Source organism: Mycobacterium farcinogenes (assembly GCF_019739075.1).
GTDB classification, from domain to species: Bacteria; Actinomycetota; Actinomycetes; order Mycobacteriales; family Mycobacteriaceae; genus Mycobacterium; species Mycobacterium senegalense.
In genome coordinates this window covers 3,604,091-3,661,761 of sequence record NZ_CP081673.1, presented here as the reverse complement: position 1 = coordinate 3,661,761, position 57,671 = coordinate 3,604,091, and the positions used below count along the sequence as shown (strand labels likewise).

At 66.6% G+C, this 57,671-nt stretch carries 57 protein-coding genes (2 of these 57 running past the window's edge); 37 read left to right on the top strand and 20 right to left on the bottom strand.

The genetic code is table 11. From position 1 onward, the window contains the following. The 4 genes in view from K6L26_RS17460 to K6L26_RS17445 are tightly spaced (at most 48 nt apart) and all read right to left on the bottom strand, a layout consistent with a single transcriptional unit that may run on beyond the window. Positions 1–52: the 5' portion of a VOC family protein gene (locus K6L26_RS17460; protein WP_221850938.1), read on the bottom strand. The gene continues 359 nt to the left of window position 1, outside the view; only the first 52 of its 411 coding nucleotides appear in the window; its start codon is at positions 50–52; its stop codon lies off the left edge, out of view. A 48-nt stretch (positions 53–100) separates the two neighbouring features. Further along, the gene (locus K6L26_RS17455; RefSeq protein WP_221850936.1) at positions 101–916 is read right to left on the bottom strand and encodes an AraC family transcriptional regulator; all 816 of its coding nucleotides are present in this window, start codon (positions 914–916) and stop codon (positions 101–103) included. 29 nt (positions 917–945) lie between these two features. Further along, positions 946–2,277: a lipase family protein gene (locus K6L26_RS17450; RefSeq protein ID WP_221850934.1), complete on the bottom strand. Its 1,332-nt coding sequence runs from the start codon at positions 2,275–2,277 to the stop codon at positions 946–948. 42 nt (positions 2,278–2,319) lie between these two features. Further along, positions 2,320–2,985: an NUDIX hydrolase gene (locus K6L26_RS17445; RefSeq protein WP_174682919.1), complete on the bottom strand. Its 666-nt coding sequence runs from the start codon at positions 2,983–2,985 to the stop codon at positions 2,320–2,322. Between the two features lie 73 nt (positions 2,986–3,058). Between K6L26_RS17445 and nadA the strand changes: the two genes are divergently transcribed. The 3 genes from nadA to nadC are packed head-to-tail and all read left to right on the top strand — an operon-like array spanning position 3,059 to position 6,557. Next, entirely contained in the window at positions 3,059–4,102 is a 1,044-nt protein-coding gene (gene nadA, locus K6L26_RS17440; protein WP_036389790.1) for a quinolinate synthase NadA, read from the top strand. Further along, a complete protein-coding gene (locus K6L26_RS17435) occupies positions 4,099–5,700 on the top strand; it encodes an L-aspartate oxidase (RefSeq protein ID WP_221850932.1) in 1,602 nt (533 codons plus the stop codon). Before nadA ends, K6L26_RS17435 begins: the two co-directional genes overlap by 4 nt. Then, positions 5,700–6,557, top strand: a complete 858-nt coding sequence (gene nadC, locus K6L26_RS17430; protein ID WP_043370563.1) for a carboxylating nicotinate-nucleotide diphosphorylase — start codon at positions 5,700–5,702, stop codon at positions 6,555–6,557. The genes K6L26_RS17435 and nadC overlap by 1 nt, the downstream gene beginning before the upstream one ends. Here the strand turns inward: nadC and rhtB are convergent. Together rhtB and K6L26_RS17420 are read right to left on the bottom strand one after the other, a co-directional pair. Next, positions 6,554–7,189 (bottom strand): homoserine/homoserine lactone efflux protein, encoded by a 636-nt coding sequence (gene rhtB, locus K6L26_RS17425; protein ID WP_036387534.1) that lies wholly within the window; start codon positions 7,187–7,189, stop codon positions 6,554–6,556. The two genes, nadC and rhtB, sit on opposite strands and share 4 nt — an antisense overlap. A 21-nt stretch (positions 7,190–7,210) precedes the next feature. Next, entirely contained in the window at positions 7,211–7,621 is a 411-nt protein-coding gene (locus K6L26_RS17420; RefSeq protein WP_085980517.1) for a nitroreductase family deazaflavin-dependent oxidoreductase, read from the bottom strand. Between the two features lie 104 nt (positions 7,622–7,725). On the opposite strand from K6L26_RS17420, the gene hisD reads away from it, so the two are divergent. From hisD to K6L26_RS17370, 10 genes are all read left to right on the top strand, one after another. Beyond that, on the top strand, positions 7,726–9,054 hold the full coding sequence (gene hisD / locus K6L26_RS17415) for a histidinol dehydrogenase (protein WP_221850930.1): 1,329 nt from the start codon (positions 7,726–7,728) through the stop codon (positions 9,052–9,054). After that, positions 9,054–10,193, top strand: coding sequence for a histidinol-phosphate transaminase (locus tag K6L26_RS17410; RefSeq protein WP_221850929.1), 1,140 nt, complete (start codon positions 9,054–9,056; stop codon positions 10,191–10,193). The genes hisD and K6L26_RS17410 overlap by 1 nt, the downstream gene beginning before the upstream one ends. Further along, positions 10,190–10,798, top strand: coding sequence for an imidazoleglycerol-phosphate dehydratase HisB (hisB, locus tag K6L26_RS17405; protein ID WP_221850927.1), 609 nt, complete (start codon positions 10,190–10,192; stop codon positions 10,796–10,798). Before K6L26_RS17410 ends, hisB begins: the two co-directional genes overlap by 4 nt. Next, positions 10,795–11,412, top strand: a complete 618-nt coding sequence (gene hisH / locus K6L26_RS17400; RefSeq protein WP_019348261.1) for an imidazole glycerol phosphate synthase subunit HisH — start codon at positions 10,795–10,797, stop codon at positions 11,410–11,412. The genes hisB and hisH overlap by 4 nt, the downstream gene beginning before the upstream one ends. Then, a complete protein-coding gene (gene priA, locus K6L26_RS17395) occupies positions 11,409–12,143 on the top strand; it encodes a bifunctional 1-(5-phosphoribosyl)-5-((5-phosphoribosylamino)methylideneamino)imidazole-4-carboxamide isomerase/phosphoribosylanthranilate isomerase PriA (protein WP_019348262.1) in 735 nt (244 codons plus the stop codon). The genes hisH and priA overlap by 4 nt, the downstream gene beginning before the upstream one ends. Before the next feature lie 5 nt (positions 12,144–12,148). Next, complete coding sequence (locus tag K6L26_RS17390) at positions 12,149–12,970, top strand: inositol monophosphatase family protein (protein ID WP_019348263.1); 822 nt, start codon at positions 12,149–12,151, stop codon at positions 12,968–12,970. Beyond that, positions 12,967–13,752 (top strand): imidazole glycerol phosphate synthase subunit HisF, encoded by a 786-nt coding sequence (gene hisF, locus K6L26_RS17385; protein WP_019348264.1) that lies wholly within the window; start codon positions 12,967–12,969, stop codon positions 13,750–13,752. The genes K6L26_RS17390 and hisF overlap by 4 nt, the downstream gene beginning before the upstream one ends. Continuing rightward, the gene (gene hisI, locus K6L26_RS17380) at positions 13,749–14,096 is read left to right on the top strand and encodes a phosphoribosyl-AMP cyclohydrolase (RefSeq protein WP_064899690.1); all 348 of its coding nucleotides are present in this window, start codon (positions 13,749–13,751) and stop codon (positions 14,094–14,096) included. Before hisF ends, hisI begins: the two co-directional genes overlap by 4 nt. A gap of 130 nt (positions 14,097–14,226) precedes the next feature. Then, positions 14,227–15,849 (top strand): N-6 DNA methylase, encoded by a 1,623-nt coding sequence (locus tag K6L26_RS17375; RefSeq protein ID WP_221850924.1) that lies wholly within the window; start codon positions 14,227–14,229, stop codon positions 15,847–15,849. Then, on the top strand, positions 15,839–16,834 hold the full coding sequence (locus K6L26_RS17370) for a hypothetical protein (protein WP_221850922.1): 996 nt from the start codon (positions 15,839–15,841) through the stop codon (positions 16,832–16,834). The genes K6L26_RS17375 and K6L26_RS17370 overlap by 11 nt, the downstream gene beginning before the upstream one ends. Before the next feature lie 72 nt (positions 16,835–16,906). Here K6L26_RS17370 and K6L26_RS17365 read toward each other — a convergent pair whose 3' ends face one another. Both K6L26_RS17365 and K6L26_RS17360 read right to left on the bottom strand, forming a co-directional pair. After that, positions 16,907–17,704, bottom strand: a complete 798-nt coding sequence (locus K6L26_RS17365; protein ID WP_221850920.1) for an ABC transporter ATP-binding protein — start codon at positions 17,702–17,704, stop codon at positions 16,907–16,909. Continuing rightward, entirely contained in the window at positions 17,701–18,372 is a 672-nt protein-coding gene (locus tag K6L26_RS17360) for a FadR/GntR family transcriptional regulator (protein ID WP_221850918.1), read from the bottom strand. Before K6L26_RS17360 ends, K6L26_RS17365 begins: the two co-directional genes overlap by 4 nt. A gap of 156 nt (positions 18,373–18,528) precedes the next feature. Between K6L26_RS17360 and K6L26_RS17355 the strand changes: the two genes are divergently transcribed. Further along, positions 18,529–20,277, top strand: coding sequence for a 2-isopropylmalate synthase (locus K6L26_RS17355; RefSeq protein WP_245008608.1), 1,749 nt, complete (start codon positions 18,529–18,531; stop codon positions 20,275–20,277). Here the strand turns inward: K6L26_RS17355 and K6L26_RS17350 are convergent. Next, positions 20,264–20,728, bottom strand: coding sequence for a peroxiredoxin (locus K6L26_RS17350; protein WP_076211854.1), 465 nt, complete (start codon positions 20,726–20,728; stop codon positions 20,264–20,266). The genes K6L26_RS17355 and K6L26_RS17350 overlap by 14 nt on opposite strands. Positions 20,729–20,791: 63 nt before the next feature. On the opposite strand from K6L26_RS17350, the gene K6L26_RS17345 reads away from it, so the two are divergent. From K6L26_RS17345 to K6L26_RS17290, 12 genes are all read left to right on the top strand, one after another. Then, positions 20,792–22,348 (top strand): anthranilate synthase component I, encoded by a 1,557-nt coding sequence (locus tag K6L26_RS17345; RefSeq protein ID WP_019348272.1) that lies wholly within the window; start codon positions 20,792–20,794, stop codon positions 22,346–22,348. Next, complete coding sequence (locus K6L26_RS17340) at positions 22,345–22,953, top strand: TIGR02234 family membrane protein (RefSeq protein ID WP_019348273.1); 609 nt, start codon at positions 22,345–22,347, stop codon at positions 22,951–22,953. Before K6L26_RS17345 ends, K6L26_RS17340 begins: the two co-directional genes overlap by 4 nt. An 83-nt stretch (positions 22,954–23,036) precedes the next feature. Beyond that, a complete protein-coding gene (trpC, locus tag K6L26_RS17335) occupies positions 23,037–23,855 on the top strand; it encodes an indole-3-glycerol phosphate synthase TrpC (protein ID WP_019348274.1) in 819 nt (272 codons plus the stop codon). A gap of 37 nt (positions 23,856–23,892) precedes the next feature. Next, positions 23,893–25,161 carry a tryptophan synthase subunit beta gene (trpB, locus tag K6L26_RS17330; RefSeq protein WP_019348275.1) on the top strand — a complete coding sequence of 423 codons (1,269 nt, stop codon included), beginning with the start codon at positions 23,893–23,895 and terminating at the stop codon, positions 25,159–25,161. Further along, a complete protein-coding gene (trpA, locus tag K6L26_RS17325) occupies positions 25,158–25,946 on the top strand; it encodes a tryptophan synthase subunit alpha (RefSeq protein ID WP_019348276.1) in 789 nt (262 codons plus the stop codon). The genes trpB and trpA overlap by 4 nt, the downstream gene beginning before the upstream one ends. Then, entirely contained in the window at positions 25,943–28,231 is a 2,289-nt protein-coding gene (lgt, locus tag K6L26_RS17320) for a prolipoprotein diacylglyceryl transferase (RefSeq protein WP_221850917.1), read from the top strand. The genes trpA and lgt overlap by 4 nt, the downstream gene beginning before the upstream one ends. Before the next feature lie 27 nt (positions 28,232–28,258). Continuing rightward, positions 28,259–28,660 carry a TM2 domain-containing protein gene (locus tag K6L26_RS17315; protein ID WP_064899678.1) on the top strand — a complete coding sequence of 134 codons (402 nt, stop codon included), beginning with the start codon at positions 28,259–28,261 and terminating at the stop codon, positions 28,658–28,660. Continuing rightward, on the top strand, positions 28,650–29,063 hold the full coding sequence (locus tag K6L26_RS17310) for a DUF2752 domain-containing protein (RefSeq protein WP_064899676.1): 414 nt from the start codon (positions 28,650–28,652) through the stop codon (positions 29,061–29,063). Before K6L26_RS17315 ends, K6L26_RS17310 begins: the two co-directional genes overlap by 11 nt. 85 nt (positions 29,064–29,148) lie before the next feature. Continuing rightward, positions 29,149–33,717 (top strand): glutamate synthase large subunit, encoded by a 4,569-nt coding sequence (gene gltB, locus K6L26_RS17305; protein ID WP_221850915.1) that lies wholly within the window; start codon positions 29,149–29,151, stop codon positions 33,715–33,717. After that, on the top strand, positions 33,710–35,212 hold the full coding sequence (locus tag K6L26_RS17300; protein ID WP_047037797.1) for a glutamate synthase subunit beta: 1,503 nt from the start codon (positions 33,710–33,712) through the stop codon (positions 35,210–35,212). Before gltB ends, K6L26_RS17300 begins: the two co-directional genes overlap by 8 nt. A 27-nt stretch (positions 35,213–35,239) precedes the next feature. Next, positions 35,240–36,658, top strand: a complete 1,419-nt coding sequence (pyk, locus tag K6L26_RS17295) for a pyruvate kinase (protein WP_036387508.1) — start codon at positions 35,240–35,242, stop codon at positions 36,656–36,658. A 51-nt stretch (positions 36,659–36,709) separates the two neighbouring features. Then, entirely contained in the window at positions 36,710–37,582 is an 873-nt protein-coding gene (locus K6L26_RS17290; RefSeq protein ID WP_036387506.1) for an acyl-CoA thioesterase II, read from the top strand. Between the two features lie 6 nt (positions 37,583–37,588). On the opposite strand, the gene K6L26_RS17285 is transcribed toward K6L26_RS17290, so the two are convergent. From K6L26_RS17285 to K6L26_RS17260, 6 genes are all read right to left on the bottom strand, one after another. Then, positions 37,589–38,146: a DUF4190 domain-containing protein gene (locus tag K6L26_RS17285; protein WP_064899672.1), complete on the bottom strand. Its 558-nt coding sequence runs from the start codon at positions 38,144–38,146 to the stop codon at positions 37,589–37,591. Between the two features lie 10 nt (positions 38,147–38,156). Then, positions 38,157–39,689, bottom strand: a complete 1,533-nt coding sequence (locus K6L26_RS17280) for an ATP-binding cassette domain-containing protein (RefSeq protein ID WP_085141290.1) — start codon at positions 39,687–39,689, stop codon at positions 38,157–38,159. Continuing rightward, positions 39,676–41,229, bottom strand: a complete 1,554-nt coding sequence (cydD, locus tag K6L26_RS17275; RefSeq protein ID WP_208862457.1) for a thiol reductant ABC exporter subunit CydD — start codon at positions 41,227–41,229, stop codon at positions 39,676–39,678. Before cydD ends, K6L26_RS17280 begins: the two co-directional genes overlap by 14 nt. A gap of 50 nt (positions 41,230–41,279) precedes the next feature. Continuing rightward, the gene (gene cydB, locus K6L26_RS17270) at positions 41,280–42,320 is read right to left on the bottom strand and encodes a cytochrome d ubiquinol oxidase subunit II (protein ID WP_019347952.1); all 1,041 of its coding nucleotides are present in this window, start codon (positions 42,318–42,320) and stop codon (positions 41,280–41,282) included. A gap of 15 nt (positions 42,321–42,335) precedes the next feature. Continuing rightward, a complete protein-coding gene (locus tag K6L26_RS17265) occupies positions 42,336–43,826 on the bottom strand; it encodes a cytochrome ubiquinol oxidase subunit I (protein WP_221850913.1) in 1,491 nt (496 codons plus the stop codon). Between the two features lie 90 nt (positions 43,827–43,916). Next, positions 43,917–44,498: an HdeD family acid-resistance protein gene (locus K6L26_RS17260; protein ID WP_019347954.1), complete on the bottom strand. Its 582-nt coding sequence runs from the start codon at positions 44,496–44,498 to the stop codon at positions 43,917–43,919. Between the two features lie 208 nt (positions 44,499–44,706). Here K6L26_RS17260 and K6L26_RS17255 point away from each other — a divergent pair, with 208 nt between their 5' ends. The 8 genes from K6L26_RS17255 to K6L26_RS17220 are packed head-to-tail and all read left to right on the top strand — an operon-like array spanning position 44,707 to position 52,331. After that, the gene (locus tag K6L26_RS17255; protein ID WP_076211845.1) at positions 44,707–45,594 is read left to right on the top strand and encodes an ABC transporter substrate-binding protein; all 888 of its coding nucleotides are present in this window, start codon (positions 44,707–44,709) and stop codon (positions 45,592–45,594) included. Between the two features lie 7 nt (positions 45,595–45,601). Further along, complete coding sequence (locus K6L26_RS17250) at positions 45,602–46,507, top strand: amino acid ABC transporter permease (protein WP_036387502.1); 906 nt, start codon at positions 45,602–45,604, stop codon at positions 46,505–46,507. Positions 46,508–46,524: 17 nt separating this feature from the next. Next, on the top strand, positions 46,525–47,277 hold the full coding sequence (locus K6L26_RS17245; RefSeq protein ID WP_036389782.1) for an amino acid ABC transporter ATP-binding protein: 753 nt from the start codon (positions 46,525–46,527) through the stop codon (positions 47,275–47,277). 10 nt (positions 47,278–47,287) lie between these two features. Next, positions 47,288–48,145, top strand: coding sequence for a sulfurtransferase (locus K6L26_RS17240; protein WP_076211843.1), 858 nt, complete (start codon positions 47,288–47,290; stop codon positions 48,143–48,145). Between the two features lie 56 nt (positions 48,146–48,201). Beyond that, on the top strand, positions 48,202–49,356 hold the full coding sequence (gene macS, locus K6L26_RS17235; RefSeq protein WP_019347415.1) for a MacS family sensor histidine kinase: 1,155 nt from the start codon (positions 48,202–48,204) through the stop codon (positions 49,354–49,356). Beyond that, positions 49,353–50,006: a response regulator gene (locus tag K6L26_RS17230; RefSeq protein WP_036387497.1), complete on the top strand. Its 654-nt coding sequence runs from the start codon at positions 49,353–49,355 to the stop codon at positions 50,004–50,006. Before macS ends, K6L26_RS17230 begins: the two co-directional genes overlap by 4 nt. A 43-nt stretch (positions 50,007–50,049) precedes the next feature. Next, the gene (locus K6L26_RS17225; RefSeq protein ID WP_221850911.1) at positions 50,050–51,786 is read left to right on the top strand and encodes a DUF2339 domain-containing protein; all 1,737 of its coding nucleotides are present in this window, start codon (positions 50,050–50,052) and stop codon (positions 51,784–51,786) included. 59 nt (positions 51,787–51,845) lie between these two features. Then, a complete protein-coding gene (locus K6L26_RS17220; RefSeq protein WP_221850909.1) occupies positions 51,846–52,331 on the top strand; it encodes a Dps family protein in 486 nt (161 codons plus the stop codon). On the opposite strand, the gene K6L26_RS17215 is transcribed toward K6L26_RS17220, so the two are convergent. Next, positions 52,328–53,611, bottom strand: coding sequence for an adenylate/guanylate cyclase domain-containing protein (locus K6L26_RS17215; RefSeq protein WP_221850907.1), 1,284 nt, complete (start codon positions 53,609–53,611; stop codon positions 52,328–52,330). The genes K6L26_RS17220 and K6L26_RS17215 overlap by 4 nt on opposite strands. Positions 53,612–53,833: 222 nt before the next feature. On the opposite strand from K6L26_RS17215, the gene K6L26_RS17210 reads away from it, so the two are divergent. From K6L26_RS17210 to K6L26_RS17200, 3 genes are all read left to right on the top strand, one after another. Beyond that, entirely contained in the window at positions 53,834–54,850 is a 1,017-nt protein-coding gene (locus K6L26_RS17210; protein ID WP_245008607.1) for a hypothetical protein, read from the top strand. Between the two features lie 166 nt (positions 54,851–55,016). After that, positions 55,017–55,313 (top strand): hypothetical protein, encoded by a 297-nt coding sequence (locus K6L26_RS17205; protein WP_221850906.1) that lies wholly within the window; start codon positions 55,017–55,019, stop codon positions 55,311–55,313. A gap of 229 nt (positions 55,314–55,542) precedes the next feature. Continuing rightward, positions 55,543–55,716, top strand: a complete 174-nt coding sequence (locus K6L26_RS17200) for a hypothetical protein (RefSeq protein ID WP_221850904.1) — start codon at positions 55,543–55,545, stop codon at positions 55,714–55,716. A gap of 213 nt (positions 55,717–55,929) precedes the next feature. Here the strand turns inward: K6L26_RS17200 and K6L26_RS17195 are convergent, their stop codons facing one another. The 4 genes from K6L26_RS17195 to K6L26_RS17180 form a co-directional block, all read right to left on the bottom strand. Beyond that, positions 55,930–56,805 (bottom strand): hypothetical protein, encoded by an 876-nt coding sequence (locus tag K6L26_RS17195; RefSeq protein ID WP_221850902.1) that lies wholly within the window; start codon positions 56,803–56,805, stop codon positions 55,930–55,932. A gap of 93 nt (positions 56,806–56,898) precedes the next feature. Continuing rightward, the gene (locus K6L26_RS17190) at positions 56,899–57,165 is read right to left on the bottom strand and encodes a hypothetical protein (RefSeq protein ID WP_221850901.1); all 267 of its coding nucleotides are present in this window, start codon (positions 57,163–57,165) and stop codon (positions 56,899–56,901) included. Beyond that, positions 57,155–57,475 (bottom strand): hypothetical protein, encoded by a 321-nt coding sequence (locus tag K6L26_RS17185; protein WP_221850899.1) that lies wholly within the window; start codon positions 57,473–57,475, stop codon positions 57,155–57,157. Before K6L26_RS17185 ends, K6L26_RS17190 begins: the two co-directional genes overlap by 11 nt. Beyond that, positions 57,468–57,671: the 3' portion of a hypothetical protein gene (locus K6L26_RS17180; RefSeq protein ID WP_221850897.1), read on the bottom strand. 291 nt of this gene lie beyond the right edge of the window; 204 of the gene's 495 nt are visible here — the last part of the coding sequence; the start codon falls outside the window, past its right edge — the gene reads right to left on this strand; its stop codon occupies positions 57,468–57,470. Before K6L26_RS17180 ends, K6L26_RS17185 begins: the two co-directional genes overlap by 8 nt.

Below are 57,671 nucleotides of genomic sequence, written 5' to 3'. Positions count from 1 at the left end.
CGGTGACCTGGTAGCGGACTGCGCCGGTTCGGAAGGTGAGGTGTCCAGACATAGCTGAAGTCTGCGAAATCTCGCGGCCGATGTATTGAAGAAAATTGACCTAGCGGGTGAGCGCGATGTGGTCGTCCTTCGCGACGTAGCGGCTCTGGCGTAGCTGCTGGGCCGGTGTCATCCCGGAGAACTCCTGGAACTCCCTGATCATGTGCGACTGGTCGGCGTACCCGTGCTCAATGGCGAACGTGGCCCAATGCGGCGGTGACAGCGCCGCGGAGACGGCTTCGTGGGCGTGCCGGAACCGTTGCAAACGGGCGAACCGTTTCGGCGGCATTCCGATCTCGGTGGTGAACAGCTGGATCAGCCTACGGTGGCTGAAACCGACTTCGCGCGCGAGCGATTCGATCGCGGGTGGGTGGTGCCCGAGGCTGAGTGCGTCCACCGCGTAGGCGACTTCGCGGGTCGGGCCGCCACCGCGTGAGCGGGTGCGCAATGCGGACTCGACGATGGCAAAGCGTTCCATGACCGACCGCGCTTCACAGACCTCGGCGCGGAGGTCTGCAGCCGCGCCGTTCCACAACGTGTCGAGGCCGACGTGGGTACCGAGCAGTTCGTGCGGCGACATTCCCAGGGCGGCGCGGACTCCGCCCGGCTTGAAATGCACGCCCACCATCGCGGTGTGCTCGCGTGCGTCGATGTCGAATGGCCGGGAGTAGGGGCCGGAGACGACGGCTCCTGAAAACCGCTGTGCACCATGATGATTGGTTATGGCGACGAGGTCGGCGCCGAGATTGATGACGAGTTCGGTGGTGCCGGTGGGCAGGATGCGTTCAGTGGGATAGGCCGGCCCGTCCGCAATGCACCACAGGTGGTCGACGCTGTCGCGCAGGGCCACCGTCGGGGGCTGACGGATATAACGCATCTACCCCCATTGTGCCAGTGCGGGGCGGGTCAGAGCGGGCGTCGCCGGACCGTGCGGCCCAGGGCGACTTTGGTGGCGATTCCGGCCAGCCGGGCCATGCCCATGTACGTGATGGGGTTGAGCAGCGTCGGCCACTTGGATCGCACCAGGTTGGCGGTCAGCGGGCGGTCGGCGAACCGGTCGGTCAGCCAACGCAGCGCCATCGGCGCAGAGAACGGGTGCAACAGGAGGTGTTCGCTGAACATGTCGCGGTGGTAGGTCACGTCGGCGCCACCGGCCAGATACGTGTCGGCGAGTTCGTCTATGTCGTCCACCGAGATGATCTCGTCGTGCACGGCCTGCACGATCAACACGGGTGGAACCGGCACGGCCACACCGAGTTTGGTGTCCTGGAACACCTCGCTGACTTCAGGTCCGTCGAGGATCTCTTCCAGCGGCATGTCGACCAGGTCGGCCATGTCGGTCCGGAACATCCGCAGAACGGCTTCCACGGTGGTCATCCGGTGCAGGCGATCGAGGATCTTGCGGCCCTCGACGGTGGCGTGCTCGGCGATGACCCGGTTGAGGTTGGGGTAGATGTCGGCAAGCGCGGCCACCACGAGCGCGGGCAAGCCCGAGAACACGGTGCCGTTGAGCCGGCGGAACGTATTTCCGAGGTTGCCGACGGGGGAGCCGAGGACAGCGCCGACGATGTTGAGTTCGGGTGCGTAGCTGCCGGCCATCTCGGCGGCCCAGGCGCTGGCCAGGCCACCGCCGGAATACCCCCACAAGCCGATGCGCGCCTCCGGCGACAGCGATAGCTGTTCGGCATTGATCGCCGCACGCAAACCGTCGAGCACCCGGTATCCGGGCTCATACGGCGCGCCCCACATGCCGTCGATCCCCTCGTGGTCGGGAACCGAGACCGCCCAGCCCTCGGCCAGCGCGGCAGAGATCAGCAGAAACTCCAGCTGGGCCAACGAGCCGGTGGCCTTGGCGTGGCGACGCAGGGCGTAGGACGGGAAACACCGGGCGGAGATGGCGTCGATGGCGCACTGGTAGGACACGACCGGGCAGTCCGCGGCGGCGTCAGTCGGGACGATGACCGTGGTGGCTGCCGCTTCTGGGAGGCCGTTGCGGTCGGTAGAGCGGTAGAGCAATTGCGTGGCCTGCACGAGCTGGGGGATCAGGCCCAGGAAAGCCAACTCGACGTCGCGGCTGCGCAGGACGGTGCCCCGCTCTGCGTGCTGGAAACCAGCAGGCGGTACGTAGAACGCGTCCTTGTGGGGAAGAACGGGTCGGGCGGCGGGGTCGAGCTCCTCGTGGGGTGTCCGACCGATCCATTCGGCCGCCGAGACGCTGGCCGCGCTGCCCAAGTCCATCCGGGCATTCTTACTTAAGAAGGGTCTAAGAATCCACTCGACTCACCCGGGCGGGCGTAATGCGGCGAATTCGTCGGTGACGCGGTACCGGGAATCGGTGAATCGGAACAGCGCTGCGGGACGTCCGCCGCTGCGGCCCGATCGCGCGGTGGTGCCGGTGCGGGTGATGACCTTGCGACGTTCCAGTACCCGTTGCAGGTTGGTGGCATCGACTTGATGGTCGAGTGCGGAGCTGTAGATGTCCCGCAGCGTAGAGAGTGCGAATTCCTTTGGGGCCAAGGCGAATCCGATGTTGGTGTAGGACAGTTTGGCCGCCAGCCGGTTGCGGGCGTGCTCGACCATGGGCGCGTGGTCGAAGGCCATCGGCGGCAGGTCACTGACGGGATGCCACCGGGTGTCCGGCGGTAGGGCGGGGGTGGACGGGGAGGGCACCAGCCCCAGGAACGTCGAGGCGATGGTCCGGGTGCCGGGGACTCGATGTGGGTCGGAAAACACCGCCAACTGCTCCAGGTGGGCAAGTTCGCGCAGGTCGACTTTCTCGGCCAGCTGTCGACGAACCGAACTGGTCAGGTCCTCGTCGACTTCCAGGCGGCCACCGGGAAGGGACCATTTGCCCTGCTCGGGATCCAGCGCCCGCTGCCACAGCAGCACGTTGAGTGCGGGTTGCCGGGTGTCGAGGCCGCGAACCTGGAACACAACGGCGAGCACTTCGTGCGCGGTGTTACCATGTGGCATGTTTTCGATTATAAGTCGAAAACCTGACGTAGTGGAGGAGGTCGGCGTGACCGCTCTCAATGACACCCTCGCGGGGGGCTTGGCCGATCAGATCGTCGATGGTCCCGGTGGCTATTCCGGTGTTGACGGCGACGAGAAATGGGCCGCTGAGATCCGCCGGTTGGTCGACCTGCGCGGCGCGACGCTGCTGGCGCACAACTACCAGCTGCCGGCCATCCAGGACGTCGCCGACCACGTGGGTGACTCCCTGGCGCTGTCGCGCATCGCCGCCGAGGCGCCCGAGGACACCATCGTGTTCTGCGGTGTGCACTTCATGGCGGAGACAGCCAAGATCCTCAGCCCGGACAAGACGGTGCTGATCCCGGACCAGCGGGCCGGTTGTTCGCTGGCCGACTCGATCACCGCCGACGAACTGCGCGCCTGGAAGGACGAGCACCCCGGCGCGGTCGTCGTCTCCTACGTCAACACCACAGCTGCGGTGAAGGCGCTGACCGACATCTGCTGCACGTCGTCCAACGCCGTCGAGGTCGTGGCCTCGATCCCGGAGGACCGCGAGGTGCTGTTCTGCCCCGATCAATTCCTCGGGGCGCATGTCCGCCGCGTCACCGGCCGCAAGAACCTGCACGTCTGGGCCGGCGAATGCCACGTGCATGCCGGGATCAACGGGGACGAGTTGGCCGATCAGGCGCGGTCGCACCCGGACGCCGAACTGTTCGTGCACCCTGAATGTGGATGTGCCACTTCGGCGCTGTACCTCGCGGGCGAGGGCGCGGTGCCCGAGGAGCGGGTGAAGATCCTGTCCACGGGCGGCATGCTCGACGCGGCTCGCGAGACGCGGGCGCGCCAGGTGCTCGTCGCGACCGAGGTCGGGATGCTGCACCAGCTGCGCAGGGCTGCACCGGAAGTCGACTTCCTGGCGGTCAACGACCGCGCGTCGTGCACCTACATGAAGATGATCACTCCGGCCGCGTTGCTGCGCTGCCTGATCGAAGGCGCCGACGAGGTGCATGTCGATCCCGAAACCGCCCGCCTGGGTCGTGCCAGCGTGCAGCGGATGATTGCGATTGGCCAGCCCGGCGGCGGCGAATGAACCCGACGGGCAGCGCCCGGGGATCGAGCCGCTTCGCCTGCGGCAGTTCGACGCTGTGGCAACAGCGGGCCGACGTCGTCGTGGTCGGTACCGGTGTCGCCGGCCTGGTGGCGGCCCTGGCCGCGCATCGGCGCGGACGCCGGGTGGTGGTGCTGAGCAAGGCACGCGAGACCGCGACGTTCTATGCCCAGGGCGGGATTGCCGTGGTGCTGCCGGATACGGAGGACTCGGTCGAGGCCCATGTTGCCGACACGGTCGCGGCCGGCGGTGGGCTGTGCGATGCGGACGCGGTGCGCTCCATCGTCGCAGCCGGTTATGACGCCGTCGCCGATCTGGTGGCCGATGGCGCGCGTTTCGACGAGGCCACTCCGGGACAGTGGGCACTGACCCGCGAGGGCGGACACACCCGGCGCCGCATCATTCACGCCGGCGGCGACGCCACCGGGGCAGAGGTGCAGCGAGCACTCGATCGTGCGGCAGCCAATCTCGATATCCGCCGGGATCACGCGGCGCTGCACGTGCTGCGCGACGACGACACCGTGACCGGGGTGCTGGTTCGCAACGAGGACGGCGTGGGCATCATCCACGCGCCGTCGGTCATTCTGGCCACCGGGGGACTCGGCCACGTCTACGCGGCCACCACCAACCCCAGTGGCTCGACCGGTGACGGCATCGCCCTGGCCCTGTGGGCCGGTGTCGCGGTCCGCGACATCGAGTTCGTCCAGTTCCACCCGACCATGTTGTATGCCGAGAACGGCGGCGGGCGGCGCCCGCTCATCACCGAAGCGCTGCGCGGTGAAGGCGCCATACTCGTGGACTCACGTGGCGATTCGGTCACCGACGGCGTGCATCCGATGGGGGACCTGGCTCCCCGTGATGTGGTCGCCGCGGCTATCAACGCTCGGTTGAGCGCCACCGGGGACCCGTGCGTGTACCTCGACGCCCGCGGCGTCCGGGGATTCTCCGACCGGTTTCCCACCGTGGCGGCGGCATGTCTGGCGGCCGGTGTCGACCCGACCCGCCAGCCCATCCCGGTGGTGCCCGGCGCCCACTATAGCTGCGGCGGCGTGGTCACCGACGTGTGCGGACGTACCGAACTGCCCGGGCTCTTCGCCGCCGGAGAAGTGGCCCGCACCGGCATGCACGGGGCGAACCGGCTGGCATCCAACAGCCTGCTCGAAGGGCTGGTCGTCGGCGGCCGCGCCGGCCGGTTGGCCGCCGAGCATGCGGGGGCCGCGGGCGCGGTGCGCGCACAGCCGCCGCAGGACCGGCGACACGACTGCGTTGACCGACAAACCTTGCAGCACAGCATGTCCGAGCACGCTTCAGTGGTCCGCGACGCTGACGGTCTGCAGCGGCTGGATACCGTCCTGGCGGAGGCGCGCTCGGTGCAGCCCGCCAATCGGCAGAGCTTCGAGGACGCAGCGCTCACCGTGACCGCCCGAGCCATTGCGGTCGCGGCACTCGCCCGCACCGAGAGCCGCGGCTGCCACCATCGCGGCGACCATCCCGAAACCGACCCTGCTCAGGAGCATTCCGTGACGATTCGCGCCGTAGCCGGCCGGCCCACCCTCGACACCCCAACGGCGGTGTGCTGATGGCGCTTTCGGATGTGGAGCGCGCAGAGGCGCAGGCCACGATCGCGCGGGCCCTCGAAGAAGATCTCCGGTACGGCCCGGACGTGACCACCATCGCCACCGTCGGCGCCGATGCGATGACCACCGCGAAGGTGGTCAACCGGGAGCCGGGGGTGGCTGCTGGTGTCGATATCGCGCTACTGGTGCTCGACGAGGTGCTCGGTGTCTCCGGCTACCGCGTGATCGACCGAGTCGAGGATGGTGCCCGGCTGGACGCCGGCTCGTCGATCCTGACGGTCGAGGCGCCGACTCGCGGTCTGCTGACCGCCGAACGCACGATGCTGAACCTGATGTGCCACCTGTCGGGGATCGCGACCGCGACCGCCGCTTGGGTGGACGCGGTGGCCGGCACTCACGCGAAGATCCGCGACACCCGCAAGACGCTGCCGGGCCTGCGCGCGCTGCAGAAGTACGCGGTGCGCGTCGGCGGCGGGGTCAATCACCGGATGGGGCTCGGCGACGCGGCACTGATCAAGGACAACCACGTCGCCGCGGCCGGTTCGGTGCTGGCCGCGCTCAAGGCGGTCCGCGCCGAGGCACCCGACCTGCCGTGTGAGGTCGAGGTGGATTCCCTCGAACAACTCGACGATGTGCTCGCGGCCGACGTCGAGCTGGTGCTGCTCGACAACTTCCCGGTGTGGCAGACCCAGATCGCGGTGCAGCGCCGCGATACCCGTTCACCCAAGACGCTGCTGGAATCCTCGGGGGGTCTCTCACTGGACAGTGCCGCCGATTACGCGGGAACCGGGGTCGATTACCTCGCGATCGGAGCCCTCACCCATTCGGTGCGGGTGCTCGACATCGGGCTCGATACCTAGGCTGTTGCGCCGCGGCGCACCAACGACAGCACCACCGCGGCGGTGGCGAACAGCCCGGAGAACACCCGGCCGAGCATGGTCTGCTGTCGCGGGGTCTGCAGCCAGTTGAGCAGCCGGGCGGCCAGCCCGGTGTAGAGGCTCATCACGATCACGTCGACGACGACCATCGTCGCGCCGATCGCCAGGTACTGCGGCAGCAATGGCGCGGTCGGCACCACGAACTGAGGTAGCACCGCGACCAGGAACACCAAGCCCTTCGGGTTGGTGGTGTTCACCAGGAATCCGCGCATGACCAGGGACAGCCTCCCGCGTTCGCCCGCGCCGCCCATCCGGGCACGCAGGTCCTGCGAGGCGCTGCGCCATTGCTGAACCGCCAGATAGATCAGGTACGCCACACCGATCCACTTGACGATGTGGAACGCCAGCATCGACTTGGCGACGACGGCGCCCAGGCCGACGGCGACCAGGACCAGTTGGGCCAGCAGCCCGATCTGTAGTCCGAGCACGCTCCAGGATCCACGGCGGACGCCATGGGTCAGGCCGGTCGCCATCGACTGGATCGCCCCGGCTCCGGGGGACAGACTGATGGCGATCGACGCGCCGAGAAACGCGAGCCAGATCTGCCAGGTCATGTATGCAGTCTGGCGACGGTGTCAAACGATATCTGCGACGAAGACGCCCATTCGGCGGGCCGCGCTGCGCGGGATCCGGGGGAGCGTCGGATCGTCCGTACCCGCCGGCACCACCCGAGGGTTGGTGATCTTGATGTCGCCGCCGAACAGGTGCACGTCAGCCCCGCCGGCCGCGATCACGTTCTTCACCCAGTTGGTCTTGCCGTGCAGCAGCGTCACCGCAAAGACGTTGCCCTTGCGGTAGCTGGTGACGATGGTCTCGTAGGGCGTTCCGGAAGTGCGACCCCGGTGCTTGATCACGGTGAACCCGGGCAAGCGCTTCGAAAATGGCTTCACCAGCGGGTTGAGGTACTTGATCTGGAAGCGCTCCAGCGCGGGAGGCACGAGCATCGGTACGCCGGGGGCGTTGTTCGGGTGGTCTTTCGCGGACATCAAGGGCTCCATTCGGCAGTCTGGGATCACCCTACGGCGGGTGGCGCCGGCGGCAACCGGCGACGGATTTTTATCAACTGGACTGATCAGGGACAATTGAACCGATGGCCGAGTTTCAGATGTCCCGTATCGACCTGCGCAACCGTGTGCTGAACGCCGCGCAGTTGCGATCCGCGCTGCCCCGCGGCGGAGTCGATGTGGACGCAGTGGTGCCCAAGGTCCGCCCGATCGTGGAGGCTGTCGCCGAGCACGGCGCGACGGCCGCCCTGGATTACGGCCATTCGTTCGACGGCATCCGTCCCGAGTCGGTCCGGGTCCCCGCGGCGCGGCTGGCCGAGGCCCTCGCCGACCTCGATCCCGATGTTCGCGCCGCGCTGCAGGTGGCGATCGACCGCGCTCGTGCGGTGCACGCCGACCAGCGTCGCACCGATACCACCACCACGCTCGCCCCCGGCGCGACTGTCACCGAACGGTGGGTCCCGGTGGAGCGGGTCGGGCTGTACGTGCCCGGCGGCAACGCGGTCTACCCGTCGAGCGTGGTGATGAACGTGGTGCCCGCGCAGACCGCCGGCGTCGATTCGCTGGTGATCGCCAGCCCGCCGCAGGCGGAATTCGGCGGACTGCCGCACCCGACGATCCTCGCTGCCGCGGCGTTGCTCGGCGTCGAAGAGGTGTGGGCCGTCGGCGGTGCACAGGCGGTGGCGCTGCTGGCCTATGGCGGCACCGACACCGACGGCGCCGAGCTCGCCCCGGTCGACATGATCACCGGACCCGGCAATATCTACGTCACCGCCGCGAAGCGGATCTGCCGCTCGCAGGTCGGTATCGACGCCGAGGCGGGCCCGACGGAGATCGCCATCCTGGCCGACCACACGGCCGATCCGGTGCACGTCGCCGCCGATCTGATCAGCCAGGCCGAGCACGACGAGATGGCGGCCAGCGTGCTGGTCACCGACAGTGAGGCGCTGGCGGCGGCCACCGACCGCGAGCTCACCCGCCAGTTGGAGACCACGGTGCACGTCGACCGGGTCCGCGCGGCACTGTCGGGCAAGCAGTCGGCGATCGTGCTCGTCGACGACGTTGATGCCGGGGTGCGGGTGGTCAACGCCTACGCCGCCGAGCACCTGGAGATCCAGACCGAGGACGCAGCCGCGGTGGCCGCCCGGATACGTTCTGCCGGAGCTATTTTCGTGGGTGCCTGGTCGCCGGTCAGTCTCGGCGATTACTGCGCCGGCTCCAACCATGTGCTGCCGACAGCCGGCTGCGCGCGGCACTCCAGCGGCCTGTCGGTGCAGACCTTCCTGCGCGGCATCCACGTCGTCGAATACGACGAGGCTGCCCTGAAGGATGTTTCCGGACACGTGATCACGCTGTCCAAAGCCGAAAACTTGCCCTCGCACGGCGAGGCGGTCCGACGGAGGTTCGAGCGGTAATGGGCGCACAGGATGTGACGCTGGCAGATCTGCCGCTGCGCGATAACCTGCGTGGAAAGTCGCCTTACGGCGCACCTCAGTTGGTGGTGCCGGTGCGGTTGAACACCAACGAGAACCCGCATCCGCCGACCCAGGCCCTCATCGATGACGTCGCCGCATCGGTCCGCGCCGCTGCCGCTGAGTTGCACCGGTATCCCGACCGTGACTCGGTGCAGTTGCGCACCGACCTGGCCGTTTACCTCACGGCGGCCACCGGAGTACACCTGACCGTCGACAACCTGTGGGCGGCAAACGGTTCCAACGAGATCCTGCAGCAGCTGCTGCAAGCTTTCGGTGGGCCGGGACGCACCGCGATCGGTTTCGTGCCGTCGTACTCGATGCACCCGATCATCTCCGACGGCACTCAGACCGAGTGGCTGCAGGCGGCCCGCGCCGCGGACTTCGGGCTTGCCGTAGATGTAGCCGTGGCAGCCATCAAGGAGCGCACACCTGATGTGGTGTTCGTGGCGAGCCCCAACAACCCGTCGGGACAGAGTGTTTCAGTCGAGGACCTGCGCCGGCTGCTGCACGCGATGCCGGGCGGCATCCTGATCGTCGACGAGGCCTACGGCGAGTTCTCCTCGCAACCCAGCGCAGTGACGCTGATCGACGAGTTCCCGGCCAAGCTGATCGTCACCCGCACGATGAGCAAGGCGTTCGCCTTCGCCGGTGGCCGGCTCGGCTACCTGGCCGCAGCGCCCGCCGTTATCGACGCGCTGTTGCTGGTGCGCTTGCCGTATCACCTGTCGGTGCTCACCCAGGCCGCCGCGTGTGCGGCGCTGCGTCATGCCGACGACACCCTGGCCAGCGTGGCGACTCTGGCCGCCGAACGTGACCGGGTGAGCGCCGCACTCACCCGCCTCGGGTACCGCGTGATCCCCAGTGACGCGAACTTCGTGTTGTTCGGCGAGTTCGCCGACGCACCCGCGACGTGGCAGCGCTACCTGGACCAAGGCATCCTGATCCGCGATGTGGGCATTCCCGGATTCCTGCGCACCACAATCGGTCTGGCGGAGGAGAACGATGCGTTTCTCGCCGCGAGCGCCGATCTGGCCGCCACTGAACTTCAGCCCGCCAACAGCCCGGTAGGAGCATCGTGACCCGTCGCGCGAAGGTCGAACGTAAGACCAGGGAATCCGACATCACCGTCGAACTCGACCTGGACGGCACCGGTGTCGTCGACATCGACACCGGTGTTCCGTTCTTCGACCACATGCTCACCTCGCTGGGCAGCCACGCGAGTTTCGATCTCACGGTGCATGCCAAGGGCGACATCGAGATCGAAGGGCACCACACGGTCGAGGACACCGCGATCGTGCTGGGCCAGGCGCTGGGAGAGGCCCTCGGCGACAAGAAGGGCATCCGCCGGTTCGGTGACGCGTTCATCCCGATGGACGAAACCTTGGCGCACGCCGCGGTCGACGTGTCCGGGCGGCCGTACTTCGTGCACACCGGCGAACCGGAGTTCATGGTCGAATTCACCATTGCCGGTTCCAGCGCGCCGTACCACACCGTGATCAACCGGCACGTGTTCGAATCGCTGGCGTTCAACGCCCGCATCGCATTGCACGTGCGGACGCTCTACGGTCGCGATCCCCACCACATCACCGAAGCGCAATACAAGGCGGTGGCCCGTGCGCTGCGCCAGGCCGTCGAGTACGACGCCCGGGTTACCGGCGTTCCGTCGACCAAAGGCACTCTGTGACCAAGAAACTCGTCGTCCTGGACTACGGATCGGGCAATCTGCGCTCGGCCCAGCGCGCGCTGGAGCGGGTCGGTGCCGATGTGGAGGTCACCGCCGATCCCGGAGCTGCCGCAGCGGCCGACGGGTTGGTGGTGCCCGGTGTCGGTGCATTCGAGGCCTGCATGACCGGACTGCGGTCGATCGGCGGCGAGAAGATCATCGCCGACCGCCTGCAGAACGGTCGTCCTGTGCTGGGTGTCTGTGTCGGGATGCAGATCCTGTTTGCCCGTGGGGTGGAGTTCGGTACGGAGTCCACCGGTTGCGGGCAGTGGCCCGGTTCGGTGACCCGCCTGGACGCCCCGGTCATTCCGCACATGGGCTGGAACGTTGTAGAAGCGCCCGCCGGCAGCACGCTGTTCAAGGGGCTCGACGCTGACACCCGCTTTTATTTCGTGCATTCGTACGCCGCGCAGGAGTGGTCCGGTAACCCGGACGCACTGGTCACCTGGGCGACGCATCATGTGCCGTTCATCGCCGCTGTCGAAGACGGCGCGTTGTCGGCTACGCAATTTCATCCGGAGAAGAGCGGCGACGCCGGTGCGACGCTGCTCGCGAATTGGGTTGAGGGACTGTGAGTTTGATTCTGTTGCCGGCTGTCGACGTGGTGGACGGCAAGGCAGTGCGTCTGGTGCAGGGCAAGGCCGGCAGTGAGACCGATTACGGTTCTGCGCTGGAGGCCGCACAGGCCTGGCAGCGTGACGGCGCCGAATGGATCCACCTGGTGGACCTGGACGCGGCGTTCGGCCGGGGCAGCAACCGCGACCTGCTGGCCGACCTGGTCGGCAAGCTCGACGTGAAAGTCGAACTGTCCGGCGGTATCCGCGATGACGAGTCATTGAAGGCCGCGATGGACACCGGCTGTGCCCGGGTGAACATCGGTACCGCGGCCCTCGAAAGCCCCGAGTGGTGCCGTGGTGCCATCGCCGAGTACGGCGACCGCGTGGCCGTGGGCCTGGACGTGCAGCTCGAGAACGGCAACTGGCGACTGCGCGGCCGTGGTTGGGAAACCGACGGCGGCGACCTGTGGGAGGTGCTCGATCGCCTTGACCGCGAGGGGTGCTCCCGCTACGTCGTCACCGACGTCACCAAGGACGGCACCCTCACCGGCCCCAACCTGGATCTGCTCGCGGCAGTGGCCGACCGCACCGACGCCCCGGTGATTGCTTCGGGCGGGGTCTCCAGCCTCGACGATCTGCGGGCGATCGCCACGCTTACCGGTCGTGGGGTCGAGGGCGCGATCGTCGGGAAAGCGCTCTACGCGCAGCGATTCACTCTGCCGCAGGCGCTGGCCGCGGTCAGCGGATAAGCGGGGTGGTTGCCCTGGACCCGTCGAAGTTGGCCGCACTCGTCGATGCGGCGACCGAGATCCTCGACGCTGCGTCGGTGCCGTTCATCGCCGGACATCGTGCCGATTCCGCGGTGAGTAAGCAGGGCAACGACTTCGCCACCGAGGTCGACCTCGCGATCGAACGGCAGGTGGTGCGGGCATTGACCGAGGCCACCGGGATCGGCGTGCACGGCGAGGAATTCGGCGGCGAACCGATAGATTCACCGCTGGTGTGGGTGCTGGACCCGATCGACGGCACGTTCAACTATGCGGCCGGGTCCCCGATGGCGGCCATCCTGCTCGGACTGCTCGCCGACGGCGAACCCGTGGCCGGCCTGACCTGGCTGCCGTTCACCGGACAGCGGTACTCGGCCCTGGTCGGCGGACCGGTGCGCGACAACGGAACCGCGTTGCCGCCGCTGGGTGCGCCGACGTTGACCGACTCGATCGTCGGGATCCAGACGTTCAATATCGACTCCCGGGGCCGCTTTCCGGGCCGCTACCGGGTTGAGGTGCTGTCGAATCTCAGCCGGGTGTGTTCACGCGTGCGGATGCACGGCGCCACCGGTGTTGACCTGGCTTATGTCGCGGCCGGGGTCCTGGGCGGGGCCATCAGTTTCGGCCATCACATCTGGGATCACGCCGCCGGTGTGGCGCTGGTCCGGGCCGCCGGTGGCATCGTGACAGATCTTGCCGGCAATCCCTGGACGGCGGAGTCGAAGTCGGCGCTGGCCGCCGCACCGGGGGTGCATGAACGCATGCTGGAAATCGTGAAATCCGCTGGAAACCCGGAGGACTACCTGTGAGCACCATCAGTGACGTCGCAACGAGGATCATCCCGTGCCTCGATGTCGACGCCGGCCGGGTGGTCAAGGGCGTCAACTTCGAGAACTTGCGCGACGCAGGTGATCCCGTCGAGCTCGCCGCGGCCTACGACGCCGAGGGTGCTGATGAGCTGACCTTCCTCGACGTGACCGCATCGTCGTCGGGCCGGGCCACCATGCTCGAGGTGGTCAAGCGCACCGCCGAGCAGGTGTTCATCCCGCTGACCGTCGGCGGCGGGGTACGCGCTGTCGAGGATGTCGACGTGCTGCTGCGTGCCGGTGCCGACAAGGTGTCGGTCAACACCGCCGCGATCGCGCGGCCGGAACTACTGGCCGAGATGGCGCGCCAATTCGGGTCGCAGTGCATCGTGCTCAGTGTCGATGCCCGCACCGTGCCGGCCGGCGAGCGGCCCACCCCGTCGGGGTGGGAGGTGACCACCCACGGGGGACGCCGCGGCACCGGTATCGATGCCGTCGAGTGGGCCGTGCGCGGCGCCGAACTCGGGGTCGGCGAGATCCTGCTCAACTCGATGGACCGCGACGGCACCAAGGCCGGCTTCGATCTACCGATGCTGCGGGCGGTGCGAGCCGCGGTCGGGGTTCCGGTGATCGCCAGCGGTGGTGCCGGGGCAGTGGCCGACTTTGCGCCGGCCGTGCAGGCCGGCGCGGATGCGGTGCTGGCCGCCAGCGTGTTCCATTTCCGTGAACTGACCATCGGCCAGGTGAAGGCGGCGATGGCGGCGGAAGGGATCACGGTCAGATGAGTCTCGATCCAGCCATCGCCAAGCGACTCAAGCGCAATGCCGACGGGCTGTTCAGCGCGGTGGCGCAGGAGCGTTCCACCGGCCAGGTGCTGATGGTCGCCTGGATGGACGACGACGCACTGGCCCGCACCCTGGAAACCCGTGAGGCCACCTACTTTTCGCGGTCCCGCGGCGAGCAGTGGGTCAAGGGCCTGACCTCGGGGCACACGCAGTACGTGCACTCGGTCCGGCTGGACTGCGACGGCGACACCGTGCTGCTGGAGGTCGATCAGATCGGTGCGGCCTGCCACACCGGGGCGCACACCTGCTTCGACGCGGACCAGTTGCTGGCGCCTGAGGCGTGAGTTTTCGAGACTGCCCTCAGGGACAAGACCAGACGGATTTTGCCCCTGGTTTCGGTCTCGGCAATGGCCGAAGCTGCCGCACCGCGTTGCGGAGTCCGAACTTGTCGGTGCGATCGGCAACAATTGCGGAGTGACTGACACCGCTGCGACCCGCAAAGCGCGCGGTGCGTTCTTCACCCCACCTGAGATCTCGCGTTACCTCACCCGATGGGCCGTCCGGTCCGCCGACGATGCCGTCTTCGAACCTGCTGCCGGGGAGGCCGCGTTCGTGGTCGCGGCAGTCACCCGACTGGCCGAATTGGGTGTGGCCCGGCCGCGGGTCGACGGCGTGGAGCTCCATGCGGCGAGTGCGGCCACTGCTCGCAAGCGCGTGGCCGCCGCCGGTGGCACGGCCCGCATCAGGACCGCCGACTTCTTCACGATCGACCCGCGGGCCGAATACACCGCGGTGATCGGCAACCCGCCCTACATCCGCTATCAGGAATTCAGGGGCGCCACCCGGGCGCAGTCGCGCCGCGCCGCACTGAAGGCGGGCGTCACGCTGTCCGGGCTGGCCTCGAGCTGGGCCGCGTTCACGGTGCATGCCGCCCTGTTTCTCAAGCCGGGTGGGCGCCTGGCCCTCGTCCTGCCGGCCGAGCTGCTCAGCGTGAACTACGCGGCGGCCGTGCGGAAATTCTTGTTCGACCGGTTCGCCAGCGTCGAGCTGGTGATGTTCGACGAGCAGGTGTTTCCCGAAGCGGAAGCCGATGTGGTGCTGCTGCTGGCCGACGGTTACGGCGGCGGGCCCACCGGTCACGCCGTCATCCACCGGGCCCGCAATGCGGCCTCACTGACATCTGAACTCGCACAACGCCGTTGGTCGCCGCGCGATCCCGCCGACAAGTGGGTCAGCGGCCTGATCGGTAACGCCCCGGTCGATGCGCTGCACGGTCTGCACGACGACGGCCACTTTTCGATGCTGGAGAGTTGGGGCGACACCACCCTGGGCATGGTGACTGGCAACAACAGCTTCTTCGCGCTGTCTCCGGACCGGGTACGTGAGCTCGGCCTGCGCCGCACCGACCTGCTGCCGTTGTCACCGCCCGGCAGCGCGCATCTGCGCGGCCTGACGCTGTCGCAGGAGCAGTTGGCCAGGCTGGGGGAGGATGGGCGGTCGATTCACCTGTTCCGTCCGGCCGGGAACCCGTCGGCGGCGGCTCAGCGTTACATCGACGCCGGTCACGCCGCCGGCGTGCATCTGGCCTACAAGTGCCGCGTGCGTCAGCCCTGGTATCTGGTGCCACTGGTGAACCCGGCCGATCTGCTGTTGACCTGTATGAATGCCGACACTCCGCGGCTGGTCAGCAACCGGGCCAAGGCGCATCACCTCAACTCGGTGCACGGGGTGTACCTGCGGGACGAAGTGCGAACGTTGGGCCGGGATCTGCTCGGGTTCGCCGCGCTGAACTCGGTGACGGTGCTGCACGCGGAGATCGTCGGGCGCTCCTACGGCGGCGGCATTCTCAAGATCGAACCGCGTGAGGCCGACCGGTGGCTGGTTCCGTCCCCTGACCTGGTGGTGGCTCGGGCCGACGAGTTACGGGCGGTACGCCGCCGCGTCGGCGCGCTACTGGAGCGCGGCAAGTTGCTGGACGCGACGAGCGTGGTCGACGAGGCATTGGGTCTTTCCAGCAAGATTGCGTTGGAACCCGTTCGGACGGCGCGCGATTCATTGGCGACGCGCCGGACGGTAAGGTCTCGGCGTGCCCGCTGAACCGTCGACCAAGGCCACCGCATGGGCCATCTTCGACCGGATCGTGGCCGACGCCGCGCCCGGTGGTGTGCACACCAACCCCTGGGTACGAGTGGCCGGCGAGTTGACTTTCGTCCCGGATTTCCGGGTGCTGCGCAAGCTTCTCGGGGTGCCGTTGTACCTGGATGCCCCATCGACCACCGGGGTTCCGGCGCTGGCTCTCGATGTGTGGCTGGCCTACGAGTTGCGGCGCGCCGGATTCGATCCGGATGCGGTGTGGCCCAGGGCGACCGACCCCCGCATCATGCCCAGCGCCATCGCCAGCCTGCTCGAGGCGCTGCCGCAGAAGGAACGCCACCTCATCGAGCAGCGCCTCAAACGGTCGATGAAAGGCGTAGCCGCATCGAGCGCCAGCGTGCTGGGCAAGCACTACATGAAACAGGTCGACGTGGTGATGTCGGACTGGGACACCGGTCCGGAATTGTTGATCAGCACCAAACGGATGGATTCCAGCTTCGGCAAGAACGCCGCGAACCGGGTCGAGGAGAGCTACGGCGACGCCAAGAATCTGCGCCTGCGCCACCCGTTGTCGGCGCTCGGATTCGTCTACGGCCTGCGCTCGACGATCCTGAGCACCGAACCGGACAAGGCCGAGTGGCTGATCGACCTGCTGGGCAAGCTCGGCACCGAGGACGACGCGTATCACGCGGTGGCGCTGGTGATGATCGACTACGACTCTGAGGTCGCCGAGTCCGCGGACGAGGAAGTCGACAGCATCGAAAAAGCAGAGCCAGACACGTTGTTCGAAATCGTGGACGTCGCCACCGCGGCCGTCGACGAGGCGCTGGCGGCGCTGCCCGACATCGCCATCCGGCATGACACGGTGCCGCCCGAGCTGCAGCCGTCGCGTTTCCTGGCGACCATGGTCAATCGCGTCATCGACACCACACCGGTGACCCGCCACCATGAGGCCCGCCGGCGTCGCAATACGCCCGCCGACGCCTGACGGCATCGCCGAGATCAACGCAAACGTCGTAAATCCGCGCTGCGAACGACGTTTGCGTCGCACTCGCGGAAGCTACAGCACCCGCGAGCTGGCCTTGGCCCGTGCGCTCCACCGGCCGTCCTGGAACCCCACCACCACGGGGTGATCGAACGCCTCGCTCACGTGGTCGGTGTTGACCACGTCGTGTGCCAGGCCGCTGGCGACGGTGCGGCCCTGCGCGATCAGCAGGGCGTGCGTGGTGCTGGTCGGCAGCTCCTCGAGGTGATGCGTGACCAGTATCGAGGCCATGTCGGGATGCGAGTCATCCAGGGTGTCAAGGGTTTCCAGCAATTGTTCACGAGCCGCGACGTCCAATCCTGTGGTGGGCTCGTCCAACAAGAGCAGCTGCGGATCTGCGATCAGTGCCCGCGCGATCAGGGTGCGGCCGCGTTCGCCCTGCGACAGCGTGGGCCAGATCGCGTCGGCGCGCGCCGAGAGCCCCACGGTGTCGATGAGATCGTCCGCCCGGCGCACCTGCTCGGGGGTCGGCGTCCAGTGCGCTGCGATGTCGATGGTGGCGGTGATGCCGGTGAGCACCACCTCGCGCACGGTCAGCGGGTACTGGAGCCGATGTCGGGGATTCACGTGACCGATCGAGCGGCGCAGCACGGCCAGGTCGGTGCGGCCCATTTGGCCACCGAGCACGTGCACTGTCCCCGTCGTCGGAAAGGTCACGGCCGCACAGAAACCCAGCAGGGTGCTCTTGCCCGCGCCGTTGGGGCCGAGCAGTGCCCAGTGTTCACCGGACTGCACTGTCAGTGAGATGCCGTCGATGATCTGCTTGCCGTCACGGCGGAAGGTCACATCGGCGATGTCGAGGACCGGGGTCATGCGAAAGACTCCTTCAGTGAGCTCAGGTGGGTTCTGCTGGCCGCGGCGGCGGCATCGGGATCGCGAGCGATGATCGCGTCGGCCAGCTGTTGGTGCAGGTCGTGATCGCAGGGCTCGGAGGCGATCGGGCGGATCTTGAGCATGTCGATCATGGCCAGCCGCAGTCGCGGCAGGAAGGCGTCGAACAACTGGATCAGCACCTCGTTGTGGGCCGCGGCGATCACTGTCCGGTGAAACGCCATGTCCGCGTCGACGTGGTCGGATACCGGCTGTCCGGTCACCCCGCGGGCAGCCAGGGTGCGACGGATCGCGCGCAGATCTGCTGGGGTACGTCGGGTCGCAGCCAGCGCGGCGGCCTCGGCCTCGATGGCGATGCGGGCTTCGATCACCGAGACGATGGTGGCGCGGCGCAGCACGGTATCCCAGTCTTCGGCGGCGTCCAGCGCCGTGACGAATACGCCGGCACCCTGCCGGCTCTCCAGCACGCCTTTGCCCGACAGCTCGCGAATGGCTTCGCGCAAGGTGGAACGGCCGACCCCGAGCTGTGCGGCCAGGGTCGTCTCACCGGGAAGTCGATGGCCCAGCGGCCATTCGCCCTGACGAATACGCGTCAAGAGAAGCTGGGCGGTCTGAGCCGCCAGCGGGTGACGCTGAACTTGGGAGGTCATCGAAACCTGTCTACTTGTCTGAGGAGTTGTGTATAGTCTACCCATCATGACGCGCGTCCTGCTCCTTAGCCGCCGCGGCGGGGCCTGAATCGACCGGCCCCCTGCCGTGGGGCTGTGTCGCGCCGGTCGAACTCCCATCCGACCGAAGGCACCCTCATGACCACTTCTGCATTCCCCACCATCAGCACCCCGGCCGGGGAGATCCCGGCCACCGCACCGGCCTGGAATCGGCAGCGGCATTCGCAAATGCCGTCGCACCGCTACGCTTCCGTCTACGACCGTGTCGAAGTTCCACTGGTCCAACGCGATTGGCCGACGGCGAGGATCGAGGCCGCACCGCTGTGGGTGCCGGTGGATCTACGTGACGGCAATCAAGCGCTGGCCGAACCGATGGACCCGGACCGCAAACGCCGTTTCTTCGAACTGCTGGTCGCCATGGGATACAAGGAGATCGAGGTCGGGTATCCGTCCGCATCGCAGACCGACTTCGACTTCGTCCGGCTACTGGCCGAATCCGACATCGCCCCGCCGGACGTCACCATCGTGGTGTTCGTCCCGGCGCGCCGAGACCTGATCGAACGGACCGTGGACTCGGTACGCGGCATCGGCAACGACGTCGTCATCCACATGTACACCGCGACCGCTCCCATGTGGCGCGATGTCGTGCTGGGCAAGGCCAGAGGCGAGCTGAGCCAGCTCATCTATGCCGGTGCGCGTGACGTCCTCGAGTTCACCGACGGCATGCCGAACGTGCGGTTCGAGTTCTCCCCGGAGGTGTTCAACCTCACCGAGCCCGACTACGTACTGGAGGTGTGTGATGCGGTGACCGAGCTGTGGCAGGCGACCCCGGAACGTCCCGTAATCCTGAACCTGCCGGCCACCGTCGAGATCGCCACCCCGAACGTCTATGCCGACCAGATCGAGTACATGCATCGCAATCTGTCTCGACGCGACAGCGTCATCCTCTCGGTGCACCCGCACAACGACCGGGGCACCGGCATCGCCTGCGCGGAACTCGCGGTGCTGGCCGGAGCGCAGCGGGTCGAGGGGTGCGTGTTCGGCAACGGCGAACGCACCGGCAACGTCGACATCGCCACCCTGGCGCTGAATCTGCATGCCCAGGGCGTGGATCCGATGATCGACTTCTCCGACATCGACGAGATCGCGCGGACCGTCAGCCATTGCACCCGCATGCCGATCCACGAACGGCACCCGTATGTCGGGGACATGGTGCACACCGCGTTCTCCGGGACGCACCAGGATGCGATCAAAAAAGGCTTCGCCGAGCATCGTCGCCGGGCTGCGGCCACCGGCGAGCCGGAGAACGAGATCGATTGGCGCATACCGTATCTGCCGATCGACCCGGCCGATATCGGCCGCACCTATGACGCGGTGATCAGGGTGAACTCTCAATCCGGCAAGGGCGGCATCGCCTACCTGCTGGCCACCGAGTACGGGCTGGATCTGCCGCGTCGGCTGCAGATCGACTTCGCCCGCCACGTCCAGGCCCACACGGACGCAAGCGGTGCCGAGATTACCGCCGCCGAACTCTTCGACCTGTTCGAGGCGACCTATCTGGATCCCTCAGGCCCGGTGCAGCTCAAAGACTGGCGCAGCGGCGGCGACGGTGCCTCCGCCGTCACCGACGTCACCCTGGTGTGCGACGGACGGACCGTGGCCAGTACTCATCGGGGCATCGGGCCGGTGGACGCGCTGTGCGCCGCACTCGAGGAGATGGGTCATCGGATCGAGGTGCTGAGCCTGACTCAGCAGTCGATCGGCAGCGCAGCCGTCACCTACCTGGAGTACCGCTCGGCCGGCCGAACCGGCTGGGCGTGCGGCCGCAGCGACTCGGTACTCGCGGCGTCGATGGCCGCCGTGATGCGGGCGGTCAACGTGCCTTGAGCAGCTCCAAGGCTTTGTCGGCGTGGGTGTCCATGCTGATCTCGCTGGAGATCACCCCGAGCACAGTGCGGTCGGTGTCGATGACGAACGTGGTCCGCTTGACCGGCATGAGCTTGCCGAGCAGGCCACGTTTGACACCGAATTGCGCGGCTACCTTGCCATCGGCGTCCGAGAGCAACGGATAGTCGAAATTCTGGATGTCGGCGAATTTGGCCTGTTTGGCCACCGGGTCGGTGCTGATGCCGACCCTGTTCGCCCCGGCAGCGGCGAACTCGGCTGCCAGATCCCGGAAATGGCAGGCCTCCTTGGTGCATCCCGGGGTCATTGCGGCCGGATAGAAGAACAGCACCACCGGACCGTCGGCGAGCAGGCTGGTCAGGCTGCGGATCGTGCCCGTCTGATCCGGCAGTTCGAACTCGGCAACGGTGTCACCCGTCTTGAGGGATGTCATGGCTGGCTACGCTACGCCGTCTGCATGGCAGCGCGGCGGCCCCGATCTGGGAGAATTGTTCCCGTGCAAACCACAGCCACCCAAGCACCGGGAACCGACGCCGGCTCATCGCTTGCGGTCACCACGTCGCGCGAGGATTTCCGGGCGCTGGCCGCCGAGCACCGTGTCGTCCCGGTGACCCGCAAGGTGCTGGCCGACAGCGAGACGCCGCTGTCGGCGTACCGCAAGCTCGCCGCCAACCGTCCGGGGACGTTCCTGCTGGAATCAGCGGAGAACGGTCGCTCGTGGTCGCGTTGGTCGTTCATCGGTGCCGGCGCCCCGTCGGCGCTGACGGTTCGCGACAACGAGGCGGTGTGGCTGGGCACCGCGCCCAAGGACGCGCCCAGCGGCGGCGAACCGCTGGCCGCGCTGCGGGCCACCCTGGATCTGCTGCAGACCGAAGTGGTGCCGGACCTACCGCCGCTGTCCTCGGGCCTGGTCGGCTACTTCGCCTATGACATGGTGCGCCGTCTGGAGCGCCTCCCGGAGCTGGCCGTCGACGACCTCGGCCTGCCCGACATGGTGCTACTGCTGGCCACCGATATCGCCGCCGTCGACCACCACGAGGGCACGATCACGCTGATCGCCAACGCGGTCAATTGGAACGGCACCGACGAGCGCGTCGACGAGGCCTACGACGATGCGGTGGCTCGGCTGGATGTGATGACCGCTGCGCTCGGGCAGCCGCTGTCGTCCACGGTCGCCACCTTCAGCCGGCCCGCGCCTGAGCACCGCGCCCAGCGCACGGTGGAGGAGTACACCGCCATCGTCGAAAAGCTCGTCGGCGATATCGAGGCCGGTGAAGCGTTCCAGGTGGTCCCCTCCCAGCGCTTCGAGATGGATACCGCCGCCGACCCGCTGGACGTCTACCGGATGCTGCGGGTGACCAACCCCAGCCCGTACATGTACCTGCTCAATGTCCCCGATGCAGATGGCGGACTTGACTTTTCGGTGGTCGGCTCCAGCCCTGAGGCACTGGTCACGGTGAAGGACGGACGGGCGACGACCCACCCGATCGCCGGAACGCGTTGGCGCGGCAGCACTGAGGAAGAGGACGTGCTGCTGGAGAAGGAGTTGCTGGCCGACGAGAAGGAACGCGCCGAGCACCTGATGCTGGTCGACCTGGGCCGCAATGATCTGGGCCGGGTGTGCCGCCCAGGCACCGTCCGGGTCGAGGACTACAGCCACATCGAGCGCTACAGCCACGTCATGCACCTGGTGTCCACGGTGACCGGCGAGCTGGCGGAGGGAAAGACCGCGCTGGACGCCGTGACGGCCTGCTTCCCGGCGGGCACGCTGTCAGGGGCGCCCAAGGTGCGCGCCATGGAGTTGATCGAGGAGGTCGAGAAGACCCGGCGCGGCCTGTACGGCGGTGTGCTGGGATACCTCGACTTCGCGGGCAACGCCGATTTCGCGATCGCCATCCGTACCGCGTTGATGCGTGGCGGCACGGCCTATGTGCAGGCCGGCGGGGGAGTCGTGGCCGATTCCAACGGGCCCTACGAGTACAACGAATCGGCAAACAAGGCCAAAGCCGTGCTCAACGCCATCGCTGCCGCCAACACATTGGCCGAGCCGTGACCCGGGCGGCGCAGGCGCTGTTCGTCGTCGCTGCGGTGGCGCTGTGGGTGGCCTCACGCATGACGTGGGTTCAGGTGAACTCGGCGGACGGGCTGGGTCAACCCAAAACCACGGCGCTGACGGGAGCTGCCTGGTCCACCGCGTTGATTCCGCTGGCGTTGCTGGTACTGGCCGCCGCGGTGGCCGCCCTGGCGGTGCGCGGCTGGGCGCTGCGGTTGCTGGCATTGCTGATCGCCACCGCCAGTGCGGGCATGGGCTATCTGGCCGTGAGCCTGTGGGTGATCAAAGACGTCGGGGTGCGAGCCGCTGACCTGGCAGAAGTGCCGCTCGCGCAACTGACCGCGACCAGCCGTTCCTACGGAGGCGCAGTGCTGACTGTGGTCGCCGCGGTGTGTGCGCTGGCCGGGGCGGTGCTGCTCATGCGGTCGGCCAACAGTTCGAAGCGCGGCGTTGCAGCGCGTTATGCGGCGCCGGCCGCTCGACGTGAGGCGGCCAAGAGCTCCGACAGCGGCGAGCCGATGTCGGAGCGCATGCTCTGGGATGCGCTCGACGAAGGACACGATCCGACCGGCGACGGCGGCGATCAAGACAATAAGGGCCGGTGAATGGTGACGGTGTGGCGGCGGCTACCCTTCCAAGGAGGGCAACCGGGACCGGCCCGGAGGCACCAGAAAGGAACCGACGGGCGATGAGTTCGGCCACAGTGCTCGACTCCATTATTGAGGGAGTCCGCGCCGACGTTGCCGCCCGCGAGGCCGTTATCAGCCTGGCTGATATCAAGGCGCGGGCCCAGGACGCACCTCCGCCGCTCAACGTGATGGCTGCGTTGCGGGAGCCGGGAATTGCCGTGATCGCTGAGGTGAAGCGGGCCAGCCCCTCGCGCGGCGAATTGGCCAACATCGCCGACCCGGCGCAGTTGGCGCGGGCCTACGAGGCCGGCGGGGCGCGGGTGATCAGCGTGCTGACCGAACAGCGGCGGTTCAACGGCTCACTGGCCGACCTGGATGCGGTGCGCGCCGCAGTGTCAATCCCGGTGCTGCGCAAGGACTTTATCGTCAAGCCCTACCAGATCCACGAGGCGCGGGCGCACGGTGCCGACCTGTTGCTGCTCATCGTGGCGGCCCTCGAGCAGTCGGTGCTGGAATCTCTCCTGGAGCGCACGGAATCGCTCGGGATGACGGCGCTGGTCGAGGTGCACACCGAGGAAGAGGCCGACCGGGCGCTGCAGGCCGGGGCCAAGCTGATCGGTGTCAACGCCCGCGACCTCAAGACCCTGGAAGTCGACCGCGACTGCTTCGCCCGGATCGCACCCGGGCTGCCCTCCGATGTCATCCGTGTCGCGGAGTCCGGAGTTCGCGGAACCGCTGACCTCCTGGCGTACGCCGGCGCGGGTGCAGATGCCGTGCTGGTCGGTGAGGGCCTGGTGACCAGCGGGGATCCCCGCAGCGCGGTCGCCGATCTGGTCACCGCCGGTACGCACCCGTCCTGCCCGAAACCGGCTCGCTGAACCAGTCAATGAGCCGCTTGTACGAAAAGACACTTTGATGGCGGATCTCGCGGGGCCTGAATTGCCCCGTACCAGCGCAGGCGTTGCCGAACCCACGGTTCACGATCCCGATGCGTTGGGGCATTTCGGTTCCTACGGCGGCCGGTTGGTACCTGAGGCGCTGATGGCGGTGATCGAAGAGGTCACCGCGGCTTACGAGAAGGCCCGCGGCGACCAAGCGTTTCTCGATGAGCTAGACCGGCTGCAGCGGCACTACAGCGGTCGGCCGTCCCCGCTGTACGAGGCGACCCGGCTGTCCGAGTTCGCCGGTGGCGCACGCCTCTTCCTCAAGCGAGAAGACCTGAACCACACCGGTTCTCACAAGATCAACAACGTCCTGGGGCAGGCGCTGCTGGCGCGGCAGATGGGCAAGACCCGCGTCATCGCCGAGACCGGCGCCGGTCAGCACGGGGTGGCCACCGCCACCGCGTGTGCACTGCTGGGTCTGGAATGCATCATCTACATGGGCGCGGTGGATACGGCCCGCCAGGCGCTCAACGTGGCGCGGATGCGGCTACTCGGCGCCACAGTGGTTTCGGTCGAGGCTGGTTCCAAGACCCTCAAGGATGCGATCAACGAGGCGTTCCGGGACTGGGTCACCAACGCTGACGACACCTACTACTGCTTCGGCACGGCGGCGGGTCCCCATCCGTTCCCGCTGATGGTGCGTGATTTCCAGCGGGTCATCGGCATGGAGGCCCGGGCGCAGATCCTCGATCAGGCGGGCCGGTTGCCCGACGCGGTCACCGCGTGTGTCGGTGGCGGTTCGAATGCCATCGGCGTGTTCCACGCCTTCATCGACGATCCAGGTGTGCGCCTCGTCGGCTTCGAGGCCGCCGGTGACGGGGTGGAAACGGGTCGGCACGCCGCGACGTTCACCGGTGGCTCTCCCGGCGCGTTCCAGGGATCCTTCTCCTACCTGTTGCAGGACGAGGACGGCCAGACGATCGAATCGCATTCCATCTCCGCCGGTTTGGACTACCCGGGTGTCGGACCCGAGCATGCCTTCCTCAAAGACATCGGCCGTGCCGAGTACCGTCCGGTCACCGATACCGAAGCCATGGACGCGTTCTCGCTGCTGTGTCGCCGTGAGGGCATCATTCCGGCGATCGAGTCGGCCCACGCGGTGGCGGGTGCCCTCAAGCTCGGGCCGGAACTGGGCAGCGGATCGATCATCGTGGTGAACTTGTCCGGTCGCGGTGACAAGGATGTCGAGACAGCGGCCAAGTGGTTCGGACTGCTCGATGATGAGGGGAGCGCGGGATGAGCCGGCTGGCGGAGTTGTTCGACGGCTGCCGCGCCGAGGGCCGCGCCGCGCTGATCGGCTACCTACCGACCGGGTTTCCCGACGTGCAGACATCCATCGCGGCGATGACGGCGATGGTCGAATCCGGTTGCGACCTGGTCGAAGTCGGAGTGCCCTACTCGGATCCCGGGATGGACGGGCCGACGATCGCGGCCGCCACCGAGGCCGCACTGGCCGGTGGCGTGCGGGTACGCGACACTCTGGCCGCGGTCGAGGCGATCAGCAACGCCGGTGGCCGCGCGGTTGTGATGACGTACTGGAACCCGGTGCTGCGCAAGGGGGTTGACACCTTCGCCCGCGACCTGGCCTCTGCCGGGGGATACGGGCTGATCACTCCCGACCTGATCCCCGAGGAAGCCGTCGACTGGATCGCCGCAGCAGAAGAACACAATCTCGATCGCATCTTCCTGGTCGCCCCGTCCTCGACGCCCGAGCGGCTGGCGAACACCGTGAATGCTTCGCGTGGGTTCGTCTACGCCGCTTCGACCATGGGTGTCACCGGGGCGCGCGACGTCGTGTCGAATGCGGCACCGGAGTTGGTGCGCCGCGTCAAGGAAGTGTCCGACATCCCCGTCGGGGTGGGGCTGGGTGTGCGCTCCGGGGCGCAGGCAGCCGAGATCGGTGCGTACGCAGACGGAGTCATCGTCGGGTCGGCCCTGGTGTCGGCCCTCGGCGAGGGGCTGGACGCGGTGCGTCGCCTCACCGAAGAACTGGCCAACGGCGTTAGGCAGAGGATTTCAGCTTGACCACTACCGTGCTCGCGTATTTGCCCAGCCCGTCACAGGGCGTCTGGCATCTGGGGCCGGTGCCGATCCGCGCGTATGCGCTCTGCATCATCGTGGGCATCATCGCGGCACTGGTCATCGGTGACCGGCGTTGGCAGGCGCGAGGCGGCCAAGCCGGCGTCATCTATGACATCGCCTTGTGGGCAGTGCCTTTCGGCCTCGTCGGTGGCCGGCTCTACCACGTCATGACGGACTGGCCCACATATTTCGGGCCGGGCGGCAAGGGGCTGGGCGCTGCCTTCCAGGTCTGGCAGGGCGGCCTCGGCATCTGGGGCGCCGTCGCACTGGGTGGCGTCGGAGCCTGGATTGGCTGCCGCTCGCGGGGGATACCGCTGCCGGCCTTCGGCGACGCGATCGCACCCGGAATCATCCTGGCGCAGGCCATCGGCCGGCTCGGCAACTACTTCAACCAAGAGCTCTATGGCGCTGACACCACGGTGCCGTGGGGCCTGGAGATCTACAAGCGCATACCGGACAACCTGAACGGAATCTCGACCGGCGAGGTCGAGCGAGTGGTCCACCCCACCTTCCTGTACGAATTGGTTTGGAACCTCCTGGTTTTCGCGCTGTTGATCTGGGCCGACCGCAAGTTCAAGCTCGGCCACGGCCGGCTGTTCGCGCTGTACGTGGCCGGCTACTGCGCCGGCCGCTTCATGGTCGAGTTGATGCGCAGCGACCCGGCGACGGAATTCGCCGGTATCCGCGTCAACACCTTCACCTCGACGTTCGTGTTCATCGGAGCCGTCGTCTACATCATGCTGGCGACGAAGGGCCGGGAAGATCCGGCGTCCTTGGCAGGCAAGAGTGATGAGGACGAGTCGACAGTCGACGAACTCGGCAAGGAGCTTGTCGGAGCGGCCGCGACCACCGGTGTTGTCGCGGCTGCTGCGGTGGCCGGCCAAGACGATGACGAAGATGCCGACCACATGCATCCGGACGAGGTGGGCGCCGGCGAAGACGACGGAGCCGAGGCCGCCGCGGCGATCGAACTGAAGGCGATCGCCAAGGAGCCCGAGGATGAGTCCGAAGAAGCCGCCGAGGAGGTGGCCGCGGACGAGGATGCTGAGCTTGTCGAATCGGCTGAAGTCGACGACGACGTCACGGCAGAGGACGTCGACGAGGTCGAACCCGCGTCCGAGAGCGAAGCCGACGAGGCTGACGAAGAAGCCGTAGCGGAGGTCGCCGAGGAGCCCGAGTCTGCTGAAGCTGAGGTCACGGACGCGGTCGTCGACGAGGTTGAACCTGCGGATGAAGCAGCACCGGCCGACGAGGCCGAGGCCGAGGCTGACGAACAAGCTGTAGCCGAGGCGGACGAAGAGCCCGAGTCGGGTACTGACGACGAGCCCACCGATGCCGAAGACGAAGCGACAACGGACTCCGAGGATGCTGACGACGACCTTGAGCCTGTCGCCGCAACTGAGACAGAGCCCGCCGGCGACGGGGATGCTGTGGCCGAAGCGGTGGCTGACGAAGAAGCTGTAGCCGAGGCGGACGAAGAGCCCGAATCGGCTACAGCCGACGAGCCCACCGAGGACGAAGACGAGGCGACAACGGACTCCGAGGATGCTGCGGACGAGGTCGCTCAGGACGAGGTCGCCGAGGAGCTCGAGCCTGCTGAAGCTGAGGTCACGGACGCGGTCGTCGACGAGGTTGAACCTGCGGATGAAGCAGCACCGGCCGACGAGGCCGAGGCTGACGCTGATGAAGAAGCCGTAGCGGAGGTCGCCGACGAGCCCGAGTCGGTTACCGACTCCGAGCTCACCGATGCCGAAGACGAGCCGACAACGGACTCCGAGGATGCTGACGACGACCTTGAGCCTGTCGCCGCAACCGAGACAGAGTCCGCCGGCGACGGGGATGCCGTGGCCGAGCCCGGGGCTGACGAAGAAGCTGTAGCCGAGGCAGACGATGAGCCCGAGTCGGTTACCGACGACGAGCCCACCGAAGCCGAAGGCGAAGCGGAACCGACAACCGATTCCGAAGATGCTGCGGACGAATCTGCCGACGGTTCTGAGCCCGACGCCGCAACTGAAGCAGAGGCCGCTGACGACGACACCGCAGCTGACGCTGAGGCTGACGAAGAAGCCGTAGAAGCGGCGGCCGAGGAGTCCGAGCCCGCTGAAGCAGACGCCGACGAGGACGATGCGGCTGACGACCCAGCAGCCACCTCCTCGACACCTGCGGCCGAGCCCGAGGCGACGAAGCAGGGCGGCCGGGTGCGGCGCTGGTTCCGCCGGAACCGGTAACCCCCGCCGCTCTGGCATCCTGGCTGTATGACTGAACCGCCTCAGTCCCCGGATCCCTCGAACGGACCGTACCCGGCCGGCTTTCCGCCGCCGGCGGGGTATCCGCCGCCGACGCCGCCGGGTTACCCGCCGTACCCGCCGTCGCATGGAGATCTGGGCGCGCCCTACGGTCGCCATCCGATCACCGGTGAGCCGCTTTCCGACAAGTCGAAGGTGATCGCCGGTCTCTTGCAGTTGGTCGGCTTGTTCGGCTTCGTCGGGCTGGGACGGATCTACATCGGCGATACCAAGCTCGGCGTCATTCAGCTGATCGTGGGCCTGGTGACCTGCACCCTCGGCGCCATCATCTGGGGGATCGTGGACGCCGTCCTGATCCTCACTGACAAGGTCCGCGACCCCTACGGGCGCCCGTTACGTGATGGAACGTAGCGCCTTCATCGATACGACGGCGGGACGGCTCTCGCTGGTGACTGCCGGGGCACTCGGTGCAGGTGCGTTGGCATACATCGGGTTGGCCGACCCGCACCGCCCGGGATTTCTGTTCCCGGAATGCCCGTTCAAGGCCCTGACGGGATGGAACTGCCCGGGCTGTGGCGGTCTGCGGATGACCCACGACCTGTTGCATGGTGACGTCGGCGCAGCGATCGTCGACAACGTATTCGCACTGGTCGGCCTGCCCGCATTGCTCGTATGGATGCTGGTGCGGCGGCGGCAGGGCAAGACATTGTTCCCGTGGCCGGCAGTCGTGACGATCGCGGCGGCGGTGATGATCTGGACGGTGGTCCGTAACGTGCCCGGGTTCCCGCTGGTCCCCACATTAACGGCTCAGTAGTAGCCCATCAGCGCTGATACACTGAAAATTCGGGCCGGTGCAGTCCCGGGACCAGGATGTTCCGGACTTGCGGAGGTGCGATCAAGTGCTGTTCTCGGCATTGCCAGATGCGCAGGGGCTCTATGACCCCGCCAACGAGGCCGATTCCTGCGGCGTGGCCATGATCACCGATATCCAGGGTCGCCGCTCCCACGGCATCGTCGCTGACGGTCTGACAGCTCTGGAGCATCTCGAACACCGTGGCGCTGCCGGCGCCGAGCCCAACAGCGGTGACGGTGCCGGCATCCTGCTGCAGCTGCCGGTCGAACTGCTACGCGAGCTGGTCAATTTCGCGCTCCCCGGCCCCGCACCCGACGGCAGCAACACCTTCGCCGCCGGCATCTGCTTTCTGCCCCAGGATGAGGACGCGCGCAGTGCCGCCCGCGCCCGCATCGAGGCTTTGACCGCCGAGGAAGGCTTGGAGGTGCTGGGCTGGCGGGAGCTTCCCGTGGATCCGGATGGTGCTGGGATCGGTAAGACGGCGCTGGGCTGCATGCCGCACATGGCGCAGTTTTTCGTCGCGGCACCGGAACACGGTGGCGTCCGGCTCGGCGGGATCGAGCTCGACCGCAAGGTTTATCCGCTACGCAAGCGGGCCGAACAGGCCACGGGCGCCGACGCGGTCTACTTCGCGTCGCTGTCGAGCCGGACGATCGTGTACAAGGGCATGCTGACGACGATGCAGCTGCCGCAGTACTTTCCGGATCTGCGCGACGAGCGCTGCGTGAGCGCGATCGCGATCGTGCACAGTCGCTTCTCGACCAACACCTTCCCGTCTTGGCCGCTGGCGCATCCGTTCCGGTTCGTGGCCCACAACGGTGAGATCAACACCGTGCGCGGCAACCGCAACCGGATGCATGCCCGGGAGGCCCTGCTGTCCAGCGCACGGATTCCCGGTGACCTGAGCCGGCTGTCGCCGATCTGCACCCCGGACGCCTCCGACTCGGCGTCGTTCGACGAGGTGCTCGAACTGTTGCATCTGGGTGGGCGCAGCCTGCCGCATGCGGTGCTGATGATGATCCCGGAGGCGTGGGAGAACGCCACCACCATGGACGCCGCGGAGCGTGCGTTCTGGAAGTTCCACGCCTCGCTGATGGAGCCGTGGGACGGGCCGGCCTGCGTCACGTTTACCGACGGCACCGTGGTCGGTGCAGTGTTGGACCGCAATGGTTTACGTCCGGGCCGGTGGTGGCGCACGGTCGACGACCGGATCATCCTGGCCAGCGAGAGCGGTGTGCTCGACGTGCCGTCGGGCGAGATCGTCGCCAAGGGCCGGCTGCAGCCCGGGAAGATGTTCCTGGTCGACACGGCCGCCGGGCGCATCATCGGAGACGACGAGATCAAGGAGCAGTTGGCTACGGCCGAACCCTACGGTGAGTGGCTGCATGCCGGATTGCTCGATCTGGCCACGTTGCCCGAGCGGACCCGTATCCAGCCGAATCATGAGTCGGTGGTGCGTCGGCAGATCGCCTTCGGCTACACCGAAGAGGAACTGCGGATCCTGTTGACCCCGATGGCGGCTTCAGGTGGTGAGCCGCTCGGTTCCATGGGCACCGATACTCCGGTCGCGGTGCTCTCCAAGCGCTCACGGCTGCTCTACGACTACTTTGTCGAACTGTTCGCTCAGGTCACCAACCCGCCATTGGACGCCATCCGCGAAGAGGTGGTCACGTCGATGGCGCGCGTGATGGGTCCCGAGGAGAACTTGCTGGAACCCTCGGCGGCATCATGTCGTCAGATCGTCTTGCGCTGGCCGGTTCTGGACAACGACGAGCTGAGCAAGATCGTCCACGTCAACGACGACGGCGAGCATCCAGGCCTGCGTACCACCGTGTTGCGCGCCCTCTACGACGTTGAACGGGGAGGGGAAGGTCTGGCGGAGGCGCTCGATGACCTGCAGATGCGGGCCACCGAGGCTATTGCCAAAGGCGCTCGCACCCTGGTCATCTCGGATCGGGATTCCGACCACACGCGGGCTCCGGTCCCGTCATTGCTCGCCGTTTCGGCGGTACACCACCACCTCATCCGCACCAAGGAACGCACCAAGGTGGCGTTGGTGGTGGAAAGCGGCGATGCCCGGGAAGTCCACCACATTGCCATGCTCATCGGATACGGTGCTGCCGCCGTCAATCCGTATCTGGCGTTCGAGTCGATCGAGGATCTGATCCGCGAGGGTGAGCTCACCGGTATCGAAACCGCCGCCGCTGTGCGCAATTACGTCAAGGCACTGGGTAAGGGCGTGGTCAAGGTGATGAGCAAGATGGGCATCTCGACTGTCGCCTCCTACACTGCCGCACAGGTTTTCGAGGCGATCGGGCTGAGCCGCGACGTCGTCGACCAGTACTTCACCGGCACTCCCAGCCAACTCGGCGGCGTCGGTCTGGACGTGCTGGCTGAGGAGGTCAAGCTCCGGCACCGGCGGGCCTACCCGGAGAACCCCACCGAGCGGGTGCACCGCCGGCTCGAGGTCGGTGGTGAGTACGCCTTCCGCCGGGAGGGCGAGCTGCACCTGTTCACACCGGAAGTGGTTTTCCTGCTCCAGCATTCGACCCGGACCGGACGTCGTGACATCTTCGCCAAGTACTCCGAGGAAGTGGACCGGCTGTCGCGCGAAGGCGGGACGTTGCGCGGCCTGTTCGAGTTGAAGAAGGGGCTGCGGCCCCCGGTTCCGCTGGAAGAGGTCGAGCCCGTCGAGTCAATCGTGACCCGGTTCAACACCGGTGCGATGAGTTATGGGTCCATCTCGGCGGAGGCGCACGAGACCATGGCGATCGCCATGAACAACCTCGGTGGGCGGTCCAACAGTGGTGAAGGCGGCGAGGATGTCGACCGGCTCTACGATCCGCGTCGGCGCAGTGCCGTCAAGCAGGTGGCCTCGGGTCGCTTCGGCGTCACCAGCGACTATCTGGTGAACGCCACCGACATTCAGATCAAGATGGCCCAGGGCGCCAAACCCGGTGAGGGCGGCCAGCTTCCGGGCTACAAGGTGTATCCCAACATTGCCAAGACGCGGCATTCCACACCCGGTGTCGGCTTGATCTCGCCGCCTCCGCATCACGACATCTATTCGATCGAGGATCTGGCCCAGCTGATCCATGATCTGAAGAACGCCAATGCTGACGCCCGGATCCACGTGAAGCTGGTGAGCAGTGTGGGGGTCGGGACGGTTGCGGCAGGCGTGTCCAAGGCGCATGCCGATGTGGTGTTGATCTCCGGCTATGACGGGGGTACCGGTGCCGCACCGTTGACCTCGCTCAAGCATGCCGGGGCGCCGTGGGAGATCGGGCTGGCCGACACGCAGCAGACGTTGGTGCTCAACGGTTTGCGGGATCGGATCACGGTCCAGTGTGACGGCGGGATGCGCAGTGCCCGCGACGTGATCGTGGCCGCGCTGCTCGGGGCCGAAGAATTCGGCTTCGCTACCGCACCGCTGGTGGTGTCGGGCTGCATCATGATGCGGGTGTGCCATCTGGACACGTGCCCGGTCGGTGTGGCCACCCAGAACCCTGAATTGCGGGCCCGGTTCAACGGCAAGCCCGAGTTCGTGGAGAACTTCTTCACATTCATCGCCGAGGACATCCGCCGCTACCTGGCTGAGCTGGGTTTCCGCAGCATCGACGAGGCGGTCGGTCACGCTGAGGTACTCGATACCGATCCCGGTGTGGCGCACTGGAAGAGCCGTGGGCTCGACCTCAGTCCGATTTTCGCATTGCCGGTTGATTCCGACGGCGGCGAGCTCACCCAGCGGCGGCGGGTGCGCGGTCAGGATCATGGGCTCGATCAGGCGCTTGATCAAACGCTGATCCAGCTCGCCGAGGGTGCTTTGGAGGACGCCCATCCGGTGCGGCTGGAGCTGCCGGTCCGCAATGTCAACCGCACTGTGGGCACCCTGCTGGGAGCGGAGGTGACCCGCCGCTACGGTGCGGGAGGTCTGCCCGACAACACGATTCACGTCACTTTGACCGGGTCGGCGGGCCAGTCGATCGGGGCGTTCCTGCCTCCTGGCGTCACGCTGGAGCTGATCGGTGATGCCAATGACTATGTGGGTAAGGGTCTTTCCGGGGGCCGGGTGATCGTGCGGCCGCCAGACGATGTGCTGTTCCTGCCCGAGGACAACGTCATCGCCGGAAATACGCTGCTCTACGGCGCCACGTCAGGCGAAGTGTTCTTGCGGGGCCGGGTGGGTGAGCGGTTCTGCGCCCGCAATTCAGGCGCGCTGGCGGTTGTCGAGGGCGTGGGCGATCACGCGTGCGAGTACATGACCGGTGGGCGAGTGGTCATCCTGGGCAAGACCGGGCGCAACCTGGCCGCCGGCATGTCCGGTGGCATCGCGTTCGTGCTCGGCCTGGACCCGGCTCGGGTCAACACCGAAATGGTGCAACTGCAACGGCTGGAGGCCGAAGACCTGGCCTGGCTGCACGCGGTGGTGGCCGATCACGCGCGCCACACGGGCAGCACGCTGGCCAGCTCGATCCTGGCTGATTGGCCTAGGCGCAGTGCCCAATTCACCAAAGTAATGCCCACCGACTACGAGCGTGTGCTGCAGGCAACCCGGATGGCCAAGGCCGAGGGCCGCGATGTGGACAGCGCGATCATGGAGGCCAGCCGTGGCTGATCCGACCGGATTTCTTCGGGTACCGAAGATCGAGGCCGCCAAGCGACCCGTCGAGGAGCGGGTGGGGGACTGGCGCGAGGTGTACGAACGCGAGGACGCAGGCGAGCGCGCCGGTGAGGTGTCGCAGCAGGCGCGCCGCTGCATGGATTGCGGGATACCGTTCTGCCACTCCGGTAAGGCAGGTTGCCCGTTGGGGAACTTGATCCCGGAGTGGAATGACTTGGTGCGGCGCGGGCGCTGGGATGCGGCCAGCGATCGCCTGCACGCCACCAACAACTTCCCGGAGTTCACCGGGCGGCTGTGCCCGGCGCCGTGTGAGGCGGCCTGTGTGCTGTCGATCGCGGAGGAGCAGACCGGCGGCAGTGTGACGATCAAGCGGATCGAGCAGACCATCGCCGACCACGCCTGGATGAACGGGACGGTCGAACCGCAGCCGGCCGCCATCTCCACCGGCAAGAGTGTTGCTGTCGTCGGCTCCGGTCCGGCGGGTTTGGCTGCCGCACAACAACTCACCCGCGCCGGCCATGAGGTCACGGTCTATGAGCGCGACGATCGGGTCGGCGGTCTGCTGCGTTACGGCATTCCCGAATACAAGCTCGAGAAGTCGGTGCTCAACCAGCGCCTGGCCCAGATGCGTGCCGAGGGCACGCGGTTCGTCACCGAATGCGAGGTCGGTGTCGACCTGACGGTCGAGCAGTTGCGTCAGCGTCACCAGGCGGTGGTGCTGGCCGTCGGTGCGCTGCGGGGCCGCGACAACGACGTGCCCGGCCGGGAACTCGACGGCGTGCACCTGGCGATGGAGCATCTGGTGCCGGCCAACCGCGAATGCGAGGGTGATGCGTCCGCGGCGATCTCGGCGGCGGGCAAGCACGTGGTGATCATCGGTGGCGGCGACACCGGCGCCGACTGTCTGGGGACTGCGCACCGGCAGGGGGCCGCGTCGGTGACTCAGCTCGACTACAACGCCGAGCCGCCGGAGACCCGGGACGATGAGCTCTCGCCGTGGCCCACGTGGCCGTTGGTGCTGCGGACGTCCCCGGCCCACGCAGAGGGCGGTGCACGGCGTTTCGAGGTGGCCGTGCAGAGATTCATCGGTGACGACGACGGCCACGTGCGGGCCATCGAGATCGCCGAGGTCCGGGTGACGCGCGACGCCGACGGGCGCCGCGAGATCACCCCGGTGGGTGAGTCGTTGCAGATTCCCTGTGACCTGGCGTTGCTGGCGATCGGGTTCGAGGGCGTCGAGCACATGGCGTTGCTCGACGGGCTGAACCTGAAGCTGACTCGGCGCGGCACGGTGTCGTGCGGTTCGGACTGGCAGACGGACGCGCCCGGCGTGTTCGTCTGTGGTGACGCGCACCGGGGCGCGTCGCTGGTGGTGTGGGCCATCGCCGAGGGACGCAGCGCGGCGCACGCGGTGGACGCCTACCTGATGGGCGAGTCGGATCTACCGGCCCCGGTGCGGCCGGGGACGCTGCCTCTGTCCGTCATCTGAATCGATCAACGACTATGCTGACATGACGTGAGCAGACGCGGAAAGATCGTTTGTACGCTTGGCCCGGCTACCAGCACGGATGAGACGGTGCGGGCCCTGGTCGAGGCCGGTATGGATGTCGCCCGGCTGAACTTCAGCCACGGTGATTACTCCGACCACGAAGCTTCCTACAAGCGGGTGCGGGCGGCATCGGACGCCACGGGTCACGCCGTGGGCGTGCTCGCCGACCTGCAGGGCCCCAAGATCCGGCTGGGCCGGTTCGCCGACGGGCCGACCTACTGGGCTACCGGCGAATCGGTGCGGATCACTGTCGATGACTGTGAGGGCGACCATGACCGGGTATCGACCACCTACAAACGGCTGGCCGAGGACGCTCGACCGGGCGATCGGGTGCTCGTCGACGACGGCAATGTCGGCCTGAAGGTCGACGAGATCGACGGCAACGACGTCGTCTGCACGGTTACCGAGGGCGGTCCGGTCAGCAACAACAAGGGCATGTCGCTGCCGGGCATGAACGTGACGGCGCCGGCCCTGTCCGAGAAGGACATCGAGGATCTCGAGTTCGCGCTGCGGCTCGGTGTGGATCTGGTCGCGCTGTCGTTCGTCCGGTCGCCCGCCGACGTCGAGCTGGTTCATGAGGTGATGGACCGTGTCGGCCGGCGCGTCCCGGTGATCGCCAAGCTGGAAAAGCCGGAGGCGGTCGAGAACCTCGAGGCCATCGTGCTCGCGTTCGACGCGATCATGGTGGCGCGCGGCGACCTCGGCGTGGAACTGCCGCTCGAAGAGGTGCCGCTCGTGCAGAAGCGCGCCATCCAGATGGCAAGGGAGAACGCCAAACCCGTCATCGTCGCCACCCAGATGCTGGAGTCGATGATCGACAGCTCGCGGCCCACCCGGGCCGAGGCGTCCGATGTAGCCAACGCGGTGCTCGACGGGGCCGACGCGGTGATGCTCTCCGGTGAGACCTCGGTCGGCAAGTATCCGTTGGAGGCCGTCAAGACGATGGCCCGCATCATCAAGGCGGTCGAGGACAACTCGGTGTCGGTGCCGCCGCTGACCCACACCCCCCGCACCAAGCGCGGCGTGATCTCGTACGCGGCCCGCGATATCGGTGAGCGGCTGGACGCCAAGGCACTGGTGGCGTTCACCCAGTCCGGAGATACGGTGCGCCGGTTGGCCCGGTTGCACACCCCGCTCCCGGTGCTGGCGTTCACCGCGCTCCCTGAGGTGCGTAGCCAACTGGCGCTCACCTGGGGCACCGAGACGTTCATCGTGCCGGAGATGTCCAACACCGACGACATGATCCGTGAGGTCGACAAATCGCTGCTCGAGCTCGGCCGCTACAAGCGCGGTGAACTGGTGGTCATCGTCGCGGGCGCTCCGCCGGGCACAGTAGGCTCCACCAATCTGATCCACGTGCACCGCATCGGCGAGGACGACGTCTAGCGAGAGGTCGTCAGCCACACGGCGCCGGCAAAAGATCTCGAAAGGCATTCCTTGACACACCCGGATTTCGAGGAGCTGCTGGCTGTTCTCGATCTGAATCGCGTCGACGACGATTTGTTCATCGGTGCGCATCCGAGCAAGAACCCGGTGCGCACCTTCGGTGGTCAGATGATCGCGCAGGCGTTCGTCGCCGGTGGCCGCACACTGGAGCACAAACTGTCTCCGAGTGCGTTGAACGCGCATTTCATCGCCGGTGGTGATCCAGAGAAGGATCTGGAGTTCCACGTCGTGCGGCTGCGGGACGAGCGGCGCTTCGCCAACCGCCGGGTCGATGTCATGCAGGACGGCAACCTGCTGACCACAGTGATGCTGTCCTACATGAACGCCGGCCGGGGGCTGGAGCACAGTGTGCCCGCACCTGAGGTTCCGCATCCGGAGACCTTGCCCAAGATCGATGAGCTGTTACGCGGCTACGAGGAGACGGTGCCGTTGTTCGTCGAGGCGTTGCGCCCGATCGAATGGCGGTACACCAACGATCCGGCCTGGGTGATGCGGGACAAGGGCGGCAAGCTCGACCACAACCGGGTGTGGCTCAAGACCGAAGGCGTGATGCCCGAGGATCCGGTGCTGCACGGTGCGGCCCTGGTGTACTCGTCGGACACCACGGTGCTCGATTCGATCATCACCACGCACGGGTTGTCGTGGGGCTTCGACCGGATCTTCGCCGTGACGATGAACCATTCGGTGTGGTTTCACCGGCCTGTCAAGTTCGACGAATGGGTGCTCTACTCCACCACCTCGCCGGTGGCGGCCGAGTCCCGCGGCCTGGGCACGGGACACTTCTTCGACGCCTCGGGCCAGTTGTTGGCCACGGTGGTGCAAGAAGGCATCGTCAAGTACTTCCCCGGCACGGCGAAGGCGTGAAGTCGCTCAGCGGCTAGGCGTCGGCGTCACGCCGAACGAATCCTCGACCCGCCGCTCGAACTCGTTCTCGCACCGCTGCTGGGCCGCGGTGTCGTCGCCGGCCTGCTGCAGGCAGTGCATGTACTCGCGGCCGCCGACCTCGTCGAACCATCGTTGCCCGAAGTACACCCAGATCCCGATGAACACCAGGGACAACACGCAGGCGACCGCGCCGAGCGCGATTCCGGTTACAGCGACTCCGCCGTTGGTGGCTTCGCCACGCCGGTAGCGCCCGTGGGCGAGGAAGCCGAGGATCACGGCGGTGACCCCGAAGATCACTCCGCCGATCACCGACCACGTCAGCAGCAGCGCGAAGATCGCGATCACCAGGGCCGCGATGCCCAGACCGTTGGCGGGGGCGCGCGGCGCGGGCTGCATCGGGTACGCGCCATATGGCGGCGCCGGTGGGTATGGCCCCGGATACGCGCCGGGGGGCGGGCCGTACGGGTATGTCGGTGGCGGGGGAGCTCCGGCCTGCTGCGGCTCGTCGTCAGACCCGGGCGGGGTGGATCGCTCGTCGGTCATGTCTGTGAGGCTACTCGCCGACAGCCGTGCCTGGCTGTGGACAACGGACCACGGGGCAGTCGAGCGTGTCCGGAAGATGATGCGTGGCCACGACGACCGCTCGATCTGCGCCGAACCACTCACCGGGAGTGAGGATTTCGGCGAGCACTCGTTGTCCGTCGCCGGCGTCGAGGTTCTCCGTAGGCTCATCGAGCAGAACGACCGAGAAATCTGACAGCAGCACCCTGGCCAGGAGCAGTCGGCGGCGCTGACCGGCCGACAGCGCGGTGTGACCGCCTTCGAGTACCGTGGCCAAGCCCTCGGGCAGGCCGGACAACCAGTCGGCGAGGCCGACTCGCTCAAGCGCCGAGAGCAGTTCGGCATCGGTGGCATCCCCGCGGACCACGAGGAGATTGTCGCGCACCGTGGTTTCGAAGATGTGTGCGTCCTCGGCGAAAAATGCTGCCCGCCTGGAGTTTTCGTTGAGTCTGTCGGCCATGGCCATCAGCAGCGTGGTTTTGCCTGAGCCGCTCGGGCCGACCACGGCGAGGCGCCCTCCGGCAGGCAGATCGACCGGGGCGACCTGTGGTCGCCGGCGGGCCTCGGGGTCACCATGGGTGAGTGCGAGCAGGCGCCGGGCCGCGATGCGCGACTTGGTCAGCCCGATGGCTGCGTCGGGAAGGGCGGTGGTCGCCTCGAAGGCGGACAACGGCAACAGCATGAGGATCGCCAGGGTGGTCGGTGCGGCCGTGGTGGCCAGTGCGATGCCTGCGGCGACGGCTCCCAGGACACTGGCGCCGATGGCGAGGCTCGGCATGGCGGCGGCTAGGGCTGCGGGCAAGGCTGCGCGGTCGGCGGCCCGGCCCCAGTCGCGGTGGCGTCGGTCCACGGTGGCGATCACCTCGTCGAGTCGGCCGCTGACGCGCAACTCGGGGGCGTATTCCAGCGCGAGCATGGCGGCGGCGTCGCGGTCGCTACGCTGCTGAACCGCAACCGATTCCGCAGCGGCCACCGCGCGGGCGGTGATGGCGGGTGCCACGGCTCCGGCGACCAACAGACACAGGCCTAGCACCGCCGCGGCACTCGGCGAGATCAACGCGATGACACCGACGGACACCGTGCTGAGCACAATGGCAACGACGATCGGCAACACCGAACGCACCACCACGTCGGCCAGTTCATCGACCGAGCTGCCGACCCGGGCCACCAATTCACCGCTGGGCAGTCTCATCGCATCGTCGTCCGGGGCCGCGGCGAGCTTGCGGTACAGGCCGCTGCGGGCATTGGCCGCTGCCCGCAGCGCCGTGTCGTGGGCCGCCAGTCGTTGGCAATAGCCGAGGACGCCGCGTGAGATACCCAGCGCCCGTACCGCGACCACGGCCACCGAAAGGTCCAAGATCGGGGGCATCTGCCAAGCCCTGGTGATCAACCAGGCCGAGACACCGGCAAGGGCCAACGCGCTGCCGAGCGAAAGAACACCGAGAACGCTTGCCAGGATCAGTCGGCTCAACCGCGGCCGCAGCAGCTCCACTGCCAGGAGCAGGAGGGGATCACGACGAAACATGTGCAGCACCAATCGTGATCACCTGGTCGGCGATGGCCAGTACGGGATCCCGGTGTCCGACCACCACCACCGTGGCACCGGCGCGGGCGCGGGCAACGACTGCCTGCAGCACTCGCTGCTCCATCGCGGCGTCGAGGTGGGCGGTGGGTTCGTCGAGCAGTAGCAGCCGCGCGGATGACCCAAGGGCCCTGGTGAGACCCAGCCGTTGTCGTTGGCCCAGAGACAAGCCGACGCCCGTACGGCCGATGTGGGTGTTGAGACCGTCAGGCAGATCGTCGAGTACGTCATCGAATCCGGTGTCGCGGCAGGCCCGCTCCACATCGTCCAGCGGCCCCAGCAGTTCCAGGTTTTCCAGCACGGTCCCCGGAATGAGGACGGGACGGTGCGGAAGCCAGGCGATGTGGCGCCACCACGTGGTCAGATCCAGGTCGCCGACGTCGACCCCGTCCACCCGCACCGGGCCCGATGGAAGTGTCGCCAATCCGATAATCGCTTGCAGCGCAGTGGATTTCCCGGCGCCATTCGGTCCGGTGAGAACTGTCACCCGGCCGGGTTCGATTGCCGATCCCAGACCCTCCAGCTCGATCGTCGGTGCGCATGCGGACACCTGCACGCCGCCTTTGGTCGGGGTTTGCGTTTCGCACAGCCGGAACGCCTGTTCGGCTGCGGTCTTGCCATCCTGTGCCGCATGGAACGCCGCACCCACCCGGCGCAGCGGCCAGAAGACCTCCGGCGCCAACAGCAGGACGGTCAACCCGGCCGTCAGTGTCACCTCGCCGTAGACCAGGCGCACACCCACGCTCACCGCCACCAAGGCCACGCCCAGGGTGGCCAGCAACTCTAGAACCAGCGAGGACAGGAAGGCGATCCGCAACGTCGCCATCGCCGAACGGCGGTGGGCAGCGGCCAGCTCGGTGATCCGCTGAGCGGAGCCGGCGGCGCGGCCGACCGCCCGCAGTGTCGGGATTCCGGCCACCAGATCGAGCAAGCGGGCCTGCAGCGTGGTCATCGAGGCCAGCGCGGCCGCCGAGCGTTCAGCGGTGACCAGCCCGATGAGCACCATGAAGATCGGGATCAGGGGCAGCGCGATGACCACGATTGCCGCGGCCTGCAGGTCATAGCAGGCCATCACGATCACCGCTACCGGCGTGAGGACCGCTGCCTGCACCACCGCGGGCACATAGCCGGTGAAGTACGGCCGCAGGCCGTCGAGGCCGCGCGTCACCACCACCGCGGCGGCATCACGATCGGCTGCCAATCTCCTTGGCGGCAAGGCGGTCACCGAGCGCAGCACCTGGCCGGTGAGTTCGCCGATCACCGCTGTCGCGCCCCGTTGTGACAACCGGCCCTGGAGCCATTGTGCGGTTGCTCTCAGCACCCACAGCGCACTGAGGCCGATGATGGCGGCACCGTGTCGGGTCGCCGAGCCCGGATCGGTGATGGTGCCGGCGACGATGTGGGCCAGCACCACGGCCGCGGCAATGGTGCTGGCGCTGATCGTCACCCCACACGTCACTGTCGCCAGGAGGTGACGCCGCAGCGCCGATGTCGACCCGGTGGCGCCGCGGACGCCGAGTGCACGCCAGAGGTTCAGACCGACCGCCGTGACAGTCCGATGGGGGCGGGGATGCGATCCGCGGAAATCCGTTTCCGGAAGACCCAGTACGTCCATCCCTGGTACACCAGAACCAGAGGCAGCAGCGTCAACGACGCCCAGGTCATGATCTTCAAGGTGTACGGGGTCGACGAGCCGTTGTAGATGCTCACGCCCCACTCCGGATCGAGGGTGGACGGCAGCAAGTAGGGGTACATCGACCCGAACAGCAACATGACCACGGCCGCCACGACTATCACGGTGGCGATGAACGCCCAGCCCTCCCGGGACCGCGACCACATCAATGCCACCGAAACCAGCAGCGCGATCACCGCGACCGCTAGCGGCGCCCACGTCCACGGCTTCCCGTATTCCAGCTGTGTCCACAACCCGAAGCCCCCGGCCAGCAGGATCACCGGCAGAGTCAGTAGCCGGGCGAACCGGAAGGCGTCATCGCGTATGGGCCCAGCGGTTTTCAAGGCGATGAACACCGACCCGTAGAACGCGAACAACGAGGCCGTCGCGAGCCCACCGAGCAGGGTATACGCATTGAGTATGTCGCCGATTCCGGCATGAACCCGATGGTCGGCGTCAATCGGCAAGCCACGCAACAGGATTGCGAACGCGACACCCCAGAGGATGGCCGGCAACCACGAGCCGACGGCGATACCGAGGTCGGCATACTTCCGCCACTTGGTGTCGTCGATCTTGCCGCGCCACTCGATACCAACGATGCGCAGGATCATCCCGAACAGAATCGCCAGCAGCGGCAGGTACAACGCCGAGAACAGGGTGGCGTACCAGTTCGGGAAGGCGGCGAACATGGCCGCGCCCGCGGTGATCAGCCACACCTCGTTGGCATCCCACACCGGCCCGATGGTGTTCAGGACCGCTCGCCTGCGGCTTTCCGGATCGCCCTCGCCCGCGCTGCCCAGCGGGGCCATCAGCATCCCGACGCCGAAGTCGAATCCCTCCAGTACCACGAATCCGAGGAACAGGACGGCGATGAGGATGAACCAGAGTTCTTGGAGTCCCATCTGAGATCAGTCCTCTCAGTACGCGAAAGACAATGGGGCGGATTCGTCCTCGTCGGGCGGAGTTGGCGGGGCCGGCTCGGAATCGTGCTCCAGAGGCCCTTCGGTCACGTAACGCCGCATGAGCCAGAACCAGACAACTGCGAGGACGCCGTAGAGCAAGGTGAACACCGCGAGGGAGAAGAACACCGTGCCGGCCGAATGGTCCGAGACACCCTGTTGCACGGTCAGCCGGACCATTTGGTCGCCGGTCGGATTCGGTACCACCACCCAGGGCTGACGCCCCATTTCGGTGAACACCCAGCCCGCGGAATTGGCCAGGAACGGCGTGGGCAGGGTGATCAGAGCCAAAGTGCCGAACCACCGCTGATCGGGGAGCCGTCGTCCGCGGGTCATCCACAGCGCCACCAGTGCGAACGCCAGTGGTATCAGCATGAGCCCGATCATGGCCCGGAATGACCAGTAGGTGACGAACAGGTTCGGCCGGTAGTCGCCGGGTCCGAACTTGGCTTCGTACTTCTGCTGTAGGTCGTTGACACCTTCGAGGGTGACGCCGCTGAATTTGCCCTCGGCCAGGAAGGGCAGCACGTAGGGAACTTCGATTACGTGAGTCACGCTGGCGCAGTTGTTGTGCGTGCCGACGGTCAGCACCGAGAAGTCCGGATCGGTCTGGGTGTCGCAAAGCGATTCGGCCGAGGCCATTTTCATGGGTTGCTGAACGAACATCAGCTTGCCCTGGACATCACCTGTGAAGAACAACACCACCACCGCGGCCAAGGCCACGACGCTGCCCAGAATCGTTGCGGGCCGGTACATTCCGGCGGATTCGGCTCCGAGGTCTGCGGCCGGGGCGTCCAGCGCCTCGCGAGCGGCCTTGCGCCGGTCCCGCACCATCAGCCACGCACTCACGGCAGCGACGAAGGTGCCCGCGGTGAGCAGCGATCCGGCGACCACGTGCAGGAATGCCCAGATCGCGGTGTTGTTGGTCAGCAGAGCGCCGAAGTCGATGAGCTCTGCCCACCCGCTCTCCGGGTTGAACTTCGCCCCGACCGGGTGCTGCATGAACGAGTTGGCCGCGATGATGAAGAAGGCCGACGCGTTCACGGCGAAGGCCACCATCCAGATGCAGAACAGATGCACCGCGCGCGGCAGCCGAGTCCAGCCGAAGATCCACAATCCGATGAACGTGGACTCGACGAAGAACGCGACCAGGCCTTCGAATGCCAGCGGTGCTCCGAAGATGTCGCCGACGAAACGCGAGTATTCGCTCCAGTTCATGCCGAACTGGAATTCCTGCACGATGCCGGTGGCCACACCGATCGCGAAGTTGATGAGGAACAACTTGCCGAAGAATCGAGTCAGGCGGTACCAGCTGTCGTTGCCGGTGACCACCCACATCGTCTGCATGACCGCGATCAGCGGCGCTAATCCGATAGTGAGCGGAACGAATATGAAGTGGTAGACGGTGGTGATGCCGAACTGCCACCGCGATACGTCCAAAGCGTCCATCTGGTCCTACTTCCGAGGTCTCAGACCAATCTACGACGGAGTGTAGTAGATGCTCGGGAACCAGCCACTGGCCATGACCGGTGTGTTACGTCACGCCGCCCCCTGGGATGAGACGGCGGCGAGTTTTTTGGCGTCGCTGCGGATTCCGAATGCCGAGATCACCTCGAACACCCCGACCACGATGAGGATGATGCCGGTCACCTGGGTCAGCGCGACCAGACCCTCAAGTGGAGCGACGAACATGATGATGCCTGCGATCACGCTGATGACGCCGACGACGATCTCCCAGATGCGCCCCGGCAGCGAGGGATCTCCGATGGCTGACATCGCGGTTGCGACGCCGCGGAAGATGAACCCGACCCCGATCCAGATCGCCAGCAGGTCGACCGAATTCTGCAGGTTGACGAAGCACAGCACTGCGAGCACCAGTGCCGCGGCGCCGCCGATGAACAGCAACACCCGGCCGCCGACCGACGACCGGATGCTGAACGCCAGCACGAGCTGCGAGATACCGGTGATCAACAGGTAGGCGCCGAAAAAGATGGCGGTGACGAAGATTGCTGCTCCGGGACGGATGAAAACGAGGATGCCCAGGAGGATCGCGAGGATGCCGCCGACTAATGCAGACTTCCACAGGTGCGGCAACAGGCTTGGGGCAGCGGTGCTTTCCATGGTCGCAGTGTGGCATACGCAGCGGCCCTGAACACGGATTTTACGGTACGGCTGTGGTGTCGAACCATGCTCGTTAAGGTTCCGTTACCGGCGCTGCACCCCCGGCCGGGGGCCGTTAACGTCTCCGATTTGGGATAGCCCGACTACAGCCGCAGACGAAAGAGAAGAGGCAATCGTGACTGTTGGATGTCGTCCCCGACGAAGCAAGTTGTGGCGTTTCGCGGTGGTCGTCGCCGCGAGCGGTGCACTCGCCATGTCGGGTTGCGCGAGCAATACCGAATCCGGTGGATCCGAAACCAAGGCGACCACCGCGGCAAAGGTTGAAAAGGTCGACGCGATCGCCAACACGCTGCCGGAGCCGATCAAGTCGAGCGGCAAGCTGATCGTCGGCACCGACCCGTCGTACCCGCCCAACGAGTTCAAGGACCCCGCCGGTCAGATCATCGGCTTCGACGTCGATTTGATGAACGCGATCGCGGCCACCCTGGGCCTGACACCGGAATACCGGGCGTCGTTGTTCGACAAGATCATTCCGTCGGTTCAAGGCGGGAATTACAACGTCGGCATGTCCTCGTTCACCGACTCGAAGAAGCGTGAAGAACAGGTTGACTTCGTGACCTACTTCAACGCCGGCTCGGCGTGGGCGCAGAAGGTCGGTGCGGGGATCAACCCGGAGGATGCGTGCGGCAAGAAGGTCGCCGTGCAGACCGCCACGGTTCAGGACACCGAAGAAATGCCCGCGCGCAACGAGAAGTGCCTCAACGCGGGCAAGCCCGCAATCCAGGTCGTCAAGTTCGACGATCAGACGGCGGCCACGAGTGCCGTGATGCTCGGGCAGGCGGACGCCATGTCGGCGGATTCGCCGGTGACGGCGTACGCGATCAAACAGAGCAACGGAAAGCTCGAGGAGGCGGGGGAGATCTTCGATTCCGCGCCTTACGGCTGGGCGGTGCAGAAGGGTTCGCCGCTGGCCGCGTCACTGCAACAGGCACTTCAGCACTTGATCGACAACGGTGTCTACAAGCAGGTAGCCGCCAATTGGGGTGCGGAGAACGGGATGATCGAGAAGCCGGTCGTCAACGGTGCGATCAGCTGAGCCGCCGATGAGTGACGCATCGCCGCCGGCCGCCATTGACGCTGTTCCGCTACGGCACCCGTGGCGGTGGGTGGCGGCGATCGTCATACTCGTCCTGCTCGGGTTGTTCGTCTACGGTGCGGCGACCAACGAGGCGTACGGATGGGACACGTACGCCAGGTACCTCTTCGACCAACGCATCTCGGAAGCAGCCTGGAACACGCTGCAGCTGACCATCTACTCGATGGTCTTGGCCCTGATCCTCGGTGTGCTGCTCGCGGTGATGCGGCTCTCGCCGAACCCGGTGCTCAAAGCGGTTTCCTGGACCTATCTGTGGATCTTCCGCGGCACGCCGATCTACGTGCAGTTGGTGCTGTGGGGCCTGGTCCCGGTGATCTACCAGAACATTCAGATCGGTGTCCCGTTCGGTCCGCGGCTGTTCGAATTCAGCCTCTCGGATCCGAACGTCTTCTGGCTGGCGGTGCTGGGTCTGGGTCTCAACGAGGCCGCCTACATGGCCGAGATCATCCGCGGGGGCCTGATCTCGGTGCCCGAAGGTCAGACCGAGGCGTCGATCGCGCTCGGCATGTCATGGGGAATGACCATGCGCCGCACCGTTCTTCCCCAGGCGATGCGGGTCATCATCCCGCCGACCGGCAATGAGTTCATCAGCATGCTGAAGACCACGTCGCTGGTCACAGCGGTTCCCTACAGCTTCGAATTGTACGGTCGCTCAAAAGATATCGGCGTCGCGCTGTTCGAGCCGGTGCCGCTGCTGCTGGTGGCCTCCACCTGGTATCTCGCGATCACCAGTGTGCTCATGGTCGGGCAGTATTACCTCGAGCGGCACTTCTCGCGGGGTGCCTCGCGCAAGCTCACCTCCAAACAGCTCGAGGCGTTGGCCAAAGCGCAGATGGGAGAACCACATCCATGACCGCCGCCGCCGAACCGATGGTGCGGGCCGAAAGCGTGTGTAAGAACTTCGGCGCCTTGCACGTCCTCAAGGGCGTCACCCTGGACGTCGGCAGGGGCGAGGTGTTGTGCATGGTCGGCCCGTCAGGTTCGGGCAAGTCGACGTTCTTGCGCTGCATCAACCATCTTGAGCAGGTGAACGCCGGCCGGCTCTACGTTGACGGAGAGTTGATCGGCTATCGCGAACGCGGCGGCAAGCTGCATGAGATGGCCCCGCGAGATGCCGCCCGGCAGCGCCGCGACATCGGCATGGTGTTCCAGCATTTCAACCTGTTTCCGCACCGCACCGCGCTGGAGAACGTCATCGAGGCGCCCATTCGGGTCAAGAAGGTGAAGAAGGAGGCTGCGGTGGCCCGGGCCAAAGACCTGCTCGACCAGGTCGGGCTGGCCGCCAAGGCGGACGCTTATCCGGCCCAACTGTCGGGTGGGCAGCAGCAGCGGGTCGCCATCGCCCGGGCACTGGCGATGAACCCCAAACTGATGCTGTTCGACGAGCCCACCTCGGCACTGGATCCCGAATTGGTCGGTGAAGTACTGGCAGTCATCAAGAAACTCGCGGGCGAGGGCATGACGATGGTGGTGGTCACCCACGAGATGGGCTTCGCGCGCGAGGTCGCCGACAAGCTGGTGTTCATGGACGGCGGCGTCATCGTAGAGAGCGGCCCGCCGCGCGAGGTGATGGCCAACCCGAAACACGAACGCACAAAGGAGTTTCTGTCGAAGGTGATGTAGCGTCGAAGTCGTGGTTTCGGCACGAGATGGCGTCTTTGTCACTGTCGGGGAACTTCGTGACCGCATCGCCTCGGGCGCTGAAGTCACCGTGCTGGATGTGCGGTGGTCACTGCCTCAACCAGACGGTCAGCAGGCCTATCTCAACGGTCATCTGCCCGGCGCCGTCTACGTCTCCCTCGACGACGAACTGGCCGATCACCGCATCACCGGCCGTGGCCGCCATCCGCTGCCCGCGGGGGCCGATCTGCAGTCCGCGGCGCGTCGTTGGGGAGTGCGCAACGGTGTACCCGTCGTCGTCTACGACGACTGGAACAGAGCCGGGTCGGCCCGAGCCTGGTGGGTGCTCACCGCGGCCGGCATCGACGGGGTACGCATTCTCGACGGCGGCTTGGCCGCCTGGTCGGCGGCAGGTGAGCCGCTGCAAACCGGCCCGGTAACGCCCGAACCCGGCGACGTCACCGTCGTTCACGACGACCTCTACCACGGGGCGCTGCGCACCCTGACCGCAGAACAGGCGCAGTCCGGGGTGGGGGTGTTGTTGGACGCGCGGGCGCCAGAGCGCTTCCGCGGTGAGCTGGAACCAGTGGACCCGGTAGCCGGCCACATCCCCGGCGCCGTCAATCTGCCCAGCACCCAGTTGCTTTCCCCGGACGGCACGTTGCTCCCGGACGCTGGTCTGCAGGCGTTGTTCGCTGATCGCGGGGCGACCGCGGGAGCAGATGTGGGTGCCTACTGCGGGTCGGGGGTGACAGCGGCGCTCGCGGTGGCCGGCCTGGCTGCCGCCGGGGTGAATGCGGCGCTCTATCCCGGGTCGTGGTCGGAATGGGCGTCCGACCCGGACCGGCCGGTGGCTCAGGGCGAGCAGTAGGCCGACGCGCGAAATCGATGCGCCCGGCCCCCGGCCGGCAACTTTATGCTGGGCAAATGCAGCGCCGTCATGACCCGGTCACTCCGTTATGGCGTGCCGCGCAAATCTTTCGGCTGCTGAGCTGCCTGTACGCGCTGGGGTTTCAGATCGCGGTCAACGACGACCTGGCGCGACCGGTGCTCGCCGGTGTGCTGTGTGCTGTGCTGATCGCCTGGAGCGTCGCGTGTGCGGTCGCCTACCTACAGGGCTTCGGCCGCCGCCCGGCCTGGGTGATTGCCGAGATCGCGGTGGTCCTGGCCCTGATGTTGTCGACGGAGTTGGTGGCGTCGGAACACTGGATCGCCGACAACCAGTCGTGGCCCACCACCTTGTGGGCGACGAATGCCACCATTTCGGCAGCGCTGCAGTTCGGCCCGGTCGGGGGGATGGCGGCCGGCCTGGCGGTGATGGCGGCAGCGGCTGCGCTCAAGGGTTATGTCAGCATCAACCTGGGCCGCAATGCCACCGTGGTCATCGAATTGGCCGTGGGCTTGGCGGTGGGAATGGCCGCCCAGACCGCACGGCGCGCACATGCGGAGTTGGAGCGTGCGGTGCGGTTGGCCGCCTCGCTGGAAGAGCGGGAACGCTTGTCCCGCCGAGTACACGACGGGGCGATTCAAGTGTTGGCGCTGATGTCCCGGCGAGGACGCGAGATCGGTGGTGAGGCAGCCCAACTGGCTGAACTGGCCGGCGAGCAGGAGCGCGCGCTACGCCGACTGGTCAGCGCACCTGATCCGGACGTGCACGCCGGTGGTGCCACCGACATCGGGGCTCTGCTGCGCGCCCGAGCCTCGGACCGGGTATCTGTCAGCCTGCCGGCAGAGCCGGTTCTGCTGGATTCGGAAGCCGCCCAAGAGCTGTTCGCCGCTGCGGCCAACGCACTCGACAACGCGGCTGCGCACGCTGGGCCCGATGCCCGGGTCTTTGTGCTGCTCGAAGATCTGGGGGATTCGGTCACGGTGAGTATCCGCGACGACGGCGTGGGTATCGCCGAAGGAAGGCTCGACGAGGCGGCCCGGGAAGGCCATGTGGGAATCGCGAAATCGATTGTGGGCCGCATGGATTGGTTGGGCGGCCGCGCGCATTTGCACACCGCGCCGGGATGCGGCACCGAATGGGAGCTCACGCTGCCTCGGCTGGGCCGTGCCGCGAGCGAGAAGGGACAGGCATGACCGAGACTGCGCTGCGGGTGATGGTCGTCGATGATCACCCGATCTGGCGGGATGCGGTGGCGCGCGATCTCGGCGATGAAGGATTCGATGTGGTGGCCACCGCGGACGGAGTGGCATCGGCGCGCACCCGCGCCGGCGTCGTTCAGCCTGACGTGGTGGTGATGGACATGAGCTTGTCCGACGGCAGCGGTGCTACCGCAACCGCGGAAGTGCTGACGGTGTCACCGTCGTCGCGGGTGCTGGTGCTGTCCGCCTCTGACGAGCGCGACGACGTCCTGGAAGCGGTGAAGGCCGGAGCCACGGGGTATCTGGTCAAGAGCGCGTCGAAAGCCGAACTGACCGCAGCGGTACGGGCCACCGCCGAGGGCCGCGCGGTGTTCACCCCCGGCCTGGCCGGACTGGTGCTCGGTGAGTACCGACGCATCGCGCAACGGCCCGACGACGGGCCCGCTACGCCGAGCCTGACCGAGCGGGAGACCGAGGTGCTGCGCTATGTGGCAAAAGGATTGACGGCCAAACAGATCGCCACCCGTCTGTCGTTGAGCCACCGCACGGTGGAAAACCACGTCCAGGCGACGTTCCGGAAACTGCAGGTGGCCAACCGCGTCGAATTGGCCCGCTACGCCATCGAACACGGCCTCGACGAGTAGTCCTACTCATCACGGCATCCGATTTCGTTGCCACGATGAGCGTATGAGCGAACCTCATCGTGTTGTGATCGCCAGGATGTCGTCGGATCTGGCTGCGATCTCGGCCTATATGAACCGGGTGTACGCAGATCTGGACGCGCTGGGCCGCATGCTCGATCAGCCGCCCGCGCCCGTGCCCGCGCCGTTGACCACACCTACGGTGCCGGTGCCGGTGCCCGCTGCTCGCCCCGAGCGATCAGAAGGATGGATCGGCAAGGCGCTCGCGGTGGCTGGGGTGACCGTGACGCTCACCGGCGTGGTGTTGCTGCTGGTGCTGGCGGCGCAGGCCGGAGTTCTGCGCCCCGAGGTCCGGGTTGCCGCGGGCGCTGTTCTGGCTGCAGGACTGGTGGCCGCCGGATGGTGGCTCTATCGCCGCCCGGGTGGCCGGGTCGGCGCGATCGCTTTGGCTGCGACCGGTGTCGCCGCGGCGTACATGGACGTGATCGCCGTGACCACGATCTATGGCTGGGTGTCGGCGCCGGCCGGCCTGACGTTGGCGGTGGCGATCGGAGGCGGCGGCCTGATGCTGGCACGTCGGTGGAACTCCGAACAGCTGGGCTTGCTGGTGCTGGTACCGCTCGTTGTCCTGGCACCGGTCGTGACCGACGGCGTGACGCTGTTGCTGATCGGTTTCATGCTCGCCCTGTCAGCTGCCACGCTGCCGCTTCAGTTCGGCCGGGACTGGCTCTGGTTGTATGCGGCGCGCGTGGCCGCGCCGACGCTGCCATTGTTGATCGCGCTGGCAGCGGCCTCGATCGATGGCAGGCATGACCTGGTGGTTGCGATGACTTGCGGGCTCGCAGCTGTAGTGGCGTTGGCGGGCGGGGTGGTGGTGCTGCGCTGGACCACCAGGCCTTCGGCGACGGCGATTTTGACAGCCGGTGGCGTGCTTCCGGTGCTGGCGGTGGGCGCTGCCGTCGATCGTGTGATCGCAGCGCTGCTGGTGGCGGCGCTGGCAGCGGCACTGGTAGCGATCGTCGCCCTCGGCGACAGGCTGCCTGGCGTGGTCGTCGCGGTTCGCGCGGTGTGGTCGGTGCTGGCGGCAGTCGCTGCGCTGATCGCGGTGTTGGTCGCCTTCGATGGGCCAGTGGCCGGGCCGGTGCTGTTGGCTATGGCCGCGGTGGTCGCTGTGGGCGGGCGTCACCAGGGCGTTGCGCGGCCGATCGCTGTCGGGCTGGCCGCGGTGGGCAGCGTGGTCTACCTTCAGTACGCTGCACCGGACATTTTGCTTCACGGCACCAAAATGTCTGCAGGACTTGCAGTTTCGGTGCTGATCGGCAGCGTGATGGCGGTCCTCGCCGCTGCTGCGATCTCCTGGGCGTGGTCGGTCGACGGCGCGGATCAGGAGGTGGTCCGGTTGGTGTGGATGGTCGGGGCCGTGACGGCGGGATATGCGGTGACGGCCTTCACCGTCACCGCCGGAGTTCTCATCGGGGGCACCGGGGCCGGCTTCTTCGGTGGGCACATGGTGGCGACCATCTGCTGGATCGCGGTGGCAGCCGGGTTGCTCGGCTACGCCGCGCGGCGCCCCAGAGCCGAGCGATCCCTGCCGATCGGCGGCGGAATGGCGCTCGTGACGGCAGCCATGGCGAAACTGTTCCTGTTTGACCTGGGAACTCTCGACGGAATGTTCCGGGTCGCGGTATTCATCGTGGTCGGGTTGGCGCTGCTCGGCATGGGGGCCGGATATGCGCGACTGCTCAATCAGCAGGATCAGGTGGCCGGTAAGCAGTCGACGTGAGCGTCGCCACATCTTCTCTATTCTGGATTGATTCCAGATTGGATGCTGTTGACCATGGCATGAGTACACGTCGAAACGAATCCGATATCCAGGGCTTCCAGGCCGTGCCGGAACTCGGCTGTCATCTGCAGCAGGTGCTCGTCGACCTGATCGAGCTCGGAACGCAGGGTAAGCAGGCCCACTGGAACGTCGTCGGCACCAACTTCCGGGACCTGCATCTCCAGCTCGACGAAGTGGTCGATTTCGCCCGAGAGGGCAGCGACACCATCGCCGAGCGGATGCGCGCATTGGACGCTGTCCCCGACGGCCGCTCGGACACCGTCGTGGCGAGCACGACGCTGCCCCAGTTTCCCGCCTACGAGCGGAGCACCGACGAGGTGGTCGACCTCATCACCACGCGGATCTACGCCACCGTCGGCACTCTCCGTGGCGTCCACGACTCCGTAGATGCACACGATCCGACTACCGCCGACATCCTGCACCAGCTGATCGATGGTCTGGAGAAACTGGCGTGGCTGGTCAAGTCGGAGAACCGCAAGGTCTAAGCCCCGGTCGGCGGCACCACCGAGGCGGTATGCGCCGGGCTCGCACTCTCGAGCCGGTCGCGTACCGCCTCGTCGCGGTGCCCGACGAGGTACCAGGTGTGCATCAGGCCCTTGCCCTTGATCTCGACATCGCCGCGTTCCTCCAGCACAAAGGCGTGGCTGATTCGGTCATAGACGTTCTGCGGCACCTGAATACGGCCGGCGACGTCGGTTGTCTCCATCCGTGAGGCAACGTTGACGGCGTCGCCCCACACGTCATAGAAGAACTTGCGGGCCCCGACGACTCCGGCGACCACAGGACCGGCCGCCAGACCGATTCGCAGCGGCACTGCGCGGCCTCGCGGATCCTTCAGGTCGGCGACGGCAGCGGCCAGATCGAGGGCCAGGCAGGCCAGCGCCTCGATGTGATCGGCCCGCGGCTTGGGCACGCCCGCGACCACCATGTAGGAGTCGCCGCTGGTCTTGACCTTCTCCAAACCGTGCCGGTCCACCAAAGCATCGAGATCGGTGTAGAGGCGGTCCAGAAAACGCACCAGCTCTGTCGGAGTGATATCGCTGGAGCGCTCGGTGTAGCCGGCGATGTCGGCGAACAGGATTGAGGCATCGTCGTACTTGTCGGCGATGATCGTGCGCGACGGTTCCTTGAGCCGCTGGGCGATCGGGGCCGGAAGGATATTGGCCAGCAGTTGCTCGGACCGCTGATATTCGGCTTCCATCGCCTGCTCGGCGCGGGCAATCTCACGTAACGACATCCATACCGTGGCAAACACCATTACTCCGGCTGAGACTGCCGACAGGACGAAGCCCGCAGTCAGCGCCCACGGTGGCCCCAGTCCGCGATCGTGAGGAACCAGGATCTCCAGCACGATCGCGGCCGCAACCGCCAGCGCCGCCAGCGTCCCCGCCAGCACGATGCGCTCGATTCCCAACACCAGCAGCGCCAGCGATGCCGCCACCACGAAGTAGAACTGCAGTCCCGAGCCGGTCCCGACCGCAAAGCACATCGTCGACACCGACACGTAGGCGAACAGGAAAAACGCCAGGGGTGCGATCAGTTCGCCAAACCGGTAGAGCAGCGGCACCAGCAGGAACAACGCCGCGGATGCGAGGTTGACGAACCCTAACCGCCACATCGGCCCGCCGAGAAACAGTTGGAAGACCCCGAACCCGCCGGATACCGCGGCGGCGATGCACGTCGCGATGGTCAGCACTCGCAGTCGGCTCGACGCGCTCTCGGCGTAGTGCCGGGTGCGGGCCGGAACGCGGTTGTTCAGCGCCATCTCGGGTATGCAAACCGACCGGCGGAACTCACTGACCACCACGGACAAAGGGTATCGCCGCCACCCCGGCGCCTCGGCTGACATTGACGCGACCGCTATTTGCCATCACGGTCCAGCAAATCCGGCGGCATTTCGGTATGTCACAATGGGAACTTGTTCCAGTGCGCGCGGACATTCTGCCGCGATTTCTTCTGGGGGGATCTAATCGTGGACCGTTCATGGGTGCGTAACACCGCAGCAGGCTGCGCAATCGCTTGCGGTGCCATGGTCGCGGGGCCGGGGGTGCTCGGCACAGCCGTGGCCTCGGCGGATCTGTTCGGAATCGACGTCGACGTTCTTCACATCTTCGGCCACCACAAGGACAAGAAGAAGAAATCCGACCACCGTGCCAAGGTCGGTAACGAGCGCACCGGCGGGTCCAAGAAATCGAACGGCAGCCTCGGCGGGCCGAACGCATCGGCCGGCCCGAAGGCCAAAGTCGGTGCGAGCGACTCCTCGGCGTCGAGCGGTCCCACGGCGAAAGTCGGCTCCAGCCAGACATCGACATCGACATCCACATCGACAGATGGTGCGGCTTCGACAAATCGTGCGGCGTCGACTGACGAGGCCCGGCAGTCGGCCGGTGTGACGGGAACGACCGGGCAAGCCCCCTCGGCGCTCGTATCGGTCGCGACGGCGCAAGCTCCGTCGGCCGTCGTATCCGGCGGCGGGGGAGGCGGCGGTGGAGGGGGATCCACCAACGGCAATATCGGCCGGGCCCCCAACTTGGCGCCAGTGCCGACCGCCCCGCGCAGCCGAGAAATCGTGATCCGGTCCACCCCGCCGAAAGCCCCGACCGCCCCGGCTCCGTCGGCACCCGCGGCACCGATTGCTCCGCCAGCACCGGTTGCGCCGGTCGTTCCAGTGGCGCCGGTGCCGGTGCTGGTTCCCCCTGTCCCGGCTCCGGCGGCACCGCCCGCGGGGGCGCCACCGTCCGCGCCGAGTGCGCCGAGCCTGCCCGCGCCCCGGTCCGAACCTCCGGCGGCGCAGCCACTTTCGGTGCCGGCCATCCCGGAGTCGTTCCGGATCGGCTACGCCGACTATCTGCGCACGGCCAGCACCTCCGATTTGCTGTTCGCCGTCTTGCCCGGCCTCGGCGGCATCGTGCTGATGACCGCGGCGGGCGGCGTGGTCGGTCTACGGCAGGCACGTGCCGCGCAGACGCTGCCGTCACCGCAGATCGCCCGGTTCCTGCCTTAACGGCTCATGCAGGGCGTACATGATCGCCGCGAATCGGCTGCAGCGATGTACCGGACCAGCCCTCCGCGTCCCCGTGCCATTCGTCGGGCCATCCAGGATCTGGTGCCCGAGGCTGAGGTGGGCTGAAATTATCGACAGCAGCAGGAAAGCCGTCACCGCCGTCGCGGTGGCCTCCTCGTTCGTACTCGTCGCATCGTTCGTGGTGCTCTACCTCGTTCTGAGCAGCGACGCGCTCACCTCGAACCTGATGGACGGCCGCTACCCATCGGGTACTGAGGGGCTCCAGGCGCGAGGTGGGGCGCTGGCCAGCGCTGTTCTCGCACTCGGCGGATACGCCGGCCTGATCTGGGCGAGGGCGAAACTGAAAACCCCGTTGGTGCGGGTGCTGTGCGGACTGTTCGGTGTGGCGCTGGTGGCATACCTGCCCGCCACGCTGTTCGTTTGCGTGACCGCCTTTGGTTGAGTGCGCGTAGTGCCCTCGGTGAGATTCGAACTCACACTGTACGGGTTTTGAATCCGTTTTTCTCGCTGTTTACAGTTTGCGATGATTGTTGGCAGTTGATGTAAATATTGCTCCGAACTGCTGTGATACGGCTTTTAGCGATGTGTACTCATTGGCTGTTAGCGGTACTTCTGCGGTATGTCTGCGGTATCGTGGCTAGGTGTAATCAACAAACCGAAAGGGGCAAGCCATGACCACCACTGATGAGGTGACCCGAATGAGCGCCGCGCAACTCAGCTCTCTAGAGCTCGTCGGAGAGCTCGTGCGGCGCGGGCAGGCTGAGGATGTCGGCGCCCGTGCGGGGTTCGACGGCATCGAGGCAATGGTCCGCTGGGCGGTTGAGGATGATCAGGACCGGCGATGAACGCGAACGGGATCACCTTGCCGCGCTGTAGGGCGTGCCATCGACCGATGGAACTGAAGATGACGCCGCGCGGCCAGCGGGTCGTAGTGCGGTCGCGGTGCTGCACGATATGGTGCCCCGCCCGCGTGATGGGGTGGCGAAACTAGATCCCCACCAACGAGGAGAAGAACCCCCGGACTGAAGAGGTGTCCGGGGGTTCTTTCATGCTTTAGCCTAGTGCGTCTCGGCGACGGTCGCGGTCACCGGCTGCGGCGGCTGTACGGGCTTAAACGAGCCCTCGGTGTCGTTCCACTCAGGCACCAATTCGTCTTCGGGATCGACAATCCGCGTGATGACACGCGCCGCGGGGGTGAAGGTAGTCCCGTTCCCGTTGTCGACAGCCTCGCCGTCATAGACGGTCTCCCGGCGCTCCAGGAGCTGCTTCGGCAACCGCTGCGGCGCGTAATCTTCCAGCGCGGTCGCGCGGATCGGGACACCAAGCTCAGCAAGTGCCGCCCACTGGGTTGCCGTCTGCGACCCGTTGGCCTCCCAGGCGGTCCACAACTCGCGCACATGAACACCCGTAGCATCCACGCACAAACCCAACTGGAGCTGATCGATACCGATAGCGTGAGACCGCGAGGATGCTGGCTGATCGGCATTGGGACGTTCCGCGCCGGCCAGCTCGGCAGCCAGCCCCAGCAAAACCGTCAACCGGGACAACGTCTGAGCAGCGGCCTGCCCGTCGACGTAAGCCTTACGCGTCTTCTCGTCTGCGGTAACGATTTCGGCGGGGTCGGTCTCGCACGAGACGATTGAATGAGCCTTTTGGAAAGCCTTCGCGGCAACGTCAAACTGACGCGCAACCTCCGCGTAGTGATCGGCGGCGACACTGTCGTGGATCGCCCGTAGTCGCCCGCGAACAGCACCCTGCACATGGTCATCGACGGCTTTGCTTGCCACGGTCTCAGCGATGGCAGCCGCCCGCAGTAGGCCGAGGTCGGCGTCCACACCATCAACGACGGCCTCGGTCAGCCGGTCCCTTGCGGGTGTCCGCAGGGCTTTGAACTCGGCATGACGTTCCAGGAGTTCGGTGTACTCGTCGGGCATTGTGATGCCAATCGAGGCCAGACTCGCGATTGCGGCGGTGCGGGAGGTCCATTCCGTGGACGCGCTCATCTTGTTGATAAACATCAATTCTCCTTAAGGATTAAGCCAGTAAGTTTGATCGATCAGCTTTTGTAATTGCTTGTGCTTCAACCGGGTTGACTGCTCGGTGTCACCAGCCTGTTCGGCCAGCCCGATCAGCTCTTTATCGGTCGGAACATGGTCGGGCTGATGGCCCGCTGATGGGATCACGTTGCCCTTACCGGGTGGCTCGGGCTCTTGTTCTACTTCCGTTTCCTGTGCGGGCTCGATCTCGTAGAGCTTGGCGAGCTTCGCCGCGATATCATTCACATCATTCGCCATTAATCCATCCCATCCTATCGGCTTTAGCCTCGCATTTATCTTTGATCACTTCATGCAGCAAGGTGAAATAGGGCACCTTGCGGCCACGGAAATGCCCACAATCGAATACCCAACCATCATCAATCGTGCAGCCCGCGGCATGGCATTGCGGACAGGGAAGAGTTTTATGGTCAATCCCAATCGCTCGAAAGCCGTGATAACTCTGATTCTCGTAGTAATCGCAAGTACACGGGAATAGCCAGCCAGGGCTATTGTCGGGTTTCCGCCGCGCCACCACGCCACAATCAGGGCATGCGAGCGGTTCAGGCATTAACAGCGACTCCATGCCACCTCTGGGCATCCGCAGACAACATCTGCGGGAATCGGCAGCGACGACGCGGCACACCCTCCCAGCCGCCATTCCACGCCAGTCGAGACGGGCCGAGATCTTCAATCGTGGACAGCGCGGCATCAAGGAGCGGATCTTTGGCGATAGCGCTGCGAACGGGAGCGCGGTGCAGCCATCG

Coding starts and splice junctions, on each gene's coding strand:
- K6L26_RS17225 (WP_221850911.1), top strand. CDS start 50,050: ATGAGCGAACCTCATCGTGTTGTGATCGCCAGGATGTCGTCGGATCTG.
- trpC (WP_019348274.1), top strand. CDS start 23,037: ATGAGTTCGGCCACAGTGCTCGACTCCATTATTGAGGGAGTCCGCGCC.
- K6L26_RS17200 (WP_221850904.1), top strand. CDS start 55,543: ATGACCACCACTGATGAGGTGACCCGAATGAGCGCCGCGCAACTCAGC.
- K6L26_RS17310 (WP_064899676.1), top strand. CDS start 28,650: ATGGAACGTAGCGCCTTCATCGATACGACGGCGGGACGGCTCTCGCTG.
- K6L26_RS17245 (WP_036389782.1), top strand. CDS start 46,525: ATGGTGCGGGCCGAAAGCGTGTGTAAGAACTTCGGCGCCTTGCACGTC.
- K6L26_RS17435 (WP_221850932.1), top strand. CDS start 4,099: ATGAACCCGACGGGCAGCGCCCGGGGATCGAGCCGCTTCGCCTGCGGC.
- rhtB (WP_036387534.1), bottom strand. CDS start 7,189: ATGACCTGGCAGATCTGGCTCGCGTTTCTCGGCGCGTCGATCGCCATC.
- K6L26_RS17215 (WP_221850907.1), bottom strand. CDS start 53,611: ATGGCGCTGAACAACCGCGTTCCGGCCCGCACCCGGCACTACGCCGAG.
- K6L26_RS17360 (WP_221850918.1), bottom strand. CDS start 18,372: ATGACCTCCCAAGTTCAGCGTCACCCGCTGGCGGCTCAGACCGCCCAG.
- K6L26_RS17260 (WP_019347954.1), bottom strand. CDS start 44,498: ATGGAAAGCACCGCTGCCCCAAGCCTGTTGCCGCACCTGTGGAAGTCT.
- K6L26_RS17355 (WP_245008608.1), top strand. CDS start 18,529: ATGACCACTTCTGCATTCCCCACCATCAGCACCCCGGCCGGGGAGATC.
- K6L26_RS17410 (WP_221850929.1), top strand. CDS start 9,054: ATGGGCGCACAGGATGTGACGCTGGCAGATCTGCCGCTGCGCGATAAC.
- cydB (WP_019347952.1), bottom strand. CDS start 42,320: ATGGGACTCCAAGAACTCTGGTTCATCCTCATCGCCGTCCTGTTCCTC.
- hisD (WP_221850930.1), top strand. CDS start 7,726: ATGGCCGAGTTTCAGATGTCCCGTATCGACCTGCGCAACCGTGTGCTG.
- K6L26_RS17315 (WP_064899678.1), top strand. CDS start 28,259: ATGACTGAACCGCCTCAGTCCCCGGATCCCTCGAACGGACCGTACCCG.
- trpB (WP_019348275.1), top strand. CDS start 23,893: ATGGCGGATCTCGCGGGGCCTGAATTGCCCCGTACCAGCGCAGGCGTT.
- K6L26_RS17420 (WP_085980517.1), bottom strand. CDS start 7,621: ATGTCCGCGAAAGACCACCCGAACAACGCCCCCGGCGTACCGATGCTC.
- K6L26_RS17190 (WP_221850901.1), bottom strand. CDS start 57,165: ATGGCGAATGATGTGAATGATATCGCGGCGAAGCTCGCCAAGCTCTAC.
- K6L26_RS17365 (WP_221850920.1), bottom strand. CDS start 17,704: ATGACCCCGGTCCTCGACATCGCCGATGTGACCTTCCGCCGTGACGGC.
- nadC (WP_043370563.1), top strand. CDS start 5,700: ATGGCGCTTTCGGATGTGGAGCGCGCAGAGGCGCAGGCCACGATCGCG.
- K6L26_RS17455 (WP_221850936.1), bottom strand. CDS start 916: ATGCGTTATATCCGTCAGCCCCCGACGGTGGCCCTGCGCGACAGCGTC.
- macS (WP_019347415.1), top strand. CDS start 48,202: ATGCAGCGCCGTCATGACCCGGTCACTCCGTTATGGCGTGCCGCGCAA.
- K6L26_RS17285 (WP_064899672.1), bottom strand. CDS start 38,146: ATGACCGACGAGCGATCCACCCCGCCCGGGTCTGACGACGAGCCGCAG.
- K6L26_RS17250 (WP_036387502.1), top strand. CDS start 45,602: ATGAGTGACGCATCGCCGCCGGCCGCCATTGACGCTGTTCCGCTACGG.
- K6L26_RS17220 (WP_221850909.1), top strand. CDS start 51,846: ATGAGTACACGTCGAAACGAATCCGATATCCAGGGCTTCCAGGCCGTG.
- hisI (WP_064899690.1), top strand. CDS start 13,749: ATGAGTCTCGATCCAGCCATCGCCAAGCGACTCAAGCGCAATGCCGAC.
- K6L26_RS17265 (WP_221850913.1), bottom strand. CDS start 43,826: ATGGACGCTTTGGACGTATCGCGGTGGCAGTTCGGCATCACCACCGTC.
- trpA (WP_019348276.1), top strand. CDS start 25,158: ATGAGCCGGCTGGCGGAGTTGTTCGACGGCTGCCGCGCCGAGGGCCGC.
- K6L26_RS17230 (WP_036387497.1), top strand. CDS start 49,353: ATGACCGAGACTGCGCTGCGGGTGATGGTCGTCGATGATCACCCGATC.
- K6L26_RS17195 (WP_221850902.1), bottom strand. CDS start 56,805: ATGCCCGACGAGTACACCGAACTCCTGGAACGTCATGCCGAGTTCAAA.
- K6L26_RS17280 (WP_085141290.1), bottom strand. CDS start 39,689: ATGTTTCGTCGTGATCCCCTCCTGCTCCTGGCAGTGGAGCTGCTGCGG.
- K6L26_RS17185 (WP_221850899.1), bottom strand. CDS start 57,475: ATGCCTGAACCGCTCGCATGCCCTGATTGTGGCGTGGTGGCGCGGCGG.
- K6L26_RS17350 (WP_076211854.1), bottom strand. CDS start 20,728: ATGACATCCCTCAAGACGGGTGACACCGTTGCCGAGTTCGAACTGCCG.
- K6L26_RS17450 (WP_221850934.1), bottom strand. CDS start 2,277: ATGGACTTGGGCAGCGCGGCCAGCGTCTCGGCGGCCGAATGGATCGGT.